Annotated in this window: 46 protein-coding genes, 1 other RNA gene and 3 pseudogenes; 39 read left to right on the plus strand and 11 right to left on the minus strand. The window is 66.7% G+C overall.

Annotation, left to right across the window (positions count from 1 at the left end):
• Positions 1-142: 142 nt before the first annotated feature.
• Entirely contained in the window at positions 143-1,087 is a 945-nt protein-coding gene (locus FVQ98_RS04120; RefSeq protein ID WP_222707555.1) for a LysR substrate-binding domain-containing protein, read from the minus strand.
• A gap of 238 nt (positions 1,088-1,325) precedes the next feature.
• Here FVQ98_RS04120 and FVQ98_RS04125 point away from each other — a divergent pair, with 238 nt between their 5' ends.
• The 6 genes and pseudogenes from FVQ98_RS04125 to FVQ98_RS04150 all read left to right on the plus strand — a co-directional run bounded on the left by FVQ98_RS04125 (position 1,326) and on the right by FVQ98_RS04150 (position 7,149).
• Positions 1,326-2,255 carry a pirin family protein gene (locus FVQ98_RS04125; protein ID WP_147912178.1) on the plus strand — a complete coding sequence of 310 codons (930 nt, stop codon included), beginning with the start codon at positions 1,326-1,328 and terminating at the stop codon, positions 2,253-2,255.
• Positions 2,256-2,385: 130 nt separating this feature from the next.
• Positions 2,386-4,170: a monovalent cation:proton antiporter-2 (CPA2) family protein gene (locus FVQ98_RS04130; RefSeq protein ID WP_147912179.1), complete on the plus strand. Its 1,785-nt coding sequence runs from the start codon at positions 2,386-2,388 to the stop codon at positions 4,168-4,170.
• Positions 4,171-4,366: 196 nt separating this feature from the next.
• A pseudogene (locus FVQ98_RS04135) lies at positions 4,367-4,588 on the plus strand (GNAT family N-acetyltransferase); the annotation flags it as partial.
• A complete protein-coding gene (locus FVQ98_RS04140; RefSeq protein ID WP_147912180.1) occupies positions 4,585-5,481 on the plus strand; it encodes a pirin family protein in 897 nt (298 codons plus the stop codon). The pseudogene FVQ98_RS04135 and the gene FVQ98_RS04140, both read left to right, overlap by 4 nt.
• Positions 5,482-5,717: 236 nt before the next feature.
• Positions 5,718-6,272 carry an NADPH-dependent FMN reductase gene (locus FVQ98_RS04145; protein WP_147912181.1) on the plus strand — a complete coding sequence of 185 codons (555 nt, stop codon included), beginning with the start codon at positions 5,718-5,720 and terminating at the stop codon, positions 6,270-6,272.
• 70 nt (positions 6,273-6,342) lie between these two features.
• Positions 6,343-7,149 (plus strand): DUF3025 domain-containing protein, encoded by an 807-nt coding sequence (locus tag FVQ98_RS04150; protein WP_147912182.1) that lies wholly within the window; start codon positions 6,343-6,345, stop codon positions 7,147-7,149.
• Between the two features lie 66 nt (positions 7,150-7,215).
• Here the strand turns inward: FVQ98_RS04150 and argE are convergent, their stop codons facing one another.
• Entirely contained in the window at positions 7,216-8,367 is a 1,152-nt protein-coding gene (gene argE, locus FVQ98_RS04155) for an acetylornithine deacetylase (RefSeq protein WP_147912183.1), read from the minus strand.
• Between the two features lie 321 nt (positions 8,368-8,688).
• Between argE and htpX the strand changes: the two genes are divergently transcribed.
• Both htpX and FVQ98_RS04165 read left to right on the plus strand, forming a co-directional pair.
• Positions 8,689-9,555 carry a protease HtpX gene (htpX, locus tag FVQ98_RS04160; RefSeq protein WP_147912184.1) on the plus strand — a complete coding sequence of 289 codons (867 nt, stop codon included), beginning with the start codon at positions 8,689-8,691 and terminating at the stop codon, positions 9,553-9,555.
• A 162-nt stretch (positions 9,556-9,717) separates the two neighbouring features.
• A complete protein-coding gene (locus FVQ98_RS04165; RefSeq protein WP_147912185.1) occupies positions 9,718-10,575 on the plus strand; it encodes an HTD2 family dehydratase in 858 nt (285 codons plus the stop codon).
• 180 nt (positions 10,576-10,755) lie between these two features.
• On the opposite strand, the gene FVQ98_RS04170 is transcribed toward FVQ98_RS04165, so the two are convergent.
• The 3 genes from FVQ98_RS04170 to cysK all read right to left on the minus strand — a co-directional run bounded on the left by FVQ98_RS04170 (position 10,756) and on the right by cysK (position 14,523).
• Positions 10,756-12,501: an NAD(P)/FAD-dependent oxidoreductase gene (locus FVQ98_RS04170; protein ID WP_147912186.1), complete on the minus strand. Its 1,746-nt coding sequence runs from the start codon at positions 12,499-12,501 to the stop codon at positions 10,756-10,758.
• Positions 12,502-12,766: 265 nt separating this feature from the next.
• Positions 12,767-13,288 carry a hypothetical protein gene (locus FVQ98_RS04175; RefSeq protein WP_147912187.1) on the minus strand — a complete coding sequence of 174 codons (522 nt, stop codon included), beginning with the start codon at positions 13,286-13,288 and terminating at the stop codon, positions 12,767-12,769.
• Between the two features lie 317 nt (positions 13,289-13,605).
• Complete coding sequence (cysK, locus tag FVQ98_RS04180; protein ID WP_147912188.1) at positions 13,606-14,523, minus strand: cysteine synthase A; 918 nt, start codon at positions 14,521-14,523, stop codon at positions 13,606-13,608.
• A 209-nt stretch (positions 14,524-14,732) separates the two neighbouring features.
• On the opposite strand from cysK, the gene FVQ98_RS19580 reads away from it, so the two are divergent.
• The 3 genes from FVQ98_RS19580 to FVQ98_RS04195 all read left to right on the plus strand — a co-directional run bounded on the left by FVQ98_RS19580 (position 14,733) and on the right by FVQ98_RS04195 (position 18,750).
• Positions 14,733-14,918 carry a hypothetical protein gene (locus FVQ98_RS19580; protein ID WP_187265623.1) on the plus strand — a complete coding sequence of 62 codons (186 nt, stop codon included), beginning with the start codon at positions 14,733-14,735 and terminating at the stop codon, positions 14,916-14,918.
• A gap of 38 nt (positions 14,919-14,956) precedes the next feature.
• An RNA gene (gene rnpB / locus FVQ98_RS04190) (RNase P RNA component class A) lies at positions 14,957-15,319 on the plus strand.
• 551 nt (positions 15,320-15,870) lie between these two features.
• A complete protein-coding gene (locus tag FVQ98_RS04195) occupies positions 15,871-18,750 on the plus strand; it encodes a beta strand repeat-containing protein (RefSeq protein ID WP_187265624.1) in 2,880 nt (959 codons plus the stop codon).
• A 381-nt stretch (positions 18,751-19,131) separates the two neighbouring features.
• Here FVQ98_RS04195 and FVQ98_RS04200 read toward each other — a convergent pair whose 3' ends face one another.
• Both FVQ98_RS04200 and FVQ98_RS04205 read right to left on the minus strand, forming a co-directional pair.
• Positions 19,132-20,355 (minus strand): M48 family metallopeptidase, encoded by a 1,224-nt coding sequence (locus FVQ98_RS04200; protein ID WP_147912191.1) that lies wholly within the window; start codon positions 20,353-20,355, stop codon positions 19,132-19,134.
• A 17-nt stretch (positions 20,356-20,372) separates the two neighbouring features.
• Positions 20,373-21,614 carry a YjgN family protein gene (locus FVQ98_RS04205; RefSeq protein ID WP_147912192.1) on the minus strand — a complete coding sequence of 414 codons (1,242 nt, stop codon included), beginning with the start codon at positions 21,612-21,614 and terminating at the stop codon, positions 20,373-20,375.
• 188 nt (positions 21,615-21,802) lie between these two features.
• Between FVQ98_RS04205 and FVQ98_RS04210 the strand changes: the two genes are divergently transcribed.
• Positions 21,803-22,810 (plus strand): C2 family cysteine protease, encoded by a 1,008-nt coding sequence (locus tag FVQ98_RS04210; RefSeq protein ID WP_187265625.1) that lies wholly within the window; start codon positions 21,803-21,805, stop codon positions 22,808-22,810.
• A gap of 76 nt (positions 22,811-22,886) precedes the next feature.
• Positions 22,887-23,267 carry a hypothetical protein gene (locus FVQ98_RS04215; RefSeq protein WP_147912194.1) on the plus strand — a complete coding sequence of 127 codons (381 nt, stop codon included), beginning with the start codon at positions 22,887-22,889 and terminating at the stop codon, positions 23,265-23,267.
• A gap of 6 nt (positions 23,268-23,273) precedes the next feature.
• Here FVQ98_RS04215 and FVQ98_RS04220 read toward each other — a convergent pair whose 3' ends face one another.
• Entirely contained in the window at positions 23,274-24,929 is a 1,656-nt protein-coding gene (locus FVQ98_RS04220; RefSeq protein ID WP_147912195.1) for an MBL fold metallo-hydrolase, read from the minus strand.
• Positions 24,930-25,237: 308 nt separating this feature from the next.
• Between FVQ98_RS04220 and FVQ98_RS04225 the strand changes: the two genes are divergently transcribed.
• Positions 25,238-26,971 (plus strand): IPTL-CTERM sorting domain-containing protein, encoded by a 1,734-nt coding sequence (locus tag FVQ98_RS04225; RefSeq protein WP_187265626.1) that lies wholly within the window; start codon positions 25,238-25,240, stop codon positions 26,969-26,971.
• 677 nt (positions 26,972-27,648) lie between these two features.
• Positions 27,649-28,752: pseudogene (locus FVQ98_RS04230) on the plus strand (acyltransferase family protein); the annotation flags it as partial.
• Positions 28,753-29,353: 601 nt separating this feature from the next.
• Here FVQ98_RS04230 and FVQ98_RS04235 read toward each other — a convergent pair.
• On the minus strand, positions 29,354-29,839 hold the full coding sequence (locus FVQ98_RS04235; RefSeq protein WP_147912198.1) for a carboxymuconolactone decarboxylase family protein: 486 nt from the start codon (positions 29,837-29,839) through the stop codon (positions 29,354-29,356).
• A 146-nt stretch (positions 29,840-29,985) separates the two neighbouring features.
• Here FVQ98_RS04235 and FVQ98_RS04240 point away from each other — a divergent pair, with 146 nt between their 5' ends.
• From FVQ98_RS04240 to FVQ98_RS04350, 24 genes and pseudogenes are all read left to right on the plus strand, one after another.
• The gene (locus tag FVQ98_RS04240) at positions 29,986-30,684 is read left to right on the plus strand and encodes an REP-associated tyrosine transposase (RefSeq protein WP_147912199.1); all 699 of its coding nucleotides are present in this window, start codon (positions 29,986-29,988) and stop codon (positions 30,682-30,684) included.
• Between the two features lie 195 nt (positions 30,685-30,879).
• On the plus strand, positions 30,880-35,658 hold the full coding sequence (locus FVQ98_RS04245; RefSeq protein ID WP_147912200.1) for a glutamate synthase-related protein: 4,779 nt from the start codon (positions 30,880-30,882) through the stop codon (positions 35,656-35,658).
• Positions 35,659-35,670: 12 nt separating this feature from the next.
• A complete protein-coding gene (locus tag FVQ98_RS04250) occupies positions 35,671-37,146 on the plus strand; it encodes a glutamate synthase subunit beta (RefSeq protein WP_147912201.1) in 1,476 nt (491 codons plus the stop codon).
• Between the two features lie 163 nt (positions 37,147-37,309).
• Positions 37,310-38,170: an ABC transporter ATP-binding protein gene (locus FVQ98_RS04255; RefSeq protein WP_147912202.1), complete on the plus strand. Its 861-nt coding sequence runs from the start codon at positions 37,310-37,312 to the stop codon at positions 38,168-38,170.
• A complete protein-coding gene (gene mlaE, locus FVQ98_RS04260) occupies positions 38,167-38,949 on the plus strand; it encodes a lipid asymmetry maintenance ABC transporter permease subunit MlaE (protein WP_147912203.1) in 783 nt (260 codons plus the stop codon). Before FVQ98_RS04255 ends, mlaE begins: the two co-directional genes overlap by 4 nt.
• Before the next feature lie 17 nt (positions 38,950-38,966).
• Positions 38,967-39,464 carry an outer membrane lipid asymmetry maintenance protein MlaD gene (mlaD, locus tag FVQ98_RS04265; RefSeq protein ID WP_147912204.1) on the plus strand — a complete coding sequence of 166 codons (498 nt, stop codon included), beginning with the start codon at positions 38,967-38,969 and terminating at the stop codon, positions 39,462-39,464.
• 73 nt (positions 39,465-39,537) lie between these two features.
• Positions 39,538-40,254: pseudogene (locus FVQ98_RS04270) on the plus strand (MlaA family lipoprotein); the annotation flags it as partial.
• A gap of 376 nt (positions 40,255-40,630) precedes the next feature.
• Positions 40,631-41,290: an MlaC/ttg2D family ABC transporter substrate-binding protein gene (locus tag FVQ98_RS04275; RefSeq protein WP_147912206.1), complete on the plus strand. Its 660-nt coding sequence runs from the start codon at positions 40,631-40,633 to the stop codon at positions 41,288-41,290.
• Between the two features lie 18 nt (positions 41,291-41,308).
• Entirely contained in the window at positions 41,309-41,611 is a 303-nt protein-coding gene (locus FVQ98_RS04280; protein ID WP_147912519.1) for an STAS domain-containing protein, read from the plus strand.
• 75 nt (positions 41,612-41,686) lie between these two features.
• Positions 41,687-42,658, plus strand: a complete 972-nt coding sequence (locus tag FVQ98_RS04285; protein ID WP_147912207.1) for an ABC transporter ATP-binding protein — start codon at positions 41,687-41,689, stop codon at positions 42,656-42,658.
• Between the two features lie 131 nt (positions 42,659-42,789).
• Positions 42,790-43,530 carry an ABC transporter permease gene (locus tag FVQ98_RS04290; protein ID WP_147912520.1) on the plus strand — a complete coding sequence of 247 codons (741 nt, stop codon included), beginning with the start codon at positions 42,790-42,792 and terminating at the stop codon, positions 43,528-43,530.
• A gap of 55 nt (positions 43,531-43,585) precedes the next feature.
• Positions 43,586-43,825 carry a BolA family protein gene (locus FVQ98_RS04295; protein ID WP_147912208.1) on the plus strand — a complete coding sequence of 80 codons (240 nt, stop codon included), beginning with the start codon at positions 43,586-43,588 and terminating at the stop codon, positions 43,823-43,825.
• Positions 43,826-43,908: 83 nt separating this feature from the next.
• Positions 43,909-45,213, plus strand: a complete 1,305-nt coding sequence (gene murA / locus FVQ98_RS04300) for a UDP-N-acetylglucosamine 1-carboxyvinyltransferase (protein WP_147912209.1) — start codon at positions 43,909-43,911, stop codon at positions 45,211-45,213.
• Positions 45,210-45,866, plus strand: a complete 657-nt coding sequence (hisG, locus tag FVQ98_RS04305) for an ATP phosphoribosyltransferase (protein ID WP_147912210.1) — start codon at positions 45,210-45,212, stop codon at positions 45,864-45,866. The genes murA and hisG overlap by 4 nt, the downstream gene beginning before the upstream one ends.
• 263 nt (positions 45,867-46,129) lie before the next feature.
• Positions 46,130-47,497 carry a histidinol dehydrogenase gene (hisD, locus tag FVQ98_RS04310; protein ID WP_147912211.1) on the plus strand — a complete coding sequence of 456 codons (1,368 nt, stop codon included), beginning with the start codon at positions 46,130-46,132 and terminating at the stop codon, positions 47,495-47,497.
• Between the two features lie 104 nt (positions 47,498-47,601).
• Positions 47,602-48,588, plus strand: a complete 987-nt coding sequence (locus FVQ98_RS04315; protein WP_187265627.1) for a sialate O-acetylesterase — start codon at positions 47,602-47,604, stop codon at positions 48,586-48,588.
• A 54-nt stretch (positions 48,589-48,642) separates the two neighbouring features.
• Complete coding sequence (locus tag FVQ98_RS04320; RefSeq protein ID WP_222707557.1) at positions 48,643-50,478, plus strand: carbamoyltransferase family protein; 1,836 nt, start codon at positions 48,643-48,645, stop codon at positions 50,476-50,478.
• An 11-nt stretch (positions 50,479-50,489) separates the two neighbouring features.
• Positions 50,490-50,903 (plus strand): SxtJ family membrane protein, encoded by a 414-nt coding sequence (locus FVQ98_RS04325; RefSeq protein ID WP_147912213.1) that lies wholly within the window; start codon positions 50,490-50,492, stop codon positions 50,901-50,903.
• On the plus strand, positions 50,903-51,055 hold the full coding sequence (locus FVQ98_RS19585; RefSeq protein WP_187265628.1) for a DUF5989 family protein: 153 nt from the start codon (positions 50,903-50,905) through the stop codon (positions 51,053-51,055). The genes FVQ98_RS04325 and FVQ98_RS19585 overlap by 1 nt, the downstream gene beginning before the upstream one ends.
• 9 nt (positions 51,056-51,064) lie before the next feature.
• Entirely contained in the window at positions 51,065-52,201 is a 1,137-nt protein-coding gene (locus FVQ98_RS04330; protein WP_147912214.1) for a hypothetical protein, read from the plus strand.
• A 181-nt stretch (positions 52,202-52,382) separates the two neighbouring features.
• Positions 52,383-52,829 carry a hypothetical protein gene (locus FVQ98_RS04335; protein WP_147912215.1) on the plus strand — a complete coding sequence of 149 codons (447 nt, stop codon included), beginning with the start codon at positions 52,383-52,385 and terminating at the stop codon, positions 52,827-52,829.
• 70 nt (positions 52,830-52,899) lie between these two features.
• A complete protein-coding gene (locus FVQ98_RS04340) occupies positions 52,900-53,319 on the plus strand; it encodes a hypothetical protein (protein ID WP_147912216.1) in 420 nt (139 codons plus the stop codon).
• A 16-nt stretch (positions 53,320-53,335) separates the two neighbouring features.
• Positions 53,336-53,806, plus strand: a complete 471-nt coding sequence (locus tag FVQ98_RS04345; protein ID WP_147912217.1) for a DUF6152 family protein — start codon at positions 53,336-53,338, stop codon at positions 53,804-53,806.
• Positions 53,807-53,914: 108 nt separating this feature from the next.
• Positions 53,915-55,090: an NAD(P)/FAD-dependent oxidoreductase gene (locus FVQ98_RS04350; RefSeq protein WP_147912218.1), complete on the plus strand. Its 1,176-nt coding sequence runs from the start codon at positions 53,915-53,917 to the stop codon at positions 55,088-55,090.
• Positions 55,091-55,249: 159 nt separating this feature from the next.
• Here FVQ98_RS04350 and FVQ98_RS04355 read toward each other — a convergent pair whose 3' ends face one another.
• Entirely contained in the window at positions 55,250-55,651 is a 402-nt protein-coding gene (locus FVQ98_RS04355; RefSeq protein WP_147912219.1) for a hypothetical protein, read from the minus strand.
• A gap of 6 nt (positions 55,652-55,657) precedes the next feature.
• Positions 55,658-56,833: a hypothetical protein gene (locus FVQ98_RS04360; RefSeq protein WP_147912220.1), complete on the minus strand. Its 1,176-nt coding sequence runs from the start codon at positions 56,831-56,833 to the stop codon at positions 55,658-55,660.
• Positions 56,834-57,080: the final 247 nt, after the last annotated feature.

Here is a 57,080-nt window from a genome sequence, read left to right on the forward strand (position 1 = left end):
GCCGCATCCCGCCGGTCGAGTACCGTGTCAAACTGTTCCCTAACCTCTACTTCTGACTGGCCCAGAAAATCGAGGGGACTTCAAAAAGTGACTATCAGCCGCCCACCCGTGTGACGCAGGGTATGGCTTGGGGCGCCGCGATTCACCCCTGCGGCGGTGCCAGGCAGCGGCCCTCGTCGATCAGCGTGCCAAAGCCAGCGGCCAGCGCGTCCACCAGCTGGCGCACGGCGGGGCGCATGCCGCGGCGGGTGGCGAAGGCGACCTGGATCAGCGCGGGGCGGGGCGCCCAGCCGGGCAGCACTTCCTGCAGCGCGCCGTCCGCCAGGGCGTCGTGCGCGATCAGGCGCGGCAGTGCGGCGCAGCCGACGCCGGCCAGCGCGGCGTCGCGCAGGGCGGCCATGTCGTCGGCGATCAGGCGCGGGGTGTGCGCGACGGTGGTGGTCTGGCCGTGCGGGCCGGTCAGGCGCCAGGCCTGAGTCTCGTCGGAATTGCCGAGGCCCAGCGTGGGCAGGCGGGCCAACTGCCCCGGCGCCGTCGGCGGCATGCCGGTGGCCAGCAGGCGCGGCGCGGCCACCAGCAGGTGTGGGCTGAGCGCCAGCGGGCGCAGGGTTTCCTCGCGCGGCAGGGGCGCGTCGGGCGCGCGGGCGCGCACGGCCAGATCGACCCCGCCTTCCCACACGTCGACGTTGGCGTTGGTGGCGCGCACCTGCAGCTGCACCTGCGGCCAGGCGTTCAGGTAGCGCGTCAGCATCGGCCCGACGGCGGCGTGCAGCAGCGCGGGCGGGCAGGACAGGCGAACGGTGCCGCGCGGCACCCCGCCGTCGGCGGCGGCCAGCGCCTCGGCGGCTTCGGCTTCGGCCAGCATGGCGCGGGCGTGTTCCAGCACGGCGAGGCCGGTGTCGGTGAGGGCGAAGCGGCGCGTGGTGCGCTGGATCAGCCGCGTGCCCAGGCGCGCTTCCAACTGCGCGACGCGGCGGCTGAGCTTGGATTTGGGCACGTCGATCGCGCGCTCGGCCGCGGCGAAGCCACCGTGTTCGGCCACGGCGGCGAAGTAGGCCAGGTCGTTCAGGTCGGTCAAGGGGCTCATGCGCCGATTTTGCTATTGTGTTGGGAGCTGATTGCGCAGGTGGTTGTAGGGCTGGAGGTCAATATGAATCAAATATCTTGGCGCTGACGAGCTGTCTTGGCGTTCGGCCGCCCGTGGCTTGATTGTTCCACTGATAAGACGATGAGTTGAATATTCAGGCCTTTCATTCTGGCATTGCGACGCCTACTATGCCTGCATGGCGCCCCGTTGCGGTGCGCCCCCTTATCAGGAGAAACACATGAACACCGTGACCACCCCGATCGCCAACGACCCCGTCGACACCCGCAGCGCCCCCAAGCGCGTGCTGGCCAAGGTCAGTGCGCCCGGTCGCCACTGGGTGGGCGACGGCTTTCCCGTGCATGGCATGTTCGGCTACAACGGGCCGGGCGTGGCCGAACGCAGCCCGTTCCTGATGCTGGACTACGCGGCGCCGACCACCTTCAGCCCCCACAGCGGCCACCGGCGCGGCGTGGGCCAGCACCCGCACCGCGGGTTTGAAACGGTGACCATCGTCTACGACGGCGAGGTGGAGCACCGCGATTCGACCGGCGCCGGTGGCGTCATCGGCCGCGGCGACGTGCAGTGGATGACGGCCGGCGGCGGCATCCTGCACGAAGAGTTCCATTCCGAGGCGTACAGCCGCAGCGGCGGCCCGTTCGAGATGGTGCAGCTGTGGGTCAACCTGCCTGCGCGCGACAAGATGACGCCGGCGCATTACCAGGGCATCACCGACGCGCAGATCCCCAGCGTGGCGCTGCCGGCCGATGCGGGCCGGGTGCGCGTGATCGCCGGCGAACACGGTGGCCAGCGCGGCCCGGCCGAGACCTACACGCCGATGCACGTGTGGGACGTGCGCCTGAACGCCGGCGCCACTGCCGACCTGGCCCAGCCCGAAGGCTGGAGCACGCTGGTGGTGGTGCTGGACGGCACGGTGATGGTCAACGGCACCGAGGTGCTGCGCGCGGCCGAAATGGCGACGCTGTCGACCGAGGGCAGCGGCCTGACCGTCGAGGCCAATGGCAACGCCAAGCTGCTGGTGCTGGCGGGCGAGCCGATCGACGAGCCGGTGGTGGGCTACGGCCCGTTCGTGATGAACAGCCAGGCGCAGATCGCCGAAGCCATCACGGACTTCAACAGCGGCCGCTTTGGCGGCCTGCACGGGGCCTGAGCCTCGGCCGGTTCAGGCAGCGGCGCCGGTCGACCCGGCGCCGCTTTTTTTGTGGTGCGGGTGCGCGGCGCCGGGCGAACCGGCGGGTGTATCGTTGCGCCCTTGATCCGAATCCAGCGAATGGGATGGTATGGCAGCAGAAGGGGGCATGACCGGCCAACTGGTCAGCATGGTGACGCTGCTGGGCGCCGCGGTGATCGCCGTGCCGGTGTTCAAGCGCCTGGGCCTTGGCGCGGTGCTTGGTTACCTGGCGGGCGGGCTGGCCATCGGCCCGTTCGGGCTGAAGCTGGTGAGTGACCCGCAGACCATCCTGCACGTGGCCGAACTGGGCGTGGTGATGTTCCTGTTCGTCATCGGGCTGGAGATGAACCCCACGCACCTGTGGGGCCTGCGCCGGCAGATCTTCGGCCTGGGCAGCCTGCAGGTGGTGGTGTGCAGCGCGCTGCTGACGGCGGTGGGCGTGGCCTTCGGCTATTCGTGGCCGGTGTCCTTCGTCGCGGGTGCGGGCTTCGTGCTGACGTCCACCGCCATCGTGATGCAGCTGCTGAACGAGCGCGGCGACATCGCCACGCCGCGCGGGCAGCGCATCGTCTCGATCCTGCTGTTTGAAGACCTGCTGATCGTGCCCTTGCTGGCCGTGGTCGCCTTCCTGGCGCCGGCCGACGCTGCGCACGCCGCCACGTCGCCGCTGTGGCAGCGCATCGGCACCGCGCTGCTGGCGCTGGGTGCGCTGGTGGCCGCGGGCATCTGGCTGTTGAACCCGCTGTTTCGCGTGCTGGCGCGTGCCAAGGCGCGCGAGGTGATGACCGCCGCCGCGCTGCTGGTGGTGCTGGGCGCGGCGCTGCTGATGGAACTGGGTGGTCTGTCGATGGCCATGGGCGCCTTCCTGGCCGGCGTGCTGTTGTCCGAATCGACCTTCCGCCACCAGCTGGAGGCCGATGTCGAGCCGTTCCGCGGCCTGCTGCTGGGCCTGTTCTTCCTGGCCGTGGGCATGTCGCTCGACCTGGCCACGGTGGCCAGCCACTGGCCGCTGGTGCTGGGCGGCACGCTGGCGCTGATGGCCACTAAGGCGGCCTGTATCTACGCCGTGGCGCGCTTCGCCAAGAGCAGCCGCGCCGACGCGGTGGACCGCGCGATCCTGATGGCGCAGGGCGGTGAATTCGCCTTCGTGCTGTACGCGCAGGCGCTGGCGCAGCGCGTGATCACGCCCGAGGTCAACGCCAACATGACGGCGATCATCGTGCTGTCGATGGCCTTTACGCCGCTGGTGGTGGCGCTGCACAAGCGCCTGGCCAGGCCCGCGCCCGAGTCGATGGAAGGTGTGGAGCCCGCGCACGACCTGTGCGGCAACGTGCTGATCATCGGCTTCGGCCGCGTGGGCCAGATCGTGACGCAGGCCGCACTGCTGCGCGGGGCCGACATCACCATCATCGACAGCGACACCACCACCATCCGCGAAGCCAACAAATATGGCTTCAAGGTTTACTTCGGCGATGGCGCCCGCACCGATGTGCTGCACGCCGCCGGCGCGCACCATGCGCGCGCCATCGTGGTCTGCATCGACGACCGCGCCGCCGCCACGCTGATCGCCGAAACCGCCAAGCAGCAGTTTCCGCAGGCCGAGCTGATCGTGCGCGCCTACGACCGCGAGCACGCGCTGGCGCTGGTCAAGACCGACGCCGACGTGGTGGTGCGCGAAACCTTCGAATCGGCACTGGTGCTGGGCCACGCCACCGCCAAGGCGCTGGGCGCGAGCGACGACGAGGCCGACGAAAACCTGGCAGAGCTGCGCCGACGCGACCGCGAGCGCTTCACCCTGGAAATCGCCGGCGGCCGCTTCGCCGGGCGCGATCTGGTGCTGCGCAATGGCACCGAGACCACGGCGGCCCCGGTCGAGCAGGCGCCGGCCACGTGATGCCGACCGCCTTTCGGCGTGCGCCGCGGGTCGCCTTGCGTTAAGGTGGCTACCGCACCTGTTGACCCCCTGACGCCGCGGCCTGCGCGGCGCGCCACCGAGGAGATCCGAGCCATGAGCGACGAGCCAGCCATCACCCTGAACGAGGCCACGCACCGGTTCGAATGGACCGTGGACGGCCACCGCCTACGAGGAATTCGAGCGCTTTCCCGGCGGCATCGCCTACCTGCACACCATCGTGCCCAAGGAGCTGGGCGGGCGCGGCATCGGTGCGCGTCTGGTCAAGCACATCCTGGACTACGCGGCCGAGCAGGGCCTGAAGGTGCGGCCCGACTGCCCCTTCGTGAAGGCCTACATCGATAAGCACCCCGAATACCGGGCCAACTCGCTGGCGCACGGCGCCAGCCTTTCACCATGAACGCACCCGCCCCCATCCGCTACCCGTCGCGCAGCTCCATCGTCGGTGAAGACACCCAGATCCGCCGCGCGCTGCCCAACCGCGAACGCCGCCTGGTCGGCGCGTGGTGCTTCCTCGACCACCTGGGGCCGGTGCAGTTCGCGCCCGGCAAGGGCATGCACGTGGGCCCGCACCCGCACATCGGCCTTCAGACCTTCACCTGGATGATCGAAGGCGAGGTGGTGCACCGCGACTCGCTGGGCAACGAACAGGTGATCCGCCCCGGCCAGGTCAACCTGATGACCGCCGGGCGCGGCATCTCGCACACCGAGGACAGCGCGCAGGAAGGCGCCGCCATGCACGCGGCGCAGTTGTGGATCGCGCTGCCCAAGGAAGAAAAAGACCGCGAGCCGGCGTTCAGCAACTACGCCGACCTGCCCACCGCCGACGTGGGCGGTTGGCGCGCCACGGTGCTGGCCGGCACGGCGCTGGGCCTCACGGCGCCAACGCAGGTCTATACGCCGCTGGTCGGCGTCGACTTCACCAGCGCGGGCGCGGCCGACAACACGCTGCCGCTGCAGGCCGACTTCGAATACGGCGCCATGGTGCTGCGCGGCGAGGCCGAACTGGCCGGCGAAGCGCTGCCCCAGGGCGAGCTGCTGTACTTTCCGCCCGGTCGCACCGAGCTGCGCCTGCGCACCAGCACCGCCGCGCAGGTGCTGCTGCTGGGCGGTCGGCCGTTTGGCGAGCCGATCATGGTGTGGTGGAACTTCGTGGCACGCACGCACGAGGAAATCCAGCAGGCCGCCGACGACTGGAACGCTGGCCGGCGCTTCGGCACCGTGCGCCCGGGCAGCACCGCCAAGCCGTTGTCACCGCCCAGCCTGGACGGCGTCCATTTGCGTCCGTCGTGAGTCGCGGGCACCGGGTGTGCCGCGTCCCTGTGGCGTTGCGGTTTTTGGGTTGTTTTGGCCTGCAGCGCTACAACCATCTGCGCGAGCAGCTGCATAATCTATAGCACATCGGCTGCCGGGACTGAACACGCAGCGTCCTGGATGACCGCTTCGGCCGGGCGGCTGGCGGCCGGTCGCCAGCCGACAATTCTTCCTTGCATTCGGCCGCTTGCGGCCCCTTCCTCCGATCTCTCACCATGCACCTTCTCGCGATCTCCGGCAGCCTGCGCAGCGGCTCCTACAACACCGCGCTGGCGCGCACCGCCCAGCAACTGACGCCTGAGGGCGCCACGCTCGAGGTCGCCACCTTGCACGGCATCCCGCTGTACGACGGCGACGTCGAGCAGCAAGGCATGCCCGAAGCCGTGCTGGCGCTGAAGGCGCGCATCGCAGCGGCCGACGGGCTGCTGCTGGTCACGCCGGAATACAACCAGGGCGTGCCTGGCGTGTTCAAGAACGCCATCGACTGGCTGTCGCGCAGCGACATGAAGACCACCTTCGGGCGCAAGCCGACGGGGCTGATGGGCGCGTCGATGGGCGGCTTTGGCACCCTTTCGTCGCAGAACGCTTGGCTGCCGACGCTCAAGGTCCTGGGGGTGCAGCTGTTCAGTGCGCGCAACGTGCTGGTGTCGCGTGCGCAGAACCAGTTCGACGCCGAGCACCGCCTGCAGGACGAGGCCACGCGCCAGATGGTGGCGGCCTACCTGTCGGACTTTGCCGCGTTTGTGGTGGCTGAAAAGAAAGCGGGCTGAGCTGGGCGTGACACGTGTGCACGCCCTGAAAAAAAGGGACTTCCCGGCAACCATGTGCTCTCTGGATTCCATGCTGTCTGACGCCGTCCCAGGCCCGCACCCTGATGGCGGCGCCCTGGCATCGCCGCTAAGCGCGGCGCCCGACTGGGCGCAGCCCTGGTTCACGCCCTGGGCGCGCGCCGGGCAGGCCGCGCTGGCGCGCCACGCTGCGGGCCAGCCGCTGACCGACGCGCTGAACGCGACCGGCGACGCGCCCGTGCGCTTCGTGCCGCCCCAGGCGCTGCCGCCCGGTGCCGCGTACGAGCGCTTCATCTTCGACAGCGGCGCCGTGCCCACCCGCACCGGCTGGCACGACTTTTTTAACGCGCTCGTCTGGCTGGGCCTGCCCGTCACCAAGCGCCACCTGAACCGACTGCAGGCCGCCGAGATCGCCCGCGACGGCGTGCAGGCGCGGCGCGGGCCGGTGCGCGACGCGATCACGGTGTTCGACGAAAACGGCGCCCTGCTGCATGCGCCCGATGCGCTGTGGAATGCGTTGGCCGAGCGCCGCTGGGCCGAACTGTTCGGCCCGCTGCGGCCGCTGTGGCGCGAGGCGAGCTTCCTGCTGTTCGGCCACGCCGCGCTGGAAAAGCTGCTGGCGCCCTACAAGTCCATCACCGTCCACGTGCTGCGCGTGGACGCGCCGTTCGATGCGGCGGGCGATCTGCGTGCGCTGGACGCGGCCCTGGCCGACGCGCTCACCCCCGAGCGCCTGGCGACCAAGCCGTTCGTGCCGCTGCCGGTGCTGGGCGTGCCGGGCTGGTGGCCCGCCAACGCCGATCCGGCGTTCTACGCCGATGTGGACGTGTTCCGACCGCTGCGCCGGCATTCTGAATGAAATTGGCCGTTAGCCCTACAGCCAACAGCGCGGCAAGCTATTGAATCAATAGTGAGGTGGGGGGTGTCAAAGCGTGGCCACCAGCTGCTGCAGGAAGCGGTCGCACTGGTCCAGCTGGCTTTGCTCGACGAACTCGTCGGGCTTGTGCGCCTGCTCGATCGAGCCCGGGCCGCACAGGATAGTGGGCACGCCCAGCTGCTGGAACAACCCCGCTTCGGTGCCGTAGGCGACCTTGCGCACTTCGCGGTCGGCCGTCAGCGCGCGCACCAGCTGGGTGATGGCGGCTTGCTCGCTGGCGTCCAGGCCAGGCGCGGAGGCGCCTTTCTCGATCACGATGCTGGCTTCGGGGAATTCGCGCTGCATGCGCGGCAGCAGTTCCTGGCTGACGTAGTCCTGCACGCGCTGCTGCACGCTGTCGGGCGACACCACAGGCAGGTTGCGGAACTCGTAGCTGAACTGGCAGGCCTCGGGGATGGTGTTCACCGCCACACCGCCACCGATCATGTTGGTGGTGATGGTGGTGTAGGGCACGTCGTAGGCCTCGTCGAACGGGCCTTCGGCGCGCCAGGCGTCGGCCAGGTCGCGGATGTGGCAGATCAGCCGCGCCGCGTACTCGATGGCGTTGCAGCCCTTGGGCGTCAGCGACGAATGCGCGGCCTTGCCGTGCACGCTGCAGTGGTACAGGTTCAGGCCCTTGTGCGCGACCACCGGGCGCATGGACGTGGGCTCGCCCACCACGCAGCCGTCGATGCGGATGCCGCGCTCGCGCAGCTCGGCCAGCATGAAGGGCGCGCCGACGCAGCAGATCTCCTCGTCGTACGACAGCGCCAGATGCAGCGGCTTGCTGCGCGGCTTGGCGACCAGGTCAGGCACCAGCGCCAGCGACGCGGCGATGAAGCCCTTCATGTCGCAGCTGCCGCGGGCGTACCACTTGTCGTCCTTTTGCGTCAGTCGGAACGGGTCGCTGTGCCAGTCCTGCCCGTCCACGGGCACCACGTCGGTGTGGCCGGACAGGCAGATGCCGCCCTGCGTGTCGCCGCTGGCGGCGGGCACGGTGCAGAACAGGTTGGCCTTGGTTCCGTCGCCATTCAGGTTCAGCCAGGGTTTCAGGCCCTGCGCCTGCAGCGCGTCGCGCACGGTTTCGATCAGGCCGAGGTTGGAGTTGCGGCTGGTGGTGTCGATGGCCGTCAGGCGGTCGAGCCAGGCGAGGGTGTTCATGGGCGTCTTCGTAAGGGTGGAAATAGGTCGGAAGATACTGCGGCGACCATCATAGGATGCCATGCATGTGCCAAATGGCAGTGCGGATGTGCGTTGGGCTGCGCATGTGCCGCCGCCGGTGCTGCGCCGCGAACTTCAAGCGGGCGCCGACGGGCCGGCCCAGCGGGCAGCTTCCGTGATAACTTCGTGGGAACCCGGCCTGTGCCGGGGTATCCAAGCCGCTCGGAGTGCGGGCGGCTTGAAGCGGGCCGGTTGGCCCACATGTGATGGCACCCGCTTTTCGTGCCGGGGTGGCACGACTTCCCTCTTCGAAGGAAAACGATGAAACGCATCATGTTGTTTGTGCTCACCAACATCGCCGTGATGGTGGTGGTGGGCATCATCACCAGCCTGTTCGGGCTGGGTCGCTACACCGGCACCGACACCGGGCAGCTGATGATCTTCTCGCTGGTGGTGGGCTTTGCCGGCTCGATCATTTCGCTGCTGATGAGCAAGACCATGGCCAAGATGTCCATGGGCGTGAAGATCATCGACCAGCCCGCCAACGCCGACGAGGCCTGGATCGTCGAGACCGTGCGCAAGTTCGCCGGGCAGGCCGGCATCGGCATGCCCGAAGTCGGTATTTATGAGGGCGAGGCCAACGCCTTTGCCACCGGCGCGTTCAAGAACTCGGCCCTGGTGGCCGTGTCCACCGGCCTCCTGCGCGGCATGACGCGCGAGGAGGTCGAGGCGGTGATCGGCCACGAGGTGTCTCACGTGGCCAACGGCGACATGGTCACCATGGCGCTGATCCAGGGCGTGATGAACACCTTCGTCGTGTTCGCCAGCCGCATCATCGGCTCGCTGGTCGACGGCTTCCTGCGCCGCGACAACGACAGCAGCGGCCCCGGCATCGGCTACTACGTGACCACCATCGTGCTGGACATCCTGTTCGGCTTTCTGGCCGGCATCATCGTGGCCTGGTTCTCGCGCCAGCGCGAATTCCGCGCCGACGCCGGTGCCGCCCACCTGATGGGTCAGCCCAACTCGATGATCAACGCGCTGGCCCGCCTGGGCGGCATGCACGCCGAAGGCCAGGGCATGCCCAAGAACCTGCAGAGCATGGCCATCGTCGGCGACATCGGCAAACTGTTTGCCACGCACCCGCCGATGGAAGAGCGCATTGCTGCGCTGCGCGCCGGCCGTTGATATTCCAGTGAAATCGATCGCTGGCCGGCGCTGAATCTGCGCAACCAGCTATCAAAACCGCAGTGTCTCCCAGGCGCTGCGGTTTTTTTGTGGCTGCTCTACAGTGGATTTCGCTGCACCGCGCACGCCGCGGCCCCCCACCCCTGTCAGGAAAGCCCCCGCGTGACCTCGCCCAACGCCCCGACCGCCACCGAAGTCGAACACGACCGCTGCTCCCTGACCCTGGTGCGGCGCCTGCTGGCCATGCTGGACCGCGACCCGGCGTCGCTGCGGATGGGCGATCGCCTGCCGCACGGCTGGCACAACCTGATGTTCAACCCGCCCACGCGCCAGTCCGCGCTGCGCCCCGACGGTGCGACGCGCCACCGCGTCAACATCCCGGGGCTGGAAGACCTGCCGCGCCTGATGTTTGCTGGGCGGCGCTGCCAGTTTCCGGGCGAGATCGCCATCGGCGCCGACGTGCGCCAGGAAACGCGGCGCCTGGGCGAGCCGGTGATGAAGCAGGGCCGCTCGGGCCGCTTCGCGCTGGTGGCCTTCGAGCACCGCATCTTTGTCGAAGGCGAGGCCGCGCCCGCCGTCATCGAGCTGCGCGACTACGTGCTGCGCGAAGGCGCGCCGCCGCAGTCGGTCACAGCCGCGCCGCCCGCCGCACCGGACCCTACGGAGTCGGCCAGCGCGCGCCCCGGCTACGTGCGCAGCCTGCTGCCCGACGAGGTGCTGAACTTCCGCTATTCCGCCATCTGCGACAACCCGCACCGCATCCACACCGACCTCGCCTACGCCACGCAGGTGGAAGGCTACCCGGCGCTGGTGGTCAACGGCGGCATCCCGGCCACCTATCTGCACGAGGTGTTCCGCAGCGTGGCCGGGCGCGAGCCGGTGGCGTTCGACGTGCGCAACGTCGCTGCCATGTTCTGCGGCAACCCGCTGCACTTCTTCGCGCAGCCGGAGGGCGACGGCTGGAAGCTGTGGGCGCAAGACGATGCCGGGCGCACCACGGTGGAGGCCAGCGGGCGCTGAGCCCCGGGTGCGTTCGGCGATGCGTGCTGGATGCCGCTAGCGGCGTCGCGCCGCCGCAAGGAACGAGACGCCGGATGGCGGCCCAGCGTTCAATAGAAATAAGCTGTTAAGCCAATACAGCAGGGCGCAGTCAGCTATATGTTGAATAGCAATGCGGCAGTCGCTTGCGCACAGATCGCCTCAAGCGGTCGCCGCCATCAGGCTTAGTGCCACCGCTTCACCCACCTTGATGCCGTCGATGCCCGCCGACAGGATGCCGCCGGCGTAGCCCGCGCCTTCACCGGCGGGGTACAGGCCGCGCACATTCAGGCTTTGCAGGTCGTCGCCGCGGCGAAGGTGCACGGGCGAGCTGGTGCGGGTTTCGACGCCGGTCATCACCGCGTCGGCCATGTCGTAGCCCCTGATCTTGCGGCCGAATGCCGGCAGCGCTTCGCGCATGGCGGCGCTGGCGTAGGCGGGCAGGGCGGTGTGCAGGTCGGTCCACAGCACGCCGGGTTGGTACGAAGGCAGCACCTCGCCAGGCCCTGTCGATGGGCGCTGCGCCAGAAAGTCCTGCACGCGCTGCGCCGGGGCGTTGTAGTCGGCGCCGCCCAAGGCGTAGGCGCCCGATTCGAGCTGGCGCTGCAGCACGATGCCGGCCAGCGGATGGGTTTGCCCCGCCGGCACATCGGCGGCGCCCAGCGCATCGCCCAGCGTGGCTTCAAACGCCGCAGGGTCGCGCGGAAAGTCGGCCGGCTCGATGCCGACCACCATGCCGGCGTTGGCGTTGCGCTCGTTGCGCGAATACTGGCTCATGCCGTTGGTGACGACGCGGCCGGGCTCGCTGGTGGCGGCGACCACGGTGCCGCCCGGGCACATGCAGAAGCTGTAGACCGCGCGGCCCGCGCCTTCGGCCTGCGTGGCGTGGTGCACCAGTTTGTAGTCGGCCGCGCCCAGCAGTGGGTGGCCGGCGTGGCGACCCCAGCGCGCGCGGTCGATCACGCCTTGCGGGTGCTCGATGCGCACGCCGATCGAAAACGGCTTGGCCAGCATGTGCACACCGCGCTGGTACAGTCGCTGAAAAGTGTCGCGCGCGCTGTGGCCCACGGCCAGCACCACGTGCGACGTGGGCAGCGTGCTGCGTTCGCCGTTTTGAAGGTTTTCGACCTCCAGCCCTACAACCGCTTGCGCGGCTAGCTCCTGATTCAGTAGCACGTCGGTCACGCGGTGCTGAAAGCGGATCTCACCGCCCAGCGCGATGATCTGCGCGCGCAGGTTCTCCACCACCTTCACGAGCTTGAAGGTGCCGACGTGCGGGTGCGCCACCCACAGGATCTCTTCCGGCGCGCCAGCGGCGACGAATTCTTCCATCACCTTGCGCCCCAGGTGGCGTGGGTCGCGCACCTGGCTGTACAGCTTTCCGTCTGAAAACAGGCCGGCACCGCCTTCACCAAATTGCACGTTGCTTTCGGGGTTCAGCGCGCGCTGGCGCCACAGGCCCCAGGTGTCTTTCGTCCGCTGGCGGACCGGCTTGCCGCGCTCCAGCACGATGGGCTTCAGCCCCATCTGCGCCAGCACCAGCGCGGCAAAAATGCCGCAGGGCCCAAAGCCGATCACCACCGGCCGCGCGCTGGCGTTGGCGTCCCCCCAATCGGCAGGCGCGCTGACGGGCGCGCGCCAGGCCATGTCGGGCGTGGGCTGTACGTGCGGGTCGGCGTCAAAGCGCGCCAGCAGCGCGGCTTCGTCCTGCCCCGGCGCCAGCGCGAGGTCGACGATGTAGACGGCCAGCAGCTCGGCCTTGCGCGCGTCGAAGCTGCGTTTGAAGACGGTGAGGGTGGCGATGGCCTCGGGCGGCAGGCCCAGCTTGGCCGCGGCGGCGGTGCGAAGCAGCGCCTCGGGCGCTTCGGCCTGCGCGAGCGGCAGGCGGAGTTCAGACAGTCGGATCATGGCGGTGGCTTGTGGTGATCAAGCAAGGCCGACGATGATAGCGGGCATGACCCAACCGAAGCGGCGCAAGCGAGCATCAATGACCACTTCCGGCGCGAACGGCAGTGGCACGGCGCGGTGTGGCTGGCCTTGATCGTCCTTGCCCTGCTGGCGGGCGGGCTCGGGCCCTTGTGGTCACACCGATTGCTCCCGATTCAGGAGCGGTTTGCGCTGGTGGCTGTAGGGCTGAAGGCCGATTTGTCTTGAAAACCGCGGTGCGGCGCGCTCAGCGGCCTTCCAACGCGTCGCGCAGTGGTTGCACGCGCTCGTCGCCGACCGCGGCGCGGATCTTGGGCAGCAGCTCGATCAGGCCGTCGAAACCCTGAGCCGATTCCACCGCCAGGTTCAGCTTGAAGCCGCGCAGCCCCAACGTGGCGGTGATCTGCGTGGCCAGCGGGTACGCCTTCTTGTAGCGCCGCACCCGCTCTTCTTCGTTGTTGGGTGCCACCGGCAAGTCCATGGGGCCATGGCGTGCCGCCAGTGTGCTGGACGCGAAGTCGGTCAACTGGGCGTCGCCCCGCGGCATATCGGCGCTGGCCGAGCCAGGCATCGTGGCGATCAGGCCGAGCTCGGCCAACCGGTCGATGTCCTCGCGCGACACGCCCAGCGACAAGGTGGCGTCGAGTACCGAGGCGGTCGAGCGCTGGCCGTCCAGCAGGATCAGGGCAGAGCGCTGCGCGCGCGTGATCTCCACGGCGTGCCGATCCTTCATGGCGCGCTGACCGAGCTCGGTTTTCTGGTAGATCATGACAGTTACATCAAACGTTTAAAACTCCGACGAGTGTGGAACGATCCGGCGCCCATGCCCCTTCTGGATAACCCTTGAAACAAGGTGTTTTAAAGCACGATCGTGCTTTTTCGAGGTGAATACTGGCACGAGTGTGGTGCGAAGCGGACGCCGCGACGGAAGTGGACCCCCTCGGGTCGCGCGAAACCGACGGCTCTGGCGGTGCTGGCCATAGCCCGGTGGGCGCCGTTGAGGCACCGGGCGTTCATCAAGGGCGCACCAAGTCGCGCACGTCGGTCGTCGGCGTGCGCGGCTTAGGCCCTCAAGCCCTCAGGCCTTCAAGCCGGGAGGTAGCCGTCCACCGACAGGTAGCGCTCGCCCGTGTCGTAGTTGAAGCCCAGCACGCGGCTGCCGGCCGGCAGCTCGGGCAGCTTTTGCGCGATGGCGGCCAGCGTGGCGCCGCTGCTGATGCCCACCAGCATGCCTTCTTCCGACGCGCTGCGGCGGCCGTAGTCCTTGGCCGCGTCGGCCTCGACCTGGATCACGCCGTCCAGCAGGCTGGTGTCCAGGTTCTTGGGGATGAAGCCCGCGCCAATGCCCTGGATCGGGTGCGGCGCCGGCTGGCCGCCGCTGATCACGGGCGACAGCGTCGGCTCGACCGCAAACACCTTCAGCTGGGGCCACTTGGCCTTCAGCACCTTGGCCACGCCGGTAATGTGGCCGCCCGTGCCCACGCCGGTGATCAGCACGTCCAGCCCATCCGGGAAGTCGGCCAGAATCTCCTGCGCCGTGGTTTCAGCGTGCACGGTGACGTTGGCCGGGTTTTCAAACTGCTGCGGGATCCAGGCGCCGGGCGTCTGCGCGGCCAGCTCTTCGGCGCGGGCGATGGCGCCCTTCATGCCCTTTTCGCGCGGGGTCAGGTCGAACTTGGCGCCATAGGCCAGCATCAGGCGGCGGCGCTCGATCGACATGCTTTCGGGCATCACCAGCACCAGCTTGTAGCCCTTGACGGCCGCGACCATCGCCAGGCCCACGCCGGTGTTGCCACTGGTGGGTTCGATGATGGTGCCCCCGGGCTTCAATTGGCCGGACTTCTCTGCGTCTTCGACCATGGCCAGGGCAATGCGGTCCTTGATCGAGCCGCCGGGGTTGCTGCGCTCGGACTTGATCCACACCTGGGCGTCCGGGCCGAACAGGCGCTGGATGCGCACTTCGGGCGTGCCGCCGATGGTCTGGAGGATGTTGTCGACTTTCATGGCAGGGCTCCTGAAAACGGTGTGAAAGAGGCGATCTTGCTGCCCATTCTCACGCACTTGATCCGTCTTCGCGCGATATGGGTATGCCAAGAAGGCATATGCCGCTCGGCGCCCACTGCGCAAAACCTTGCGCTGGCGCAGAACACCGGCGCCCGTACCGGTCGATACTGGACCGGTACTGTGCTCCGCACGCCTTCTGCCACGCCTTCATGTCGCTGTTTCACTTCAACCTTCTCGCTCTTGCCATCAGCTGCGCGCTGCTGGTCGGCGGCTACAGCGCCAACCGCCGCAAATTAGGCGGCGTGGCCATGGGGCTGGGGCTGCTCGGCTTGTTGCTGGTTATCCTCAACAGCATTCACATGGGCACCAACGGCACGCCGATCTGGGCGCCCTGACATTCCGGCACGAGCGGCGCGGGCGATAATCGCCCCGTGAAGCCTGCCAGACCGCCGCTGGTGCAAGTCTCGAAAGAGCGCACTGGAGGAACGTCCGGACTGCACAGGACAGCGTAGGAGCTAACGGCTCTCCACCGTGAGGTGAGGATCAGAGCAACAGAGACGAGTCACCGTGGGTGCCGCACCGGAGGCGAAAGCCGAAGGTACGAGCATCCAAGGTGGGTGAAACGGGCAATCTCTACGCGCAGCAACACCAAGTAGGCCAGTATTGAGGTGGTTCCGCTGAGCTGGCGGGTAGGTGGCACCGAGCCGGGTGGGCGACCCCCGGCCCAGATTGATGGCGGTCACGCGGCCGGGCAACCGGGCGCGCACAGAATCCGGCGTATCGGCAGACTTCACACTTTTTCTTCCGCCCGGCGCCCGGGTGTGACATGGCTCGCTATGAAATCATGAGCTGCCAGCGCAGGTGGTTCTAGGGCGAAGGCCGTATTTTCTTGTTTTTTTGACCGCATCGCGGCTGCGTAGGTGCGTGCCTGCCCGTTGGGTCACGGGCTGCGCGCCCTGGGTGCTCGCCGCTCCTCCGCGTCAGCCGCGGCCCAGACCATTGGCATGGCCTTCACCGCGCGTCGTGGCCTGCCTTGAGTCCCCCAGCTGCAGAAAAAAACATCATTTTTGGTCAATGCCTAAACAGGTCGGCAGTATGTAAATATTTGTTTTTGGATAGTAAGAATATTTCTATACTCATGTGCGTTGTGCGTGTGGGAATTACCCAGTTTGGTTCTACCCGTTCAAAAACTGTGCACGAGAGAAGGGCGCGAGGGGTATGTGGAAGCTTGTTCAAACAGCGTGGCGCCAAGTCTGCGCGTCGGCCGGCGACGTTTGTATCAATCCACCACCCGCGCTGCCAAGGCGCTTGGGTGGCGGGCTGCGCCGCGCGGCTGCTGCGGGCGCAATGGCGCTGGCATTGCCCTCCGTGTCGCACGCGTTCGATGGCGGCTTTTCGGTCGTCGATCAGACCATCCAGGGCACTGGCTGTCCTGTGGCCTTTATCTCTCAGTCCAGCTCGGGCACTGCCTCGGTCCAGTTCATCAGCTACGACCGCCAGGCCGGTGGATCGGTCTGGAACGTCAACAGCATCCAGAGCTACCCCACGTACGTGCCGCCGGGCAGCCCGCCCGGCACCCCGCCATCGGGTGGCCCGGTCACGGTGGCGGATCTGGAGGCCTGCGGCCTCAGCAACGTCATCAACTTGGCCCAGAACGGTGCGGACGGCCCCTCCCGCGCGGCCGACGCCTATATGGGCTTCAGTTTTCGCGCGACCCAAAGTGGCGTGATCTACGACTATGAGGTAGCGATCAAGGGCGCTAGCGGCACGCAGGTGGTCAACACCCGCACGCCCGTAAGCGCGCCCACGATCGTGCTGGCGCCAGCGGCACTGCCCGGCAGCACCGTCGGCGTGGCTTACAGCCAGACCGTCACGGCCAGTGGGGGAGTGGCGCCGTACAGCTTTGCGTTGACAGGGGCCCTGCCCGCGGGGCTGGCGTTCAACTCGGTCACCGGCGTGCTGTCGGGCACACCGAGCACTGCGGGCAGCTTCCCGATCTCCGTCAGCGCCACGGACTCGGGCGTCCACTTGGGTTCGCAGTCCTACGTCCTCAACGTTGCCCCGCCAACCATCACCGTCACACCTGTCAGCGTGCCCGCCGGCACCGTCGGGGTGGGCTACAGTCAGTCCGTCTCCGCCACAGGCGGCATAGCGCCGTATACCTACGGGGTCGCGGGGGGTGCGCTGCCGGCAGGCCTGAGCCTGTCCACGATTGGCCTCATCACCGGCGTGCCCACGGCGGGCGGCAGTTTTAACTTCACCCTACGCGCCACCAGCAACAGCACCGGCGTGGGCGCGCCGCACAGCGGCACCCGCAGCTACACCCTGGTGATCAACCCGCCGACCATCGGCGTGACGCCGGCGACCCTGCCCGCCGCCACCGCTGGCGCGGCCTACAGCCAGAACCTCTCGGCCAGCGGCGGGACGGCGGGCTACACCTTCGCCGTGACCGCCGGCACCTTGCCGCCGGGGATGACACTCAGCTCGGCCGGTGTGCTGAGCGGCACATCCACGGCGTCGAACACGTTCAACTTCACGGTCACTGCGACCGACAGCAGCACCGGCACCGGGCCGTACCCTGGCAGCCGGGCCTACACCTTGCAGGTGATGGCGCCTGGCGTGACCGTGTTACCGGCAACGCTACCCAACGGCGCGGTGGGCAGCGCCTACAGCCAGTCCTTCAGCGCCACGGGCGGCACAGCGCCCTACACCTATTCGCTGGCCGTCGGCCCGCTGCCTCCGGGGCTGACGCTCAGCGCGGGGGTGCTGAGCGGCACGCCCACCTCGGGCGGTACCTTCAGCTTCTCGGTCCGGGCGATCGACGCCACCACCGGCCCCGCGGCGCCCTACAGCGGCGAGCGTGCCTACACCGTCACCATCGGTCCGCCCACCATCACCGTGGCGCCTAGCACGCTGCCCAGCGCAGCGGTCGCCAGCACCTACAGCCAGACCGTGACGGCCAGCGGAGGAACGGCGCCGTACCAGTACACGGTTACCGCAGGCGCCCTGCCGGCGGGGCTCGCCTTGTCGACTGCGGGGGTGATCAGCGGCACGCCCACCGCGGCAGGTAGCTTCAATTTCACGGTGTCGGCGCGCGACAGCAGCGCCGGCGCCGGCCCGTACACCGGCAGCCAAGCCTACACCCTGACGGTGTCTGCGCCCACCATCACCCTGACGCCTGGCACCCTGGCGGCGGCGGCGGTGGGCAGCGCCTACAGCCAGACGCTGACGGCCAGTGGCGGCGTCAGCCCGTACACCTACTCGGTCAGCGCAGGCGCGCTGCCAGCAGGCCTGGCGCTCAGCCCCGCCGGCGTGCTGAGCGGCACGCCCACGGCGGGCGGTGACTTCATCTTCAGCGTCCGGGCCAGGGACAGCAGCACCGGCACCGGCGCGCCGTTCGAGGCCACCGTGGCGTATACGCTGACGGTGGCCAAGGCCGCGCAGACGCTGACCTTCCCGGCGCAAAGCCCGGCCAGCCACACCTACGCCAGCGCCGGCACCTTCGCCATCAACCCACCGGCCACCAGCGACGCGCCCGCCAACCCGGTGCGGCCCATCGTCTATTCGTCGCTGACCACGGGGGTGTGCACGGTGGCAGGCACCACGGTGACCATGGTCGCGTCCGGTGCCTGCACGCTGGCCGCCGATCAGGCGGGCGACACCAGCTATTTGGCAGCTGCCCAAGTCACGCAGACGGTGATGATCGACGGTATCAAGAGCTTCAGCGGCACCACCGTGCCCGGCCCGGGCGGCACGGCCGGCCCCGCCAGCGCCAGCTTCACCGGTGGCGGCGCGGCCTGCGGCTTTGACGCGGCAGGCACCGGCTTCGAAGCGGCGTCGGCCGCACCGCCGCCGGGCAAGGTCTTGCCGCAAGGCATGTTCCGCTTCCGCCTGACCGGCTGCGACACCGGCAGCACCGTGACGATGACCGTCACCTGGCCGCAGGCGGTGGGCGAGTACGGCAAGTACGGCCGGGAAACCGTGGGCGCCGCAGGCTCCACCTGGTTCACGCCGCCCGGCCTGGCCATCAGTGGTAACAGTGCCAGCTTCACCATCACCGACGGCGGCGTGGGCGATGGCGACGGGGCCGATGGCGTGATCGCCGACCCGACCGGCCCGCTGGCCGCGGCCCCGCCAGTCGTCGTGCCGACGCTGGGCGCCTGGGCGTTGGCGCTCTTGGCCGGCCTGCTGGGGTTGTTGGGCCGGCGCCGTTGGCGCACCGCCTGACCGCGCGGCGCGGCTGACGTCCGCAATGGCGGGGCGTTTACCCGCGCACCTACCCAAGGCGGGTGCGAAGCGGGGCTGAAGCGCTGCGGAGGTCGGGGCTACGGCAGGCATCAGCGGTGCGACGAGATGGGCAGGGCCAGCGCCCCGACTGTCAGGCGCACGGCGGGGCTGCACTGACGGCATAACAGGGTTGGACGGGTGGATCGGCCCGCGCTGGCAGACGCTGGCCCTGTCTCGCCGGCATCAATCTCGGGCGGAGGTTTTCAAGATTTTTTGGCCTCCAGCCCTACAGCCATATGCGCAAACAGCTTCCAAAAAGATAGCAGATGTCGATGGGCCAGGCCGCGCGCGAGGGTGCCGTGGCCTCAGGCTTCGCCCGTCTCAGCAGCCTGTGCCCGCCCTCAGGCGCGCCGCGCGGCCGTCGGTGTCGGGGTGGGTGCTGAGCCAGTCGAAGGACGGGCCCTTGCGCGCCTCGGAAGTTGGCGCGACCTGCGAGGCGCGGCGCCGCGGGGCCGACGCCTTCGCTTGAGCCGCGGACGCGACGGGTGCCGCCGATTCCGGCGCATCCGATTCGTCCTCATCGCTGCCGCGTGAGAACTGGTCCAGCGACTGCAGCAGATCGGCCATGGGCGCGGTGGGCAGGCCGCGGCGGGCCATCAGCGCGATGGCGTAGCAGTCGGACTCGGCCTCATGCCCACGCTGGTAGGCCAGGCCGGTGAGCGCCGTGGCGCCCATTTGCACCAGCGTGGACACGTCGCCCAGCGCCAGACCCAGGCCGGCGTTCAGCACGCCTTGCTCGACCACCATGCGCGTGGTGTGGCGGTGCTCGACGTGACCGATCTCGTGCGCCAGCACGCCCAGCAGTGCGGCATCGCCGGTGCCGGGGATGCGGGCGGCGTCCTTCACCATGGCGTCGGTCATGACGATGGTGCCGCCGGGCAGGGCGAAGGCGTTGGGCGGCATGCCGGAGCGAAATTCCAGCGTGTAGCGCGGCCGGTAGTCGCTGTAGCGGCGCTGCACCGGGTCGATGGCGCTCACCAGCTGGTCGAATTCGGCGCGCAGCGCGTCCTGCCGCGCCTTGGGCAGCTGCGTGGGTTTGACGTACTGCTCGTCGATCTCTTTCATGGCGCGGTCGGTCAGCGCCAGTTCCCAGCTGACCGGCACGTGGCGTGTGATCTGCGCCGCCGCCCAGGGCGTTCCCCAGCGGTAGAAGGCCCACACCCCCACCACCGCCACCACCAGCACGCCCAGCAGCACCGGCCACTGCGTCTGCATGCGCTCGGCCAGACTGCGGCGGTGGCGTGCGGCAGCCAGCGCGGCCTGCCAGCCGGCCACGTCGTCCACCTGCAGGCTGCCATGCGGCCCCAGGTCGACCGCCACGCGCGGCGGCGCGTGCCCGGCCGACCAGCGTTCGGGCCAGCCGACCTCGCCTGGCGCCAGCTCCAGCCGCTCCCGGTCGCCGTCCAGCGCTTTCAGCAGCAGACGGGCACCAGCCGGGTCCGGCCGCAGCGCGATCTGGACAGGGCGCGCGCGCGAACTGCGGCCGTCAAACCACTGCGCGGACAGCACGCGGGGCGGATCGGCGGGGGTGGCGGAAGCGTTCATGGCGTGCGCGGGGCGTGTCAGCCGATCAGGTCCAGCCCGAAGGCGTCGGCCGCGGCATCGCCAAAGGCGCCCTGCTGCTTGACCAGCTCCCCCACCAACTGGTCGGTACCGCCTTTGATGTACAGCGTGACCGAGCCGACCTTGGCCGCGTATTCGCTGGCCACCGCAAACGGGCGGTAAAAGCCCAGCGTGACGATGGACAGCAGCAGGTTCTTGACCTTCAGCCAAACGTAGGCGCCGGTTCTGAGCGAGGTCTTGCTGCGCGCGATCTGCGCCACGCCGATGTTGTTCCAGACCAGTTGGAACATGCGCGCCTCTCGGTAAGCGCGCGCTGGCACCGTCAGCAGAAACATCAGCACGATCATGACCACGAACGTCAGGAAGCCGACGAGGATGGCCACCACGATGTTGTTGATCGCCCACTCCTTGATCAGATAGCCCACCGCCACGGTGACGGTGCTGAAGGTCAGGGCCACCACAACCATCGCGATCAAGAAGAACAGCGCTGTCGCCAGCCAGACCTTGACGAAGTCGGTGTACACCGGCTTCCAGCGCCCGACCTGCCCGCCGATGCGCGCGCGCGCCACCAGTAGGCGCCGGTAGTTGTATTCGAGCCGGATCACGCACAGCAGCGTCAGCACCACGGCCAGCCCAACCAGGCTCAGCACCGCGGCGGTGGGTGCCGGCAGGCGCATCGGGGGCTCGGTGCCGGCCACGCTCGCGGGCGGCTGCGGCGAGATGGCGCCGCCAATGAAGAACACGGCTGCCCAGACGGCGGCGATGGCAAACACCGGCCAGCTGGCCAGGTAAACCTCTTTCCAGCTGGCGGTGAACGCCAGGCGGATGCCCCGCCAGCGCGTGGCGCCCAGCCGAAACCGCATGGCACTGGCCCATAGAAACGGCGTCAGCGCGGCAAAGCCGAACATCAGCAGACTGGCCGCCAGCTCCTGGCCGGTGTTCTTGGCCAGCTCGTACGCCAGGTAGAGCGCGGCAAACGCCAGAAAGCCCAGCACCATGCGCCGCTGCTCGGCCACAAATTCCAGCGGGCTGCCCGCCACCTGCGTGTGGCTGTAGAAATACTGCGCCGTGCGCCGCCGCGCCCAGGGGGTGTAGATGCCCAGTGTGATGATCGACAGCAGCACGTTGACGATCCAGACGCGGAAGTACTCGCGGCCGGTGCCGGTGAATTCGACGGCGTGGGCCTCAATACGGGTGTTGCCCCTGGTCAGGCCTGCGCTACCTGGTGGATTGCTTGTCATCGCGCTGTTCCCTCGTGCTGTTCTTGGGTGCGCAGTGTAGCGGTGGGGTTTTTGGCCACCGCGCGGCGCGGCGCCGCACAGGGACTCTTCCCAGTAGGAGGACTACCAGCTGGGAACCGTCCGGATTGTTCGGCGGGGCCCTTGCGCCGAGGATAGGGGTGTCTTTTCTGACCCCCAGGAGTTCCGCCGTGACCGCCATTGCACCTGCCCGCACCCTTCCGACGATCGATCAAGGTACGCACCAGCGCGCGGACGCGGGCAAGGGCGGGGTCGAAATCGGCTGGCGCGTCGACCAGCACGGCTCGCAATTGCTGCAACGCCTGGGCGGGCCGGCCTCTGGCCAGGAGGGTCGACCAACGATTCCTCCCAGCGATCCGACGCCGGTCGACCAGCGCCGCTACGACGCCAGCGATCTGTACGGTGCCACGGGCAAGCCATCGGCTGCCGACATTCAGCAGGACCGCCTGGGCGATTGCTTTTTCATCGCCACGGCGGGGGCGGTGGCCAACGAATCGCCCGAGCGCATCCAAGACGCGATCTCCTACAACGAGGAGACCGGCAACTTCAGCGTCAAGCTCTACGATGGCAAGGACTGGGTCGACGTGGAGGTCACGCAGGCAGAAATCCAGGACAACATCGACCGCGGCGGTGGCAGCCGGCTGGACAACGGGGACGCCGATGCGCCCATCTGGCCGGCGGTGATGGAAACCGCTTATGCCAAATTGCGCGGAGGTACGCTGGACAAGGGCTACGAAGAGCTCAACAAGGGCGGCAAGGCGCGCGACGCGATGGAAACGCTGACCGGCAGCCGCGGCGACGATATTTCCTCAGGCATGGTGTCGCTGCTCGGCGAGAAATTCGTTGAGAACCAGATCCGACAAGCGCTGGAAGACGGGCGGCCCGTCACGCTGTCGACGGACCCGGAGAAGACCTGCAACTGGCTGCAAGGCGTGCTGGGCTGCCAGGACGCTCCGCAGGACGGCCTGGCGGACAATCATGTCTATGTCGTCGAGAGCATTTACACCAACGACAGCGGGGACGTCATGGTGAGGCTGCGCAACCCATGGCAGCAGAACTCGGCCGGCTCGGTGGGCGAGGACACGGCCGCCAACAGTGACAGCGCCTTCATCGAGGTCAAACTGTCCGACATCGTCCGCGACGGGGGCTTCGAATATTTCAACATTGGGCCTCAGTGAGGGCGGGATGCGCCGACGCTCCTGGCTCCATGCCTTCGCCGTCGCTGCGGCCACGCCGCATGCCACACTGCGCGCCATGAACCCATCTGCCGAACCTACCCCTGTTTTCCCACTGCTGGAGCAGGTGTCGCCCGACCGCTTCAGTGGGCCGATGCGGGCCATGGAGACGGGGCCACTGGCGCTGCTGCCGCCGGGCATGGTGGTCACCCAGCGCCACTGCTACCTCGCCAAGCATGGCACCTGGGTCGCCTACGTACAGCAGGCCGAGCAGGCGGCGCGCGCTTGGCAGGGCGTGCGGCAGCCGATTCCCGGGCGGCGCGTGGGCCTTGATCTGCTTGAGTGGTGGCGTTCGGCCAGCGGCGATCGTGCCGAGGCCCTGACGATGACGACGCAGCCCGTGGACGAGCTCGGCCACTATCTGCTCGGCTACTTCAGGCTGGCCGAGCGCAAGGGCTGAGCGGACTCAGTCGTTGCCCGGCGCCATCGCCTGGATGCGTTCGACGTGCGCCAGCAGCGAGCGTTTGGCCACCGGCCAGACGCGGGGCGGCACGTCGTCGTAGGCCTTGGCGACCCAGTCGTCCATGGTGCCGTCGGGGTCGGCGCGCATCACGGCCATCACCTTCGCTTCGCGCGCCAGACGGTGCTGCTTCAGGTGGGCGATCACCTGGCCCGCGCTGCCCAGCACGTAGCCGTGCGCGGGCAGGATGAAGTCGACGCCTTCGCCCGCTGCAATGGCGGCCAGCCGGTCCAGCGAATCCAGGTAGTCGTTCATGTTGCCGTCGGGCGGGTCGACCACGGTGGTGCTGCCGTTCAGGATGTGGTCGCCCGAGAACAGCAGGCCGTCTTCCTGCAGCACCAGGCACAGGTGGTTGGCGGCGTGGCCAGGCGTGTGTTCCACCCGCAGGGTATGGGTGATTTCGCCCTCCGGCCCTACAGCGGTCAGCGCAAGCAGCTCCTGATTTTGTAGCTCACGGTCGGGCGTGAACTCGCTGTTGGCACGCGCCGTGGGTTGCGACGACAGGCCCAGGATCGGCGGTTTCGGCTCGCTGCACAACGCCTGCAGCGGCTTGGCGCCGGGCGAATGGTCGGCGTGCGAATGGGTGCAGACGATGTAGCGGATCTTGTCTCCCGCGGCCCGCCACAGACGCTCGATGTGCGCCGGGTCGGCCGGGCCCGGGTCGATCGCGATGTAGCCGGTGCGCGGGTCGCCCACCAGGTAGCTGTTGGTGCCCGGGCCGGTCATGAAGCCGGGGTTGGGCGCGGTCAGGCGCTGCACGTTCTTGAGCAGCGCGACCGGTTGCTCGGCCTGCCAGTCGAGGTGGTGCAGTTGCTGGCCGTCGGGGCTGACCAGTTCCAGCTCGCCAAACGGCGCTTCGTGCTCCATGTAGCGCGCGTCCTTGCCGGCCAGCCAGCCGGCGCGCGGGCTGCTGGTCCACAGTGGCTGTTCGCTCGCGCAGGCGGCCAGCACGCTGGCCACGTCGGGGTATTTCTGCAGCCGCTCCAGCGTGCGGATGGTCGGGAAGATGATGAAGAACTGGCCCGCTTGGTGGCGCTCCAGCGCATCGGCCGGGCGCACCCACACGGGCTCGAACTGCTCGGTCTCGTCGGCCACCGGCGTCTGGCCGTCGGGCATGCGCGCCACCAGAAAGGGCACGTCAAAGCGGCGCGGCAGGTCGCGGTCGGTGATCCAGTGCGCCAGCACGTAGACGTCGGCGGCGGCCAGCGTCAGCCCGCGGGCAACGCATTGGGCCAGCAGCGGCTGGTGGCGGTCGAGCGCCGCCACGTCGGCGGCGGTGGCGGGCGTGCCGCCGTCTGTATGGCGCGCCAGCAGCACGCCCAGCTCTTCAAAGCTTTCGCGGATCGCGGCGATGGCCTGCGTCAGGTGCTCATTGCTTTGCGTTGGGCGGCGCGTGGCCTGGGCGTGCGCCTGCGCGTCGGCCGCGTCGATGCCGCCACCGGGGAACACGTAGGCGCCGGGCGCGAAGCTGGCCGTCATCGACCGCCGCGTCATCAGCACTTCCAGCCCCTGTTCGCCATCGCGAAGCAGCAGCACGGTGGCGGCAGGACGGGTGGGCGCGGGCTCGCGCTGCGGGTGCAGGAGTTGGCTGGGGCGTGGCATGCGGCGGATTATGGGTGCAGGCAAGGCGCGGGGCTGTCGCGCGTGGTTGGCGCATGGCGTTCGGGTCGCCGGACACGGGGACGCGCCCGTCCAAGCGTCGATTTTTCACGGCTGCTCAGGGGAAATCAGTAGGGGTGACGTACTTTAGGTCGGGTCGCGCGGCCTCACGTCATAATCCGGGGCGGTGGCCAAATACCCGGGGTTGTAGCGTTGTGTTGCGGCGCCAATGCGATGCGTTGGGCGGTACGGCGCCGAGCACCGAATAGGAATAGGGAGTGAGGTGAATGGTGAAAAAGCGGATTGCCCTGATGGGTTTGTTGCTGGCTGCACTGCTGGGGGCGTCGGCCGCACAAGCGCAGAACATTCTGATCCTGACGACGGGCGCGAGAAACGACAATGGTGACACTGAAAACAGCCACATGCCCTACACGGTGGAGGAGTTTTCCAGCCCGCTGACCTTTACCAGCTTTGCGTCAGGCGGTAGCGCGTGCAACAGCACGCAGAGCACCACTGGCGCGAACGGTGTGACCAAGTCGGTCACCTGCAACCAGACCGAGCTGGTCAACGGCACGCCGATGTCGCCGTCGATCTTCGACCCGGGCTACGACGTGCTGGTGATCGCCTCGGCCTACACCACCATCGACGCGGCGGACTGGCCTGTGATCGAAGACGCCGTCAAGACGCGCAAGGTGCGTGGGGCCGTCTTCTTTGTCGACACCATCAACAACGCCAACACTGTAGCGATGGAAGGTGTGCTGGGCAGGGCGATGGGCGCAACGGTAACCCGCGGTAGTCAATCTGGGTCAGGACGTTTCTATTTCCCGCTCAACACCAATGCGGCCGCGGCAGCCAGTTTTACGGTCTTGCCGAGGCTAGAGCTCCATACCGGGTTTTATGCATACAACGGAATCCCGCCCCAATTCAATTTGTACACGGGTCTCAGCGGGCCAGCCAATGGGCCCACTGTCGCGCTGACCTTGAGCCCGCCCGAGGCTGCCCCCTCCACCGCCATGTTCGTCCCGCAAAGCGATTCGTTCGGCGGCACCGGCGCCTGTGTGTTCGGGGTCAGCGACATCGGTTGGGGCAAGGAAGGCTCCGGCCACAACATCGGCAAGCTGGGCGTCGCCTTTCTGGACGCCTTCAACAAGAGCGCGGCGGATGGCGGGGTTTGTGCCGCGGCTCTGGCGGCGCCGCCAGAGATTGCGATCACCAAAACCACCACGGCCAACACGGCAGTGTTCCCGGCCAATGGCACTACTGTGCCTTACTCGGTGGACGTCACCAACACAAGCTCCGGAGCACTGGCGCTGAACGTGGGCGTCAGCGACCCGCCGCCTGCCGGCATCACCCTGGGCCAGTGGACCTGCACGCAAGTCCCCCCGACCCCGCCCACCGTGCAGTGCCCCACGGGTTTGACGGCAGGGGCGCTGAACACAACCATCCCCTCGCTGCCCGCGGGCGCCACGCTGCGCTTCACCAGCACCGGCACCGTTACCGACAACAGCCTGGCACTGACCAACGTCGCCACCGCCAACCTGCCGCCGGGCGCGACTTGCGCGGGCGGCGCCACGCCATGCGCGTCGCAAGTGGCGTTTGGCGCCCCGCCGTCCGTCAGCCTCGTGTGCACGCCGACGAGCCTGAACGACTCAGCCGGCCCGCCGGCCACCTGCACCGTCACCGCCAGCAGCGCCGCGCCCGCTGGCGGCCTGACCGTAGCACTGGCGCCGCTCGCGGCCAACCCGCGCTACACGACCACCTGCGGCACCAGCATCATCGTGCCCGCTGGGGCGACGACCAGCGCGCCATGCACCATCACCGCCACCCCCAACACCGTCGTGGGCGATGGGAACGTGGTGGCGAACCTGGCCCTGGCCGCGCCGCCGGCTGGCGCGACCTATGTGTTGGGCACGCCCGCCAGCGCGCAAGTCACGGTGCGCGACGACGATTTGGCGCCCGTGCCCACGCTGGGCTTTTGGGGGCTGGTGCTGCTGGCCTTGGGGCTGGGCGGCGTGGCTTGGCGCCGCCAGCACGGCCTGGGCTGAGCCGCGGTTGGGCGTGGGGTACGCGCCGCAGCAGCGGCCTGCCCTTGGCTTCACCGGGCTGACCCGGTGTGTCCGGCCCGCGGACTGGCGGACTTTTGCTCAGCACTGCCGCTTGCTGGCAACGCAGCGCAGTTTCGGGGTGTTTTAGCCCTCTGGCCCTAGAGCGACCTACGCCGTCAGCTATCAAAATGTAAGTAAATCGCTCGACCGACGCACCGTGTCGTTGGCGCGATCGTGCCGTGCCTCGGTGTTCGCGGACGGGCGCTCATGGCCACCTGCGCGCGATCCGGCGTAACGCGCCGCGTCCTACGCACCGCCACGCCTGTCACCTTTGCAGAAACCTGCTCACACTTAGGTACGGGCCGTGAGCAAGCACTAACTACAATTCTCTTGAGCCCTGCGGGGCAGGTACCCGTGACAGTAAGGGAACTTAGGGTTTTCACCCGCCTCTGTCAGGGATGTGAGTTTTTCGAAGGCGGTTGCCTGCAGCCGCCTGTGGCTCGTGCCACAGGGCGGTGTTCGCCCCGCGGTCACGAGGTTCGGTGGAACGCGCTGCGTGATGGCGCGCCACAGTCAAGGTCGATCGCACCGCGCACGCCCTTGTCTTCGAGCGAGACGTTGGCAGCGTGCCGCCCCTGGGCCGCGCGCCCGCCGCGCCGGAGGATTTTCTCGTTTTGATGCCAACAAGCCCTGCGACGCCCGAGCAGGCGCCGAGCCCGGTCGAGCGCCCCGCCAACGCGGCCCCGGGCCGTTTCGAGCTGACCTACAACCCCGCGCTGGATGGCCTGCGCGCGGTGGCGATCGTGATGGTGCTGCTGTCGCACGCCCACGCGCCGCTGTTTGAAGGGGCGTTTTACGGGGTGGACCTGTTCTTCGTGCTCAGCGGCTTCCTGATCACCTCGTTGCTGCTGCAGGAGATCGACCGCACCTGCCGCATCGGTTACTGGCAGTTTTACCGGCGGCGCTTCTACCGGCTGATGCCGGCGCTGCTGTTCTTCCTGGCGGCGTACTGTTTGCTGGCGCCGCTGCTGTGGCCGGGCATCACCGACATGTACACCGACGCGCTGGTGTCTGCGCTGTACCTGGCCGACTACGGCATCGCGTTTTTTGACCAACCCAACACGCTGCTGCACATGTGGTCGCTGTCGGTCGAAGAGCACTTCTACCTGATCTGGCCGCCGCTTTTGGCCATCCTGGTGCACCGCACGCCGCGCGGGCAGCTGTGGCGCGTGATCCTTGGTCTGGTCGTGCTGGGCTGGGCCTGGCGCGTGCTGTGGGTGGTGCAGGGCCAGCAGTTCTACGAGATCTTCTTCCGCTTCGACACCCGCAGCACGGGCCTCTTGACGGGCGCGCTGCTGGCCGCGCTGGTGCGCGAGCAGCCGCGGTGGTTCTTGGCGCTGCGCGCGCGCCTGCCGCACTTCATGTGGCTGGTGCTGGCGGTGCCGCTCTTGATGGAGCAGGCCTGGGACGACATGAACGCCATGGTCTGGGGCATGACCGTGGTCGAGTGGGCCACGGCCCTCGTGCTGATCGGCGTGATGGTGCCGCGCGGGCCGCTCTACCAGATGCTCAGCGCCAAGCCGCTGGTCGTCATCGGCAAGCTGTCGTACGGCATTTACCTGTGGCATTACCCGGTGGTGCGCTACCTGCGCGCCGACCTGCCTTGGCCGGCCGTGGTGGTGCTGGGTTTCATCATCTCCACCGCGCTCGCCGCGCTGTCGTACACCACCGTGGAGCGCTGGGCCCTGCGCCGGCGCGACGCCCCGCGGCGCGCGCGCCCGCGTCACGCCGAAGCCGGCGCGTCCACGCTGTCGGGCGAGCTGATCCCCGCCAGCGCCCCCACGCCCGCTTGGCGCCATTGGCCGGTCGACGCCGTCGTGGCCGCAACCTCCCCCACGGCGCCGGTGCTCAGCGCCGCCGCGCCCGACGTCGCCCCGGTCATGCGCAACGGTGCCCCCGCCTCGCCGCGCGCTCGTGCCCGCCGAGCCCGCGCGCCATGGGCCCTGGCGGTGGGTGCCAGCGCGTACTCGCTCGGCTACCCCATGTCCTACGGCCGCCGCGCCTACCGCTGCGTCAGCGGCCACGCCTCGGCCGCCCGCAGCGCCATGGCGCACGTGCTGCGGCCGAGCCGGCCGATGCCCTTGGCGCTTGCGACTTGAGAGAGGGGTCCGCAGGAGGGCGCGGCGCAGGGAAAAGAGGGCCGTTTCGCAGGCTTGCCGCGCTTCCCGTTCGACCGCTTATGCGCTCTCAAAAGAGAAGCTGCTTGCGCAGACGGTTGTAGCGCTGGCGCCCGATTTCTTGAAAAAATAGAGGATGACCTGCGCACCCCCGGTGCGTGCAGGCGGACGGCACCCGCGCTGGGGCCGGCTGACCGGTCATCCCTCAAGCCAAGCCGGCCTTGTCCAGCCCGTAGAGCTTGTCCATGGAGCCCGGCGCTCTCGCAAAGCCGATGGCCAGGCGGTTCCAGCCATTGATGGCGACGATGGCGAAGCTCAGCGCCGCGAGTTCGGGTTCGCTGAACTGGGCGCGCGCGGCGGCGTAGTCCGCGTCGGCCACGCCGTGCGGCGGCAAGTGCGTCAGCAACTCCGTCCAGGCGAGCGCGGCGCGCTCGCGCTCGTTGAACAGCGGCGATTCGCGCCACACCGTCACGTGGTGCAGGCGCAGCGGACGCTCGCTGTGCAGCATGGCTTCCTTCACGTGCATGTCGACGCAAAAGGCGCAGCCGTTGAGCTGCGACGCGCGCAGAGTGACCAGATCCAGCAGCGCCGTCTCCAGCCCGCTCTGGCGCGTGGCCATCTGGAATTCGGTGTATTTCTTGAGCAGTTCGGGGGCTTGCTGGGCGTAGTTGAGGCGAGGGGTGGTGGTCATGAAGGTTCCGATTGGAATGAGCGGGCGGTGTCGAGTCCGAGCGCTGTCCATTGAACCGCAGGGGTGCCTGCGCTGCCAGAGGCATGGCCTGTGACCCTGTGTGCCGTAGGCATAACCGAAAATGGGGGTCAGAGCATAATTTCCTCATGGCCCGACAACCCCGACTCACGGCGCCCGGCTACCCGCACCACGTCATCCAGCGGGGCAACAACCGCCAGCCGATTTTCCTGGACGACACCGACCGGCGCCAGTTTCTCGATACCTTGCGCACGCAGGCGCGCGAGTGCGGCGTGGCGGTGCACGCCTATGTGCTGATGGACAACCACGTGCACCTGCTGCTGACGCCCGACACGGCGGACGGGTTGCCCAAAATGATGCAGGCGCTGGGACGCAGCTATGTGCGCTATTTCAACGCCCGGCATGGGCGCACGGGCACGCTGTGGGAAGGGCGCTACCGCAGCACAGTGATCGAAGCCGAGCGCTACCTGCTGGCCTGCATGGCTTACATCGAATTGAACCCCGTGCGCGCCGGCGTGGTGGCGGCGCCCGCGGACTTTGCCTGGTCCAGCCACGCTCACCATGTCGGCCAACGCAGCGACCCGCTGGTCGCGCCGCACGCGCTGTACTGGGCGATGGGCGACACGCCGTTTGCGCGCGAGCGGGCGTATGGCGAACTGGTCAGTGCACGCCAGCAGGCGGGGGCGCATGCAGACCTGGCGCGCGCCGCGCACACCGGCTGGTCGCTGGGCGGAGAAGCGTTTCTGGACGCACTGGCGACGCAGACCGGCCGCCGCGTGGCCAAGGCCAAGGCAGGGCGCCCGGGCAAGGTTGCGGCTGCTGATTAGGAGAGAAATCTGGCACTGGCCCTACAACCAATTGCGCAGACAGCTATCAAATTAGATGTGTCCCCAATTAAATGGCGATCTAGCTTGAAGTCAAACAAATTCGAATCTGACCCCAATTAATAGTGCTTGGCAAGATTGCTGCGCTGCACTATTCTCGGCCTCCCACTGATGTCTGACGATGGATTGGAGCGCGCGATGACGACGCCTGCCGAGCAAGAACAACTGAAGCACACGGGCCTGTACGACCCGGCCAACGAGCACGACGCCTGTGGCGTGGGCTTTGTGGCGCATATCCGCGGCGAGAAGAGCCACGCCATCATCAGCCAGGCGCTCAAGATCCTGGAAAACCTGGACCACCGCGGCGCCGTGGGCGCGGACCCGCTGATGGGTGACGGCGCCGGCATCCTGATCCAGATGCCCGATGCGCTGTACCGCGCTGAAATGGCCAAACAGGGCGTCAAGCTGCCACCGCCCGGCGAATACGGCGTGGGCATGATCTTTCTGCCCAAGGAACACGCCAGCCGGCAGGCTTGCGAAGAAGAAATGGAGCGCGCCATCGCCGCCGAAGGCCAGGTGCTGCTGGGCTGGCGCGATGTGCCGGTGGACCGCGACATGCCGATGTCGCCCACGGTGCGGGCCAAGGAGCCGGTGATCCGCCAGGTCTTCATCGGCCGCGGGCACGACGTGATCGTGCAGGACGCGCTGGAACGCAAGCTGTACGTGATCCGCAAGACCGCCAGCGCCGCGATCCAGAACCTCAAGCTGAAGTACAGCAAAGAGTATTACGTGCCGTCGATGAGTTCGCGCACGGTGATCTACAAGGGCCTGCTGCTGGCCGACCAGGTCGGCACGTACTACCGCGACCTGGCGGACGAACGCTGCGTGTCGGCGCTGGGTCTGGTGCACCAGCGCTTTTCGACCAACACCTTCCCCGAGTGGCCGCTGGCGCACCCGTACCGCTACGTGGCGCACAACGGCGAGATCAACACCGTCAAGGGCAACTACAACTGGATGCGCGCGCGCGAAGGCGTGATGAGCTCGCCGGTGCTGGGTGCCGATCTGCAAAAGCTCTACCCGATCAGCTTTCCGGACCAGTCCGACACCGCCACCTTCGACAACTGCATCGAGCTGCTGACCATGGCCGGCTACCCGCTGGCGCAGGCGGCGATGATGATGATCCCCGAGCCGTGGGAGCAGCACACGACGATGGACGAACGCCGCCGCGCGTTCTACGAATACCACGCGAGCATGCTGGAGCCGTGGGACGGTCCGGCCTCGATCGTGTTCACCGACGGCCGCCAGATCGGGGCCACGCTGGACCGCAACGGCCTGCGCCCGGCGCGCTACTGCGTGACGGACGACGATTTCGTCATCATGGGGTCGGAGTCTGGCGTGCTGCCCGTGCCCGAGCACAAGATCGTCAAGAAGTGGCGTCTGCAGCCGGGCCGCATGTTCCTGATCGATCTGGAACAGGGCCGCATGATCGACGACGAAGAGGTCAAGGCCAGCCTGGCCAACGCAAAGCCTTACAAGCGCTGGATCGAAGACCTGCGCATCCGCCTGGACGACGTTGAGCGGCCGGTAGCCGGCATGGACGCTGAAGAGCTGCCGATCAGCGAGACCGAGCCGCAGTCGTCGGGCGTGGAAACCACCCCGCAGGCCATGCTAGACCTGCAGCAGACCTTTGGCTACACGCAAGAGGACATCAAGTTTCTGCTGAGCCCCATGGCCGCCAACGGCGAAGAGGCCATCGGCTCCATGGGCAACGACAGCCCGCTGGCCGTGCTGTCGGACAAGAACAAGCCGCTGTACAGCTACTTCAAGCAGCTGTTCGCGCAGGTGACCAACCCGCCCATCGACCCGATTCGCGAAGCCATCGTGATGTCGCTGGTGTCCTTCATCGGCCCCAAGCCCAACCTGCTGGACATCAACCAGGTCAACCCGCCCATGCGCCTGGAGGTCAGCCAGCCCGTGCTGGACGCGACCGACATGGTCAAGCTGCGCGATATCGGCCAGCACACGCAGGGCAAATTCAGCTCGGCCGTGCTGGACGTCACCTACCCGCTGGACTGGGGCCCAGAAGGCATTGAAGCGCGCCTGGCCAGCCTGTGCGCGCAAGCGGTGGACGCCATCCGTGGCGGTCACAACATCCTGATCTTGAGCGACCGCGAAGTCGCCGAAGACCGCGTGCCGATCCAGATGCTGCTGGCCCTGTCGGCCGTGCACCAGCACCTGATCCGCGAGGGTCTGCGCACCAGCACCGGCTTGGTGGTGGAAACCGGCAGCGCGCGCGAAGTGCACCACTTCGCCGTGCTGGCCGGCTACGGCGCCGAAGCCGTGCACCCCTGGCTGGCGCTGGAAACCATCGCCAACCTGCACAAGGACCTGCCGGGCGAGCTAAGCGGTGAAAAGGCCATCGCCAACTACATCAAGGCGATCGGCAAGGGCCTGTCCAAGATCATGTCCAAGATGGGCGTGAGCACGTACATGAGCTACTGCGGTGCGCAGCTGTTCGAGGCCATCGGCATCAACAGCGACACCATCGACAAGTACTTCACCGGCACGGCCAGCCGCGTGGAAGGCATTGGCGTGTTCGAGATCGCCGAAGAGGCCTTCCGCCGCCACGAGAGCGCCTTTGGCGACGACCCGGTGATGACCGACATGCTGGACGCTGGCGGCGAATACGCCTGGCGCACGCGTGGCGAAGAGCACATGTGGAGCCCGGACGCGATCGCCAAGCTGCAGCATTCGACCCGCGCCAACAACTGGAACACCTACAAGGAATACGCCCAGCTGATCAACGACCAGAGCCGCCGCCACATGACGCTGCGCGGCCTGTTCGAGTTCAAGGTCGATCCGGCCAAGGCGATCCCGGTGGACGAGGTCGAGCCCGCCAAGGATATCGTCAAGCGCTTTGCCACGGGCGCCATGTCGCTGGGCTCGATCAGTACCGAAGCGCACGCCACGCTGGCGATCGCCATGAACCGCATTGGCGGCAAGAGCAACACCGGCGAAGGCGGCGAAGACCCGGCGCGCTACCGCAACGAGCTCAAGGGCATCCCGATCAAGCAGGGCGAGACGCTCAAGTCCATCATCGGCGACGACGTGGTCGAGGTCGACATGCCGCTGGAAGCGGGCGATTCGCTGCGTTCGCGCATCAAGCAGGTGGCGTCGGGCCGCTTTGGCGTGACCGCGGAATACCTGTCGTCGTCCGACCAGATCCAGATCAAGATGGCCCAGGGCGCCAAGCCGGGCGAAGGTGGCCAGCTGCCTGGCGGCAAGGTGTCCGATTACATCGGCAAGCAGCGGTACTCGGTGCCAGGCGTCGGCCTGATCAGCCCGCCGCCGCACCACGACATCTACTCCATCGAAGACCTGGCGCAGCTGATCCACGATCTGAAGAACGTGGCCCCGCACAGCGACATCAGCGTCAAGCTCGTGTCCGAAGTGGGTGTGGGCACCATCGCAGCGGGTGTGGCCAAGTGCAAGAGCGACCACGTGGTGATCGCCGGGCACGACGGCGGCACTGGCGCATCGCCCTGGTCGTCGATCAAACACGCCGGCAGTCCGTGGGAAATCGGCCTGGCCGAAACGCAGCAGACCCTGGTGCTGAACCGCCTGCGCGGCCGTATCCGCGTGCAGGCCGACGGTCAGATGAAGACCGGCCGCGACGTGGCTATTGGGGCCATGCTGGGTGCGGACGAGTTCGGTTTCGCCACCGCGCCGCTGGTGGTCGAAGGCTGCATCATGATGCGCAAGTGCCACCTGAACACCTGCCCGGTGGGCGTGGCCACGCAGGACCCGGCGCTGCGCAAGAAGTTCACGGGCAAGCCCGAGCACGTTGTCAACTACTTCTTCTTCATCGCCGAGGAAGTCCGCCAGATCATGGCGCAGTTGGGCATCCGCACGTTCGACGAGCTGATCGGCCGCAGCGACCTGCTCGACATGAAGAAGGGCATCGCGCACTGGAAGGCGCGCGGCCTGGACTTTGGCCGCCTGTTCGCCCAGCCCGATGTGCCACCCGATGTGCCGCGCTTTCACGTTGACAAGCAGGACCACGGCCTGGACCGCTCCCTGGACGTGCGCCTGATCGAAAAGGCGCGCCCCGCCATCGACAAGGGCGAGCACGTGAAGATCATGGACGCGGCGCGCAATGTCAACCGCTCGGTGGGCGCCATGCTGTCGGGCGCGGTGACCAAGGCGCACCCGGAAGGGCTGCCCGACGACACCATCCGCATCCAGCTGGAAGGCACGGGCGGCCAGAGTTTCGGCGCGTTCCTGACCAAGGGCATCACGCTGCAGCTGATCGGCGACGCCAACGACTACACCGGCAAGGGTTTGTCGGGCGGCCGCATCGCCGTGCGACCCAGCCTGGACTTCCGCGGCAATGCGCACGAAAACATCATCGTGGGCAACACGGTGATGTACGGCGCGACGACGGGTGAAGCCTTCTTCGCTGGCGTGGCGGGCGAGCGCTTTGCCGTGCGCCTGTCCGGCGCCACCGCGGTGGTGGAAGGCACTGGCGACCATGGCTGCGAATACATGACCGGCGGTACGGTCGCCGTGCTGGGTAAGACCGGCCGCAACTTCGCCGCCGGCATGTCGGGCGGCGTGGCCTACGTCTACGACGAGGACGGCCAGTTCGCCAAGCGCTGCAACATGGCCATGGTCAGCCTGGACCGCGTGCTGCCCTCGGGCGAGCAGAAGGCGGCGGGCGACATCGGCATCTGGCACCGCGGGCAGACCGATGAAGAACAGCTCAAGCGCATGCTGGACGACCACCTGCGCTGGACGGGCAGCCGCAGGGCGCGCGAATTGCTGGACAACTGGGCCGCGTCACGCGAGCGCTTCGTCAAGGTGTTCCCCAACGAGTACAAACGCGCGCTGGGTGAGATTCATGAAAGAAAAGTGGCCGAAAGCGTTGACAAGAAAGCGCGGCCAGCTACCAAAAAAGAAGCGGTTTCGGCCAAGTGAGGATCAAGCATCATGGGTAAAGTCACCGGCTTCATGGAATTCGACCGCGTTGAGGAGGGCTACACGCCCGTCGCCGAACGCGTGGGCCATTACCGCGAATTCGTCATCGGGCTGAACACCAGCCAGGCCAAGCAGCAGGGCGCGCGCTGCATGGATTGCGGCACGCCGTTCTGCAACAGCGGCTGCCCGGTCAACAACGTCATCCCGGATTTCAACGACCTGGTCTACCGCGGCGACTGGAAGAACGCCTTCGCCGTGCTGGACAGCACCAACAACTTCCCCGAGTTCACCGGCCGCATCTGCCCCGCGCCCTGCGAGGCCGCTTGCGTGCTGAACATCAACAACGACCCGGTCGGCATCAAGTCGATCGAACACGCCATCATCGACCGCGCCTGGGAAGAGGGCTGGGTCGTGCCGCGCCCGGCCAAGCGCAAGACGGGCAAGCGCGTGGCGGTGGTGGGCGCCGGCCCTGCCGGTCTGGCGGCGGCGCAGCAACTGGCGCGCGCCGGCCATGCCGTGACCGTGTTTGAAAAGAACGACCGCATCGGCGGGCTGCTGCGCTACGGCATTCCCGATTTCAAGCTCGAAAAGCAGCACATCGACCGCCGCGTGGCGCAGATGGAGGCCGAGGGCGTGACCTTCCGCACCGGCGTGCTGGTCGGCGCCTTGCCGGAGGATGGCCCGGGCAGCAAGGTCACCAGCCTGGCGCGTGAAACCGTGTCGGCCGAGCAGTTGCAGAAAGACTACGACGCCGTGCTGCTGACCGGCGGCGCCGAGCAGTCGCGCGACCTGCCCGTGCCGGGGCGCGACCTGACCGGTGTGCACTTTGCGATGGAGCTTTTGCCGCAGCAGAACCGCGCCAACGCGGGCGACAAGGTCAAGGACGCCATTTCTGCCAAGGGCAAGCACGTGATCGTAATCGGTGGCGGCGATACCGGCAGCGACTGCGTGGGCACCAGCAACCGCCACGGTGCCAAGAGCGTGACGCAGTTCGAGGTCATGCCGATGCCGCCCGAGCAGGAAAACAAGCCGCTGGTCTGGCCGTATTGGCCGATCAAGCTGCGCACCAGCTCCAGCCATGAAGAAGGTGCGGCGCGCGAATTTGCCATCTCGACCAAGGAGTTCAAGGGGGAGAAGGGCAAGCTCAAGTCGCTGACCACGGTCCAGGTCGAATTCAAGGACGGCAAGCTGACCGAGGTGAAAGGCACCGAAAAGGACTGGCCCGCCGATCTGGTACTGCTGGCCATGGGCTTCACCAACCCACTGGCTTCGGTGCTGGACGCCTTCGGCATCGAAAAAGATGTGCGTGGCAACGCCAAGGCCAACACCGACGGCGACAACAGCTACGCCACCAGCGTCGACAAGGTCTTCGCGGCCGGCGACATGCGGCGCGGCCAGTCGCTGGTGGTGTGGGCCATCCGCGAGGGCCGCCAGGCGGCGCGCGCGGTTGACCAGTTCCTGATGGGCGCCAGCGACCTGCCGCGCTGACGCGGCGCGCGGGCCAGCCGACGGGGCCACGCGGCGCTGGCATGGCCGGTCTGTGCGGCTGCCCCAGGGGTTGGTGAAAAGCTCAGCGCCACCGCGTGAAACAGGGGATATCCCTTATCATGCGCGGCGAGCCGGTCTCTCGTGAGCCGGCTTTTTTTGCGACATGAGCGAGCAGTCACCGTCATCTACCCCAGCCGTCGATTCAGCGTCGGCGCCGTCAGCGCCTGCGCTGGTGGAACTGCGCCATGTGACATTCGGCTACGGTGACCGTGCGGTGCTGAAAGACCTGAGCCTGTCCGTGCCACGCGGCAAGGTGACGGCGCTGATGGGGGCGTCCGGCGGTGGCAAGACGACCGTGCTGCGACTGATTGGCGGTCAACAGCGGGCCCAGCAGGGCACCGTCCTGTTCGAAGGACAGGATGTGGGAGCGATGGACGACGCACGCCTGTACGCCGCGCGCCGCCGCATGGGCATGTTGTTTCAGTTCGGCGCGCTGTTCACCGACCTGTCGGTGTTCGACAACGTGGCGTTTCCGCTGCGCGAGCACACCCGCCTGACCGAACCGCTGGTGCGCGACATCGTCCTGATGAAGCTCGGTGCGGTGGGTCTGCGCGGCGCGCGAGATCTGATGCCGTCCGAGATTTCGGGCGGCATGGCGCGTCGGGTCGCGCTGGCGCGGGCCATTGCGCTGGACCCTGACCTGATCATGTACGACGAGCCATTCGCGGGGCTCGATCCGATTTCTCTGGGCACTGCGGCGCGGCTGATCCGGCGACTGAACGATGCGCTGGGCATCACCAGCATCGTGGTGTCGCACGACGTGGTTGAAACCTTCCACATCGCCGATCAGGTGGTCATCCTGGCCGATGGCAAGGTTGCGGTGCAGGGCACACCGGACGAAGTCCGTGCGAGCGAGGACCCTCTGGTGCGCCAGTTCGTGGGCGCGGACGCCGACGGGCCGGTGCGCTTTCACTATCCCGGGCCATCGATTGAGGCCGACTTCGGCGTGGAGCGCGCGCCATGAGTTGGTGGCGACCGGCCGACGTGGGCTACGCCGTGCGTAGCGGCTTGGCCGACATGGGCTACGCGGCGCGCTTTTTCGTGCGGCTGGTGGCGCTCTTCGGGCCAACGCTGCGGCGATTCACCCTCGTGCGCGACCAGATCCATTTCCTTGGCAACTATTCGCTGGCGATCATCGCCGTGTCGGGGCTGTTTGTCGGCTTCGTGCTGGCCTTGCAGGGCTACAACATCCTGCAGCGCTACGGCTCTGCCGAAGCGGTGGGCTTGATGGTGGCGTTGTCGCTCCTGCGCGAGTTGGGGCCAGTTGTCACGGCGCTGCTTTTTGCCGGGCGCGCAGGGACTTCGCTGACGGCGGAAATCGGGCTGATGAAGTCGGGTGAGCAACTGTCGGCCATGGAGATGATGGCCGTTGACCCGATTCGGCGCATCATCGCGCCACGCTTCTGGGGCGGCGTGATCGTGGTGCCCCTGCTGACCGCCGTATTCAACGCGGTCGGCATTCTGGGCGGATGGATTGTCAGCGTGCCGATGATCGGCGTTGATCCGGGCGCCTTCTGGAGCCAGATGCAAGGGGGCGTCGACGTCTGGGCCGATCTGGGCAACGGCGTGCTGAAGAGCGTGGTGTTCGGCGTGACCGTCACCTTCGTGGCGCTGTTGCAGGGCTATGTGGCAAAACCGACGGCGGATGGGGTGGCGCACGCGACCACGCGCACCGTGGTGATGGCGTCGCTCATGGTTCTGGGGCTGGATTTCCTGCTCACAGCGCTGATGTTCAGTTTTTGACAAAGGGGGCGCTTACCGTGGGACGCTCGAAAAACGATCTCTGGGTTGGCCTGTTCGTGCTGATCGGCTTGGCCGCGCTGGTGTTTCTGGCGCTGCAGTCGGCCAATCTGCTCGCCCTGAGCTTCCAGCCAACCTACCGCGTGACCGCCAACTTCGACAACATCGGCGGCCTGAAGCCCAAGGCTGCTGTGCGCAGCGCGGGTGTGGTGGTGGGCAGGGTGGCGCACATTGGCTTCGACGATGAGCGCTTCCAGGCACGGGTTGATCTGGACCTCGATACGCGTTACCAATTTCCCAAGGACAGCTCGCTCAAGATTCTCACCAGCGGGCTGCTGGGCGAGCAGTACATTGGCGTGGAAGCGGGCGCGGACGAGAAAAATCTGGCCAGCGGCGATAATGTCACGCAGACCCAGTCGGCCGTGGTGCTTGAGAACCTGATCAGCCAGTTTCTTTACAACAGTGCCGCTGGCGGCGCTTCCGGCGGTGGAAAAGGCACCTCGGCCACAGAAAAATAAGCAGCCGAACGCTGTGCCATGGCCTTGGGGCCTGCACCGACGTTACTCGGCGGTCAATCCTACAGAGCAGTCCATGAGCGAGCGAACACCGGGTACATGGCGACCCATTCAGACAATGGCCAGCGTCACCGCGCTGGCGCTGGCTGCCGGCTGCGCGACGGCGCCGAGCGGCGACGACCGTGATCCTTGGGAGCCGTACAACCGCTCGATGACCAAGTTCAACGACGCGGTGGACAACGCGGTGCTCAAGCCGGTGGCAACCGCCTATCGGGATGTGCTGCCTCAGCCTGTTCGCACAGGGGTGGGCAACTTCTTCGGCAATCTGAGCGACGCCTGGTCGTTTGTCAACAACGTCCTGCAGGGCAAGCCGGAAGGCTCGCTGCACTCGTTCTGGCGCGTGGTCGTCAACTCCACGGTCGGCTTGGGCGGCGTACTCGACCCCGCGACGGAAATGCGTCTGGAGCGTCGGCGCGAAGATTTTGGCCAGACGCTGGGGCGCTGGGGCGTGCCGCCGGGCCCGTATTTCGTGATTCCGCTTCTTGGGCCGTCGACGGTCCGCGACACTGCTGCGTTGCCGGTCGACTTCTATGGGCATCCGCTTGGACACATGCATGACGTGGCCTGGCGCAATTCACTTGCCGGACTGAACATCGTCAACACGCGCGCGGCGGTGCTGGGCGCGACCGATCTGCTCGATTCGGCAGCGCTCGATCCCTACACGTTCAAGCGGGATGCGTTCCTTCAGCGACGCCAGAACGACGTCTACGATGGCAATCCTCCGCAGGACGAGGAGCGTTACGATCTGGAGGAGGGCGAGACTTCTCCGTCAGCGCCTTCAGGTGCCACGCCCGGCACCGCCCCTGGCAAGCGGCCGACACGTCGACCGCGTCGGCCGCGCCCTACGTCGGAAGCGCCAATGGAATCGCCGGCCACGATTGCTGCGGAGGCTGACGCTTCGGTTGACCAAGCCGCGGAGGAAACAGCCACCTCGGCGACGCAGACACTGGCGTGGCAGGTGCCAGCTTCGGGAGCGGACGTCAGCGAGTAAGTGCGTACCAGGCGCGGATCAATAGACAACTTGTAACAGTCGGGTGGAACCCCCGGGTTGAGAAGGTGGTCTGATGATCGGGAGGGCGCCCTGCGCCCGGATACACAGGAAAACATACATGATCGCAACCCCTCGTCGCCTTGTTGTCAAATCCGCAGCCTTGGCAGCCACGCTCCTTTGGATGGGCGCGGCGGCCCCTTGGGCGCAGGCCGCCGAAGAGTCGCCCGACGCCATGATTCAGCGCCTTTCGGATGAGGTGCTCTCCACCATCCGCAGCGACAAGTCCCTGCAAAACGGTGACGTAGAGCGGGTCATGGCCGTAGTCGACAGCAAGATCATGCCCAACGTGAATTTCACGCGCATGACGGCATCGGCCACCGGGCCGAGCTGGCGCAAGGCCACGCCGGAGCAGAAGCAGCGCCTGCAGACCGAGTTCAAGCACCTGCTGGTGCGCACCTACGCTGGCGCGCTCAAGCAAGTGAGTGACCAGACCGTCGAGGTCAAACCCCTGCGATCTGCCCCGACCGACAAGGAAGTCGTGGTGCGCACCGTCGTCAAGAGCAAGGGCGAGCCGGTCCAGTTGGACTACCGGATGGAGCGCACGCCCGGCCATGGCAGCGGCTGGAAGATCTACGACCTGAACGTGCTGGGCGTCTGGCTGGTCGACAACTACCGCCCGCAGTTCGCGCAGCAGCTCAACAGTGGCGGCGTGGATGCGCTGATCAAGTCGCTTTCTGAGCGCAACCAGACCAACGTCGCCAAGGGTAGCAAGGGCTGACGCCGTTCGTCTATGGCGATGCTGGTGCTTCCCGCCGAGTTGACTCATGTGCAGGCCAACACCTGTCTGGACATGCTGCGCGAAGCAGCCCGCAGTGCGCAGGCCGACTTGGTGCTGGTAGATGCCACTGCCTTGACGCGCTTTGACTCGTCAGCGCTGGCGGTGTTGCTGGAATGCCGTCGCGAGGCCCTGCACGACGGCAAAGGCTTTGCCGTGCGTGGTCTGGCGACGCGCCTGCGTGAACTGGCGCAACTCTATGGGGTGGCAGAGCTCCTGAATGAAGTGCCGGACCCGACAGGCGCCGTCGTGTCGAGCCACTGAGGTCGGCCTGGCGCAAGGCCATCGTGGCCGGAGCCGAGCAGAAAAACCGCAGACCCGTAAAATGGTGGGTTGCCTATGCCCGCCATTTCTTTTCAGTCTGTATCCAAGGTCTACCCGGCTGCCCGGCGTCCAGGCGCCCGCCCATTGCAGGCGCTCGACGAAGTCAATTTCGATATCGAGGAAGGCGAATTCTTCGGCCTGCTTGGGCCCAATGGCGCTGGCAAGACCACGCTCATTTCCATCCTTGCAGGCTTGGCGCGGCCCAGTTCGGGCAGCGTCAAGGTCCATGGCTTCGACGTTCAAGCCGATTTCGTGCAGGCGCGCCGGCACTTGGGCGTCGTGCCGCAGGAACTGGTGTTCGATCCCTTCTTCACCGTGCGCGAGGCGCTCGTATTCCAGTCCGGCTACTTTGGCCTGTACCACAACGATGTCTGGATCGACGAATTGCTGCATGGGCTGGGCCTTGCCGACAAGGCCAAGGCCAACATGCGCCAGCTGTCTGGCGGCATGAAGCGCCGCGTGCTCGTGGCGCAGGCGCTGGTGCACAAGCCGCCGGTCATCGTGCTCGATGAGCCGACTGCCGGGGTGGACGTCGAGTTACGCCAGACGCTCTGGCATTTCGTGGCCGATCTCAACCGCCAGGGCCACACGGTGCTGCTGACCACTCATTACCTCGAGGAGGCGGAGGCGCTGTGCTCGCGTTTGGCCATGCTCAAGCAAGGACGCGTGATTGCGCTGGAGCGCACCAGCACGCTGCTGAACAGCGCCACGGCCAACGTGCTGTACTTCAAGACAGACGACCCGTTGCCGCCCGCGCTGGCGGCGCTGGCGCGCGTTACCGGGCGCATTGCCGAGTTGCCGGCCAACGATACGGCGGAGATCGAACGCCACCTGGCGGCACTGCGGGAGGCCGGCGTCAAGGTGGAGGATGTCGAGATCCGAAAGGCCGACCTCGAAGACGTCTTCATCGCGCTGATGAACGGGACGGCCACCCCTGCACCGGTTGACCCCAGATCCACGGCAGCCAGCGTGGAGGTGCAGGCATGAGGGCCTCGCAGGTACTTGACCCCGGCTCGACGGAGTCGCCCATGCGCGAAACCCGTGCACCCAAGTCCGAAGCCGTTGCTTCGGCACCCCGGCGCCTGCATGCGCTGGCGGCGCCGAACGACGGGTGGAAGATGCTGTTGAAGAAAGAGGTCCTGCGCTTTTGGCGGGTGGCCTTTCAGACCATCGCTGCGCCGGTGCTGACGGCCGTGCTCTACCTGCTGATCTTCGGCCACGTGCTGAGCGACCGGGTTCAGGTCTATCCGGGCGTCAGCTACGTGGCCTTTCTGGTGCCTGGTCTGGTGATGATGAGCATGCTGCAGAACGCGTTTGCCAACAGCGCTTCCAGCTTGGTCCAGAGCAAGATCATGGGTAATCTGGTGTTCACGTTGCTCACGCCGCTGTCCGCGTGGCAATGGTTCGTCGCGTATGTCGGCGCGGCCCTCGCGCGCGGGTTGCTGGTGGGGCTGGGCGTGTACGTGATCACGCTCTTCTACGCACCGCCGCAGGCAGCCGCGCCCTGGTGGATTCTGGCGTTCGCTCTGCTGGGCGCGGGCCTCATGGGTGTGCTGGGGTTGCTGGCTGGGTTGTGGGCCGACAAGTTCGATCAGATGGCTGTGTTCCAGAACTTCATCGTCATGCCCATGACGTTTCTAGCAGGCGTGTTCTATTCGATTCATTCGCTGCCGAGCGTGTGGCAGACGCTCAGCCACCTCAACCCGTTCTTCTACATGATCGACGGCTTTCGCTATGGCTTCTTCGGCGTGAGCGACGTGTCGCCCTGGCTCAGCCTGGCCATTGCCGGCGGTGCCTTCGTTGCGGTGTCGGCGCTGACGCTGCGCCTTCTGCAAACCGGCTACAAGCTGCGCAATTGATGAAATTACGGTGTCGAACCATTTGTTCGCCTCCGGACCGACCCAGGAATCACCGATGACTGCTGACCAACTCAAACAACTCATCGCCAGCGGCCTGGTGTGCGAGCACATCGAACTCGAAGGCGATGGCCGCCACTGGTTTGCAACCATCGTCTCGCCCGAGTTCGAGGGCAAGCGGCCGATCGCGCGCCACCAGCGCGTGTATGCGACGCTGGGCGAGCGCATGAAGACGGACGAGGTGCATGCGCTGTCCATGAAAACCTTCACGCCCGGCGAGTGGGCCGCGCAGTCCTGATCATTGTTTGCTATTGAAAAGTAGCTGCTTGCGCTGATTCATGTAGCGCTGCAGCCCTATTTGACACTTATTCCTCCAGCCCGATGGACAAGCTCCTGATCCGCGGCGGCCGCCCCTTGAACGGCGAAGTCGTCATCTCCGGCGCCAAGAACGCCGCCCTGCCCGAGATGTGCGCCACGCTGCTCACCGACGAACCGGTCACGCTCGTCAACGTGCCGCGCCTGCACGACGTGCGCACCATGCGCAAGCTGCTCGACAACATGGGCGTCAAGACCGAGACGCATGGCGAGCGCGGCGGCATGAGCTTTCACGCGGCCGATCCCATCACGCCCGAGGCGCCCTACGAGCTGGTCAAGACCATGCGCGCATCGGTGCTGGCGCTGGGCCCACTGCTGGCGCGCTTCGGCCGTGCGCGCGTGTCGCTGCCTGGCGGCTGCGCCATCGGCTCGCGCCCGGTGGACCAGCACATCAAGGGCCTGCAGGCTATGGGCGCCGACATCGTGGTTGAGCACGGCTACATGGTCGCCAGCCTGCCCGCGGGTCAGACGCGGCTCAAGGGCGCGCGCATCACCACCGACATGGTCACCGTCACCGGCACCGAAAACTTTCTCATGGCGGCGTGCCTGGCCGAGGGCGAAACCGTGCTCGAGAACGCAGCGCAAGAGCCCGAGATCACCGACTTGGCCGAGATGCTCATCAAGATGGGCGCGCGCATCGAAGGCCACGGCACGGGCCGCATTCGCATCCAGGGCGTGGAGCGCCTGCATGGCTGCACCCACGAAGTGGTGGCCGACCGCATCGAGGCGGGCACCTTCCTGTGCGCCGTGGCGGCCACGGGCGGCGAAGCCACGCTGCAGCACGCCTGCGCGCACCACCTGGATGCCGTGGTCGAAAAGCTGCGCGAGGCGGGCGTCGAGGTCGCCGCCATCGGTGGCCCCGACTGCGAGCGCGGCCCCAAGGCACACGCCATCCACGTGCGCAGCGCGGGCGCGGCGGCGCTCAAGGCGCAGAGCTTTCGCACCATCGAATACCCGGGCTTTCCCACCGACATGCAGGCGCAGTTCATGGCGCTCAACTGCGTGGCCAGCGGGGCGAGCATGGTCACCGAGACCATCTTCGAGAACCGCTTCATGCACGTCAACGAGCTGGTGCGGCTGGGCGCCCAGATCCACATCGATGGTCGCAACGCCATGATTGACGGCGGTGCGCAGCTGACGGGCGCCACCGTCATGGCGACCGATTTGCGCGCCTCGGCCAGCTTGGTCATCGCCGGTCTGGTGGCCGAGGGCGAGACACTGGTCGATCGCATCTACCACCTCGACCGCGGCTACGACCAGATGGAAGAGAAGCTGCGCGGCATCGGCGCGGACATCGAAAGAATCCAATGATCACGCTTGCCCTGTCCAAAGGCCGCATCTTCGACGAAACGCTGCCGCTGCTGGCCGGGGCGGGCATTGAGGTGCTGGAAGACCCGGAGAAGTCGCGCAAGCTCATCCTGCCCACCAACCAGCCTGAGGTGCGCGTGGTGCTGGTGCGCGCAACCGACGTACCCACCTACGTCGAATACGGCGGTGCCGATATCGGCGTGACCGGGCGCGACGTGCTGCTGGAGCACGGCGGCGCGGGCCTGTACCAGCCGCTCGACCTGCAGATCGCCAAGTGCCACATGGCCGTGGCGGCGCCCGTCGGCTTTGACTATGCGCGCGCCGTGCGCCAGGGCAGCCGCATCACGGTGGCCACCAAGTACACGCACATCGCCCGGCAGTTCTTCGCCGAGAAGGGCGTGCACGTCGACCTCATCAAGCTCTACGGCAGCATGGAGCTGGCGCCGCTGACGGGCATGGCCGACGCCATCGTCGATCTGGTGTCCACGGGCAAGACACTGAAGGCCAACAACCTGATCGAGGTCGAGCACATCATGGACATCAGCTCGCGCCTGGTCGTCAACCAGGCGGCGCTCAAGCTCAAGACGGCCGCTCTGCGCCACATCATCGACGCGTTCGCGCGCGCGGTAGCGGTGCCCGAAGAGCTCAATAATTGATAGCTGGCTGCGCCCGACTGGCGGGCGTTTCAGGCTTTTTTGATTCAAATGGCGTGGCTGTGCACGCCGGCCAATACCATTTTGAACGCAGCGCGCGGCGGCGTGCGCCTCCGCCACGGAGTTGTTCCTGGCGAAGTGTCGTCAAATCTGGGCCTCGCACGCTGACTGGCGACCCGTGCCGATGCGACAATGAACGGTTTCCGTTCAGCCACGCAGGCGCGCGGCGTTGAAGCGCACCGCAGCAACGACCGTGCCACCCCACCATGACCTTGACCGCCGCGCCTTTGCGCCTTGCCACCACGCAGCCTGATTTCGACGCCCGCTTTACGGAGCGTCTGCATTGGAGCGCGGAGCAAGACGACGCCATCGAAGGCCGGGTGCGGGACATCCTGGCCGACGTGCGCGCACGCGGTGACGCGGCGGTGCTGGAGTACACCGTGCGCTTCGACGGTCTGAAGGTGGATTCGCTCTCGGCGCTGGAGTTGAATGCCGCCGAGCTGAAGGCGGCCTTTGACGCCCTGCCCGTCGAGCAGCGTGAGGCCCTCACCCAAGCCGCGGCGCGCATTCGCCGCTACCACGAATGGCAGAAGACCCAGGGTGGCGCTACCGCCACCTACCGCGATGAGGACGGCACGCTGTTGGGCCAGAAGATCACGCCGCTGGACCGCGTGGGCATTTACGTGCCGGGGGGCAAAGCGGCGTACCCGTCCAGCCTGCTGATGAACGCCATCCCCGCACATGTGGCGGGTGTGCAGGAGATCATCATGGTCGTGCCCACGCCCGTGCGCGGCAGTGTGGCCACGGGCGGCACGGGAGACGCCACGGCCACGCGGGGCGAGCGCAACGAACTGGTCCTGGCCGCCGCCCACGTGGCGGGCGTTACGCGGGCCTTCACCATTGGCGGTGCGCAGGCCGTGGCGGCGCTGGCCTACGGCACCGCCAGCGTGCCCAAGGTCGACAAGATCACCGGCCCCGGTAACGCCTACGTTGCCAGCGCCAAGAAGCGCGTGTTCGGCACCGTCGGCATCGACATGATCGCGGGCCCGAGCGAAATCTTGGTGCTGGCCGACGGCAGCACGCGCCCTGACTGGGTCGCCATGGACTTGTTCAGCCAGGCCGAGCACGACGAGCTGGCGCAGTCCATCCTGCTGTGCCCCGACGCCGCCTACATCGACGCGGTGCAGCGCGAGATCAATCGCCTGCTGCTCACGCTGCCGCGCGCCGAGATCATTGCCAAGAGCCTAAACGGCCGCGGCGCATTGATTCACACCCGCAGCATGGAAGAGGCCTGCGCCATCAGCAACCGCATCGCGCCTGAGCACCTCGAAGTCAGCAGCAGCGAGCCGCACCGCTGGGAGCCGCTGCTCAAGCACGCCGGCGCCATCTTCCTGGGCGCCTTCACCAGCGAAAGCCTGGGCGACTACTGCGCCGGCCCCAACCACGTGCTGCCCACCAGCGGCACGGCGCGCTTCTCCGGCCCGCTGTCGGTCTACGACTTCCAGAAGCGCAGCAGCCTGATTGAGGTCAGCGAACAGGGCGCTCAGCAACTCGGCCGCATCGCCAGCGTACTCGCCCACGGCGAAGGGCTGCAGGCGCACGCGGGCGCGGCGGAGATGCGGCTGAAGCGCTGAATCGACCACGCACCGCCCCGCATACCAATCGTCGTATCACTAAGATGTGCCCGAGCATCTGCGCCCAGCGGCTCCCGTCAGAGCGAACGCGAACATTCATTTTCATGGTCACGCTGCTGCTGGGGTATTCCATGGTTCATGCGCAGTCGACGTGCGCGGAAGCCGCCAGCAACCGCACATCGCCAACGGGAAATCTGTACATCATCCTTGGACAGTCGAATGCCGTCGGGCTGGCATCGGTCAAGGATGTCACACCTCCGGCCAAAGATTTGGTCACACCCGAGACCGTCTACCCCAACGTCCAAATCTATGGCATCCGTGGAGCGCCTGACGGCGTCGCAGGGCGTGACGATCCCACACAATCTCAAGATGTAGCGTGGAGCCGGTTCGCACAGTGGCACCCGACGAAACCTGGCTTCGGCTTCAAGAACGTGGTCGGCAATGAGCAGTATTTCCCGGCCGACACTTCGGTAGATGATCTTTTTGGCCCTGAAATATATCTGGCGCATTATCTGAGTGCCAAGTCGCCTGGGACGCAATATATTTTGAAATTGGCGGTCGCCAACACAGCGCTGGCCGATATTGATGGTCATGACGGGTGGCTGCCAGGCGGACATTTGTATGGTGAGTTGTTGAAGATGGTGGTGGATGCTCAGCGCGCCAAGGCCGACAAGGTCCGATTGACTGTGGGCGCCCTGTTTTTTGTCCAAGGCGAGTCTGACGCCAGCAGCCCGGTGTATGCCGCCGCCTATCGGAAAAACCTCGATCGGTTCATCACAAGGATTCGTGCGGATTTGTTCAAGATGGGGTGCAGCAAGGTGCGCGACGTGCCGTTTGTCATGACGCGTACGCAAAGAAATCCAAGCTGGTCCTTTGCGGAGACGGTGCGAAGGGCTCAAGAAAAAATCAGTCGGACGGTCTCGCGGGTCAAATTGATCAATACAGACGACTTTGTCGAGCACATGACCGCGGGCGCGAACCACTTCAACGAGCGCAGTCAGGCGATTTTGGGGGAAAGGTTTTTTCGCGCCTTGAAGCCTGAATCATCCGGCGCGGGGAGCGAGCGCGGCCATTGGATCGCTGACCAGTAGGTGCCCGATGTCCATTCAAAAAAATCAGGGTCGGGCTTTCGCGGTAATCGGTAGATGTCTATGAATATATTGGGTATATCGGCCTATTACCATGACAGTGCCGCCGCGTTGCTGCGCGGGGGTGAAGTGGTGGCGGCTGCGCAAGAGGAGCGGTTCAGCCGAAAAAAACACGATGAGCGGTTCCCCGTCAATGCGATTCGCTATTGCCTTACCGAAGGCAAAGTGGATAAAAGCAGCCTGGACTCCATCGTTTTCTACGACAAGCCAATCCTGAAATTCGAGCGGCTGATCGACACCTACCTCAGCTACGCGCCCAGGGGCTTTGGCTCGTTCGTCAAGGCGATGCCGGTTTGGCTCAAGGAAAAGCTTTACTTGAAAAAGACCTTGCGGCAGGAACTGGCCGCACTGCTGGCGTGCAGCGAATCCGAGTTGCCGCCCATTCTCTTCGCCGAGCACCACGAATCGCACGCCGCCTCCGCGTTTTATCCCAGTCCGTTTGATCGGGCGGCGGTGCTTTGTCTGGACGGCGTGGGCGAATGGGCGACCACTTCAGCCTGGATGGGCGATGGCGCGAAGCTGACCCCGCTCTGGCAGATCAACTTCCCGCACTCCTTGGGACTGCTGTATTCAGCGTTCACCTACTACCTCGGGTTCAAGGTCAATTCGGGCGAATACAAGCTGATGGGCCTGGCGCCCTATGGCCAGCCGACCTACGTCAACAAGATTCTGGACAACCTGGTCGACGTCAAGCCGGACGGAACCTTCAGGTTGAACCTCCAGTACTTCGACTACTGCACCGGCCTGCGCATGACCAACCAGGCCTTCGCCGACCTGTTCGAGGGTGCGCCGCGGGCCGGAGAATCGGTACCGACCCAGCGCGACATGGACATCGCAGCGTCCATCCAGGTCGTGACCGAAGAAATTGTCCTGAAGCTGGCCAAGGGTTTGCAACAGGAAACCGGGGCTCAGAACCTGTGCATGGCGGGCGGTGTGGCACTGAACTGTGTGGCCAACGGCCGCTTGCTGCGTGAAGGCGTTTTTTCGGACATATGGATCCAGCCAGCCGCCGGGGATGCAGGAGGAGCACTCGGCGCCGCCTGCGTCGTGCACCACAAATACCGCGCGCAGCCGCGAGCGCCTGCTGGGCCAGCAGACCGCATGCAGGGCGCGCTGCTGGGGCCGACGTTCGGTGAGGCCGAGGTGCGCCTTGCCCTGGATGGGCTGGGCGCGCGGTACGAAGTTCTGGATGAGGCGGACCTTTACCCGCGGGTGGCCGCACTGCTGGCCAATGAGCAGGTTGTGGGCTGGTTTCAGAACCGCATGGAGTTCGGCCCCCGCGCGCTGGGCGCGCGCTCCATCCTGGCCGATCCGCGTTCGACTGCCATGCAGTCGCAACTCAATTTGAAGATCAAATTCCGCGAATCTTTTCGGCCGTTTGCGCCGGCCGTGCTGCAAGAGCGCGTCTCGGAGTTTTTCGACCTGGACCACGCCAGCCCCTACATGCTCCTGGTGGCACAAGTGCAGGCGCGCCTGCAACTGCACCCGGAAGTCGCGGCCTCAGGGTTGGAGCAGTTGCACCAGGTGCGATCCTCCATTCCAGCGGTGACCCATGTGGACTATTCGGCGCGCGTCCAGACAGTGAACAAGGAGCAGAACCCCCAGTTCTACCGGCTGCTGCGGGCGTTTGAGCAGCAAACCGGGTGCCCTGTGCTGGTCAACACCTCGTTCAACGTGCGCGGTGAACCCATCGTGTGCACGCCGCAAGACGCTTTTCGGTGCTTCATGGGTACCAACATGGACCACCTGGTCATCGGCAATATCCTGCTGTCCAAATCGTCGCAGGACGCGGATGCCGTTGGCCGCGAAATGGGCGCACTGGCGCTGGATTGAAAGGACTGGCTATGTTGGACATGTCGGTGTTGAAGAACGTCAGCAAGGCCGAACTGCGCAAGTTCGGCTTGATCATGGCGGTGATGGTGATTGCGATCTTTGGGCTGCTTCTGCCCTGGCTGTGGTCTGGTCGTTTCCGGCCTTGGCCCTGGTGGGTTGGCGGCGCCTTCGCTGCGTTCGCCGTGGTATGGCCGGCGGCACTGAAGGGGGTCTACATCGCCTGGATGAAGGTCGGCGGCGTGCTGGGCAAGATCAACACGACGATCATCCTTGGCCTGGCCTACTGGCTCATCTTCACTCCGCTGGGCGTCGTTCTCAGGCTGATTGGCAAGGACACGCTCACCAAAGGCTGGCGTGAGGACGTCCAAACTTACCGGGTGCCCAAGTCGGCAAGGGCAGACGATCATATGGAGCGGCAGTTCTGATGTTGGAATTGATCAAAGAGTTGGTCTTGTTTTTCAAGGCGCACAAGCGCTACGCCTTGATTCCGGTGTTGGCCATCCTGCTGATGCTCGGCGCCTTGGTCGTGTTGGGGCAGGGCTCGGCCATCGCGCCCTTCATCTACACCTTGTTCTAAGCCCGCGCAATGAAGCGTCTCTGGTTCGTTCTCCTGCCGACCTTGTTGTTGGCGAGCCTGGTCGCCGTGGGGTTTTGGGCCGGGACCTACGTCAGCGCGAAGCGCATCGCCCACATCGCGGACGCGTACGAGAGCGCCGAGACGCTGGCCGGCGTGCTCAAGGCCACGCCGCTGTCCGACCGGCAGCGCAGCGAGATTTTCAAGGCTTACAGCAATCCGAATATCGATCCGAAACGTGTCAGCTGGGCGGTGCCTAACCAGCCGACGCCATTTGTCGGGACCGCGCCCAAACCGGGCGCGCACCAGAACGCGACGATCAATTCCTGGCAGATGCGCAGCGACAAAGAACTCGGTGTGCCGAAGGCGCCGGGCGCGTTTCGGATCTTTCTGACGGGCGGCTCCACCGCCTACGGTTCCGGCGCACCATCGCAGGACAAGACCATCGGCGCGCTGCTCGAGGCCGCGCTCAACCAAACAGGGGCGGCCCACCCGCCGCGAAAGTTCGAGGTCTTCACCTTCGCCAACCCGGCTTGGTCGTCGACGCAGGAGCGCATTGCGATCGAGAACTACCTGTCCGACCTGGAGCCCGACCTTATCGTCTCCCTGTCTGGCAACAACGATGTGTTCTGGGGCGATGCAGGCCGCAACATCCTTTGGTACTCGACTTTTTCGGACGACTACGTCAACGCATTGGCCGACCAGGCGCTGGCCGTGGCCGGTCGCAAGCCGCCGACCGCACTGGTGCATGCGGCGGCAGCCACCGGCAAGGTGCCGGCCGAGGTGGTTGCCACCCGGTTGGTCAAGAACGCCACCCTGGGCGCGACCGCGCTGCACCTCGGCGCGCTGAAAGTCAACTGGCTGTATTTTTTGCAGCCCAACCTCGCAGCAACCAAGAAAGCGCTTTCCCCGCGCGAAGCTGAGTTTCTGACGCCGTCGCGGGACTACTACCGCGATGCCTACGCCAAGATCGCCCAGGGCCTTGGGCAGGTCCCTGCGAAGAACTTCCTGTTTGTCAATCTCTCGGGCCTGTTCGATGGCCGCCGACAGGAAGAAGAGATTTTTCTGGACCAGTTCCACTTCGGTGACATCGGCAATGCCGTGATCGCCAAAGCCATGGCGCAAGAGGTCGTTCGGCGCCTTCGCTGAGGCGCGGCCGTTGCGGTTTTAGGACGGAGCCATGCACGACGAGGCCCAATGCTGGCCAGTTGGCGCGAATGGATGATCGTCCTGCGATGCTGTCCTTAGGAGCGCAGGCTTGAGTCAACCTCCAGTCCCCCTGGGCCTTCGCATCATTGCCTGGCTGGCCATCCTGATCGGTTTATGGGTCTTGCTGAGCGCCGGCAAGGTCTTGGTGGCAGCGTTGGCCACACTGCCGGGTGAGCCGATGGACCTTGGTCGCGTGCCCGGGTACGTGGATGTCATCGCTTGGCTGTTGCGGCATGTCGCAGGTATCGCCTTGTTTCAGGTGGCTTTGGCGGCCGCGACGGTTTGGGCGGGTTTTGGCCTGCTGCGGCGGCGGGCTTGGGCTCGCGCCACGCTGGAGGGTGTTGGCTGGCTCGTGTTGCTGCAGCTCGCAGCGGTAGCTGCGCTCGGGTGGCAAGTCTTTGCAGACTTTTCGGAGCTGCCGCAGGACAGCCCCGGACTCGGCAGTCAGCCGGAATGGCTAGACATCGTGGCCATGCTGGTTGGCTTGCTCGCGGTCGCGCTGCCGGTCGTCGCGGCGGTGCGTTATTTGCGCAGTGCATCGGTGCGCGCGCTGGTGCGGGGCCGTTGAGCGGGCGCAGACCGTTCGCCGCACCCGCCAACGTCGCCTCGATTGAACGCAAGCCCGCTACGATGCCCGCATGTTCGCGCCGCTGCTGTCGCACCCATGGGTTTACCCCACGCTGGAGGTCGTCCATTTTCTCGGCATTGCCTTGCTGCTCGGTAACCTCTGCCTGCTGGAAGCCCGCGTGTTCGGTCTGGGTGCAACGCTGCCGCTGGAGGGGTTGGCGCGCCTCAGCCTGACGCTCGCTGTGCTCGGATTTACCTTGGCCGCGGGTTCGGGCCTGACCATGTTCGCCTCGCAGCCGCAGGAACTTCTCGTGAACCGCGCTTTCACACTCAAGATGCTGTTGATCGGCTTGGCGGGCGGTAACGCGCTGTGGTTCCACCTGCGAGGCTCCCTGCAGCGTCTGGACGGCACGGCCCGTGCGCTGATGTTGCTGTCTACCCTGATCTGGCTGGGTGTGCTGGTGTGCGGCCGCTGGATTGCCTATGTCTGATCAAGGAGTGCCCTGCATGCCGATCACAAGACGAGCCCTGCTGCTGGTTGCCGCCTCCGCGCCGCTCGCGGCCCGTGCCCACCATGGCTGGAGCAGCTTTGACCAAGACCGCCCCATCTATCTGGAGGGCACTGCGCGTAACGTGAAGTGGCGCAATCCGCATGCCGAATTCATGCTGGAAGTGACCGCCGGCCTGAAGTTGCCGGCCGACCTGCCCAACCGGACGCTGCCAGCGCAAACGTCGGCCGTGGACGGCAAGGCGATCTTGGCGCGAGCCACGCTGCCCAGGCGCACCGAAACCCGCTGGGAGATCGAGTTGGCGCCATTGCAGCGCCTGAACGCCTGGCAAGTGCCCGAGATCAAGGAAGGGCAACACCTGGGTCTGCTGGGCTTCACCTTCAAGGAAGACAAGGGCGAGCCGGTGCTGCGCGCCGAATATCTGTTCCTGAATGGCAAGGTCTACGGTATGCGCTCCTCGCCCGCTTGACGCGCGTTCACTGGCACGGGGCCGGCCTGTGTCGCGTGACGATGCGCGCGACTGGCGAAGATCTCACCTGCATCGCTACCATGTCGGTAGATCCACCAGCGAGTCGGCATGGGCGCATCACCACCCCACATCGTCATCATCGGCGGCGGCGCCATCGGCAGCGCCGTGGCGGCGCAGCTCACGCAACCGGCACGCCAGGCGGAGCGCCCGTGCAGTGTCACCGTGGTAGAGCGCGATCCGACCTACGCATTGGCCTCGTCGGCACTGTCCGCTTCGTCGATCCGCCAGCAGTTTTCGACCGACATCAACATCGCCCTTTCGCGCTACGGCGTGGAGGTGCTGCGCGCGCTGCCGCAGGTCGACCTGCACGAAGCCGGGTACCTGTACCTTGCCACCGAAGCCGGTGCACCGGTGCTGCGGGCCAACCATGCGTTGCAGCGCGCGCACGGCGTGGATGTGGCCCTGCTGGCGCCGGGGGCGCTGCGCCAGCGCTTTGACTGGCTGCGCACGGACGACCTGGCGCTGGCCTCGCTCGGGCTCAGCGGCGAAGGCTGGTTTGACGGGTACGGCCTGTTGCAGGCTTGGCGCGCGCAGGCGCGTGCACAAGGGGCGCGCTACGTGCATGCCGAAGTGATTGGTTTGGACAGTCGGATTGAGGCCAATCGATTGACCATCCTGCGCAGTCAGCTATCGAATGGAGAGCGTCTGGCGGCCAACGTGTTCGTCAACGCTGCGGGGCCGTGGGCGCGTCGGGTGGCCCAATGGGCGGGGATCGACCTGCCCGTGGTGGCGCGCCGCCGCACTGTCTTCAGCGTTACCTGCCCCGCGCCACTGCTGGATTGCCCGCTGCTGATCGACCCGTCTGGCATTTGGCTGCGGCCGGAAGGGCGAGGCTTCATCACTGGCTTCGCGCCGCCTGCCGGCGCCGATGCGGACGACCTGCCGCTCGACCAACCGGACCTGGCAGCGTTCGAGGAACTCGTGTGGCCCACGCTGGCCGAGCGCATTCCGGCGTTCGAGGCGCTGCGCCTGCAGCGCGCCTGGGCCGGGTACTACGAGATGAACACCTTCGACCACAACGGCATCGTGGGCCTGCACCCGGCCTGCACCAACCTCGTCTTTGCCAACGGCTTTTCCGGCCATGGCCTGCAGCAGTCGCCCGCGGTCGGTCGGGCACTGGCCGAGCTGATCACCACCGGGGCGTACCAAACGCTGGACCTGACGCCGCTCGGCTGGGAGCGAGTGCTCGAAGGCCGCCCGCTGCTGGAGCGCAACGTGATCTGAAGCGCGCCTGAGTGTGCGCTTCCGTTGGGCCAGCGGTTGTTCAAAGGGATTTCAGGTCAAATCGGCTGTTAGCCTGTGATCTATCTGCCCAGAACGCTGGTAAATTAGTAGCAGTTATGACCATCTGCGCAACGCAGCCCGGCCCGCTACGCAGGCGGCTCAACTGGCCGCCGCGATCTTCAACCGAATGAACGCCGCGAAATCGCGCGCCACCTCGGTGGCCTCGTGGCTGGTCGGGTCGATCTCGACGATGCGCCAGCCGTTGGCGGTGTCGAAGCCGCTGGCGTAGCCCGCGAAGTCGTCGCCGAACAGCTGCACTGCCGCCAAGCCAGGCGGTGTCTGGCCGTACAGTTCCTCGGGCGCCAGCAGGCCGCTATACAGCATGAAGCTGTCGTCGCCGATGGGCCCAAACCCGACATGGCTTAAGAAGTCGACGTAGCCCGCGGGCAGGCCGGGCTCGTCGCGCTGCAGGCTCGCCAGCGCCTCGCCGGTCAGGGGCGTCAGCTGGTCGCAGGCCGTTCCGGTGCCTTTTTCGGCGATCAGGTCGTTGAACTGGCTCATGGTCGGTCAGGGGAATATCTGGCTGGCGGGGCCGCCGGCGCGGTGGATGCCTTGCTGGTGCTGGTCGGGGAAGCGCGCCGGGTGCATGTTCCACCATTCGGCGGGGCCGCCGTAGCTGCTTTCGATGATGTGGTGGGCATCATAGGGCTGGCCGGCCTTGCGCACCAGCGTGCCGTTGGCGGAATGCAGGTCTTCGGTGTAGCGCGGCCAGGCCTGGCCGGTCTGCTTCTCCCACTGGGTGATCAGGTCGTTCTTGACGCGGTTGAAATCTGCGCGGTGCGCCTTGGACTCTGCCGTGCTGAGGCGCGTGGGGTTGTGGTGCGTCAGGTAGTCGGTCAGCAGGCGCTGCTGCTCGGTCGTCACCGAACGGCCGGTCTGCAAGGTGATGTCGTCCAGATAGCGCCCCCACGCCGGCTGCGCACCGACGCGGGCGGCGCCGGCGGCCAGGCGCGTGGCATCGGTGGCACCCTCGGCCACGTTCTCGGCGCCGCGGGCGCCGGCGCGACCTGCGCCCTGGCCGAACGACTGCGTCAACTCCTTCAGCGTGGTCAGCTGTTGGCGCAGGCTGTCGGGCAGCTTGTCCAGCGGCACCTTGTCGAGCGCATTGCCAATGGCGCGGATGCCCGGCTCCAGACTTTGGCGCAGCGCGGGGTTGCGTGCGGCGGCTTCCACCGCGTTGGCCACGGTCTGCGCGTATTTGCCCAGCTTGCCCAGCTTGGCTGCATCGCCGATGTAAGGGACCATGCTGATCGCGCTCAGGCCCGCGCCCAGCCAGTCGCCGCGGCCGATCGAGATCAGCGCGTTCGCGCCGTCCGAGATCGGCGTCGGGTCGAACAGGCCGGCGACGTCCAGACCGATCTGCGTCAGGTCCAGCGCCAGATCGGCGTCGGCATTCGGACGCGCGCCGCCCGAGGCGGGGGGGCCCGCGTCGACGCCGCGCTCGCGCAGCGCTGATTGGGTGCTCGCCAGTTCACCGGGGGCCAGTTCAGGGGCGACTTCCTGCAGCACCCGGCGCCGTTGGGCGGCATCGGGCAGTCGGGCGATGGCGTCAGCCAGCTGCTGGCCATTGACGGCGCCCAGCGTGCGCGCGCCTTCCAGGGTGGATCGGGCCAGGGGCGACAGGCCTTGTGCGCCGGCCGCAGCCGCACGCCAGCCCGCGCCGCCAATCGGCGGTGTCGTCATGGTGTCAACTCCTTGCCGCCAGAGGGCAGCGATGGTGCTATTGCACAGCTGCAAGCGTCTGCTGAACAGACGGGGCGTTCCCAGCTGGGGTCGGCCGCAGTTGGGAACGGTCCGGATGCGAGCAACATCACGGTGTCATGAGGCTGTGCTAAGGCAGCTTCATACTTTTGATGAAGAAAGTGCCTCAAGCGCTTGCCTGGATTGCGCAACTAGCTATTAAGTTAATAGTGAATTGGGTTGGGTCAAT

Source organism: Ottowia flava (genome assembly GCF_008017535.1).
Classification (GTDB): domain Bacteria; phylum Pseudomonadota; class Gammaproteobacteria; order Burkholderiales; family Burkholderiaceae_C; genus Ottowia; species Ottowia flava.

What these genes read in the sequence shown, in the direction of transcription:
- FVQ98_RS04120 (WP_222707555.1), bottom strand. Translation starts at nt 1,087, where the DNA reads ATGAGCCCCTTGACCGACCTGAACGACCTGGCCTACTTCGCCGCCGTG.
- FVQ98_RS04125 (WP_147912178.1), top strand. Translation starts at nt 1,326, where the DNA reads ATGAACACCGTGACCACCCCGATCGCCAACGACCCCGTCGACACCCGC.
- FVQ98_RS04130 (WP_147912179.1), top strand. Translation starts at nt 2,386, where the DNA reads ATGGCAGCAGAAGGGGGCATGACCGGCCAACTGGTCAGCATGGTGACG.
- FVQ98_RS04140 (WP_147912180.1), top strand. Translation starts at nt 4,585, where the DNA reads ATGAACGCACCCGCCCCCATCCGCTACCCGTCGCGCAGCTCCATCGTC.
- FVQ98_RS04145 (WP_147912181.1), top strand. Translation starts at nt 5,718, where the DNA reads ATGCACCTTCTCGCGATCTCCGGCAGCCTGCGCAGCGGCTCCTACAAC.
- FVQ98_RS04150 (WP_147912182.1), top strand. Translation starts at nt 6,343, where the DNA reads ATGCTGTCTGACGCCGTCCCAGGCCCGCACCCTGATGGCGGCGCCCTG.
- argE (WP_147912183.1), bottom strand. Translation starts at nt 8,367, where the DNA reads ATGAACACCCTCGCCTGGCTCGACCGCCTGACGGCCATCGACACCACC.
- htpX (WP_147912184.1), top strand. Translation starts at nt 8,689, where the DNA reads ATGAAACGCATCATGTTGTTTGTGCTCACCAACATCGCCGTGATGGTG.
- FVQ98_RS04170 (WP_147912186.1), bottom strand. Translation starts at nt 12,501, where the DNA reads ATGATCCGACTGTCTGAACTCCGCCTGCCGCTCGCGCAGGCCGAAGCG.
- FVQ98_RS04175 (WP_147912187.1), bottom strand. Translation starts at nt 13,288, where the DNA reads ATGATCTACCAGAAAACCGAGCTCGGTCAGCGCGCCATGAAGGATCGG.
- cysK (WP_147912188.1), bottom strand. Translation starts at nt 14,523, where the DNA reads ATGAAAGTCGACAACATCCTCCAGACCATCGGCGGCACGCCCGAAGTG.
- FVQ98_RS19580 (WP_187265623.1), top strand. Translation starts at nt 14,733, where the DNA reads ATGTCGCTGTTTCACTTCAACCTTCTCGCTCTTGCCATCAGCTGCGCG.
- FVQ98_RS04195 (WP_187265624.1), top strand. Translation starts at nt 15,871, where the DNA reads ATGGCGCTGGCATTGCCCTCCGTGTCGCACGCGTTCGATGGCGGCTTT.
- FVQ98_RS04200 (WP_147912191.1), bottom strand. Translation starts at nt 20,355, where the DNA reads ATGAACGCTTCCGCCACCCCCGCCGATCCGCCCCGCGTGCTGTCCGCG.
- FVQ98_RS04205 (WP_147912192.1), bottom strand. Translation starts at nt 21,614, where the DNA reads ATGACAAGCAATCCACCAGGTAGCGCAGGCCTGACCAGGGGCAACACC.
- FVQ98_RS04215 (WP_147912194.1), top strand. Translation starts at nt 22,887, where the DNA reads ATGAACCCATCTGCCGAACCTACCCCTGTTTTCCCACTGCTGGAGCAG.
- FVQ98_RS04220 (WP_147912195.1), bottom strand. Translation starts at nt 24,929, where the DNA reads ATGCCACGCCCCAGCCAACTCCTGCACCCGCAGCGCGAGCCCGCGCCC.
- FVQ98_RS04225 (WP_187265626.1), top strand. Translation starts at nt 25,238, where the DNA reads ATGGGTTTGTTGCTGGCTGCACTGCTGGGGGCGTCGGCCGCACAAGCG.
- FVQ98_RS04235 (WP_147912198.1), bottom strand. Translation starts at nt 29,839, where the DNA reads ATGACCACCACCCCTCGCCTCAACTACGCCCAGCAAGCCCCCGAACTG.
- FVQ98_RS04240 (WP_147912199.1), top strand. Translation starts at nt 29,986, where the DNA reads ATGGCCCGACAACCCCGACTCACGGCGCCCGGCTACCCGCACCACGTC.
- FVQ98_RS04245 (WP_147912200.1), top strand. Translation starts at nt 30,880, where the DNA reads ATGACGACGCCTGCCGAGCAAGAACAACTGAAGCACACGGGCCTGTAC.
- FVQ98_RS04250 (WP_147912201.1), top strand. Translation starts at nt 35,671, where the DNA reads ATGGGTAAAGTCACCGGCTTCATGGAATTCGACCGCGTTGAGGAGGGC.
- FVQ98_RS04255 (WP_147912202.1), top strand. Translation starts at nt 37,310, where the DNA reads ATGAGCGAGCAGTCACCGTCATCTACCCCAGCCGTCGATTCAGCGTCG.
- mlaE (WP_147912203.1), top strand. Translation starts at nt 38,167, where the DNA reads ATGAGTTGGTGGCGACCGGCCGACGTGGGCTACGCCGTGCGTAGCGGC.
- FVQ98_RS04275 (WP_147912206.1), top strand. Translation starts at nt 40,631, where the DNA reads ATGATCGCAACCCCTCGTCGCCTTGTTGTCAAATCCGCAGCCTTGGCA.
- FVQ98_RS04280 (WP_147912519.1), top strand. Translation starts at nt 41,309, where the DNA reads ATGCTGGTGCTTCCCGCCGAGTTGACTCATGTGCAGGCCAACACCTGT.
- FVQ98_RS04285 (WP_147912207.1), top strand. Translation starts at nt 41,687, where the DNA reads ATGCCCGCCATTTCTTTTCAGTCTGTATCCAAGGTCTACCCGGCTGCC.
- FVQ98_RS04290 (WP_147912520.1), top strand. Translation starts at nt 42,790, where the DNA reads ATGCTGTTGAAGAAAGAGGTCCTGCGCTTTTGGCGGGTGGCCTTTCAG.
- FVQ98_RS04295 (WP_147912208.1), top strand. Translation starts at nt 43,586, where the DNA reads ATGACTGCTGACCAACTCAAACAACTCATCGCCAGCGGCCTGGTGTGC.
- murA (WP_147912209.1), top strand. Translation starts at nt 43,909, where the DNA reads ATGGACAAGCTCCTGATCCGCGGCGGCCGCCCCTTGAACGGCGAAGTC.
- hisG (WP_147912210.1), top strand. Translation starts at nt 45,210, where the DNA reads ATGATCACGCTTGCCCTGTCCAAAGGCCGCATCTTCGACGAAACGCTG.
- hisD (WP_147912211.1), top strand. Translation starts at nt 46,130, where the DNA reads ATGACCTTGACCGCCGCGCCTTTGCGCCTTGCCACCACGCAGCCTGAT.
- FVQ98_RS04315 (WP_187265627.1), top strand. Translation starts at nt 47,602, where the DNA reads ATGGTCACGCTGCTGCTGGGGTATTCCATGGTTCATGCGCAGTCGACG.
- FVQ98_RS04320 (WP_222707557.1), top strand. Translation starts at nt 48,643, where the DNA reads ATGTCTATGAATATATTGGGTATATCGGCCTATTACCATGACAGTGCC.
- FVQ98_RS04325 (WP_147912213.1), top strand. Translation starts at nt 50,490, where the DNA reads ATGTTGGACATGTCGGTGTTGAAGAACGTCAGCAAGGCCGAACTGCGC.
- FVQ98_RS19585 (WP_187265628.1), top strand. Translation starts at nt 50,903, where the DNA reads ATGTTGGAATTGATCAAAGAGTTGGTCTTGTTTTTCAAGGCGCACAAG.
- FVQ98_RS04330 (WP_147912214.1), top strand. Translation starts at nt 51,065, where the DNA reads ATGAAGCGTCTCTGGTTCGTTCTCCTGCCGACCTTGTTGTTGGCGAGC.
- FVQ98_RS04340 (WP_147912216.1), top strand. Translation starts at nt 52,900, where the DNA reads ATGTTCGCGCCGCTGCTGTCGCACCCATGGGTTTACCCCACGCTGGAG.
- FVQ98_RS04345 (WP_147912217.1), top strand. Translation starts at nt 53,336, where the DNA reads ATGCCGATCACAAGACGAGCCCTGCTGCTGGTTGCCGCCTCCGCGCCG.
- FVQ98_RS04350 (WP_147912218.1), top strand. Translation starts at nt 53,915, where the DNA reads ATGGGCGCATCACCACCCCACATCGTCATCATCGGCGGCGGCGCCATC.
- FVQ98_RS04355 (WP_147912219.1), bottom strand. Translation starts at nt 55,651, where the DNA reads ATGAGCCAGTTCAACGACCTGATCGCCGAAAAAGGCACCGGAACGGCC.
- FVQ98_RS04360 (WP_147912220.1), bottom strand. Translation starts at nt 56,833, where the DNA reads ATGACGACACCGCCGATTGGCGGCGCGGGCTGGCGTGCGGCTGCGGCC.